At 72.2% G+C, this 57,671-nt stretch carries 40 protein-coding genes and 1 tRNA gene (1 of these 41 running past the window's edge); 22 read left to right on the top strand and 19 right to left on the bottom strand.

The window, feature by feature from the left end:
* The 6 genes from ACH4B3_RS31290 to ACH4B3_RS31265 form a co-directional block, all read left to right on the top strand.
* On the top strand, window positions 1-387 hold the 3' portion of the coding sequence (locus ACH4B3_RS31290) for a VIT1/CCC1 transporter family protein (RefSeq protein WP_398468620.1). The gene continues 345 nt to the left of window position 1, outside the view; only the last 387 of its 732 coding nucleotides appear in the window; its start codon lies beyond the left edge, outside the window; its stop codon occupies window positions 385-387.
* Between the two features lie 462 nt (window positions 388-849).
* Window positions 850-5,430 carry a glutamate synthase large subunit gene (gltB, locus tag ACH4B3_RS31285; RefSeq protein WP_398468689.1) on the top strand — a complete coding sequence of 1,527 codons (4,581 nt, stop codon included), beginning with the start codon at window positions 850-852 and terminating at the stop codon, window positions 5,428-5,430.
* Window positions 5,423-6,883: a glutamate synthase subunit beta gene (locus tag ACH4B3_RS31280; RefSeq protein ID WP_398468618.1), complete on the top strand. Its 1,461-nt coding sequence runs from the start codon at window positions 5,423-5,425 to the stop codon at window positions 6,881-6,883. The genes gltB and ACH4B3_RS31280 overlap by 8 nt, the downstream gene beginning before the upstream one ends.
* Window positions 6,884-7,320: 437 nt before the next feature.
* Window positions 7,321-8,133, top strand: a complete 813-nt coding sequence (locus tag ACH4B3_RS31275; protein ID WP_398468616.1) for a S1 family peptidase — start codon at window positions 7,321-7,323, stop codon at window positions 8,131-8,133.
* Window positions 8,134-8,460: 327 nt separating this feature from the next.
* Window positions 8,461-9,264 (top strand): S1 family peptidase, encoded by an 804-nt coding sequence (locus ACH4B3_RS31270; RefSeq protein ID WP_398468614.1) that lies wholly within the window; start codon window positions 8,461-8,463, stop codon window positions 9,262-9,264.
* 252 nt (window positions 9,265-9,516) lie between these two features.
* Window positions 9,517-12,579, top strand: a complete 3,063-nt coding sequence (locus ACH4B3_RS31265; protein WP_398468687.1) for an endo-alpha-N-acetylgalactosaminidase family protein — start codon at window positions 9,517-9,519, stop codon at window positions 12,577-12,579.
* An 87-nt stretch (window positions 12,580-12,666) separates the two neighbouring features.
* Here ACH4B3_RS31265 and ACH4B3_RS31260 read toward each other — a convergent pair whose 3' ends face one another.
* Together ACH4B3_RS31260 and ACH4B3_RS31255 are read right to left on the bottom strand one after the other, a co-directional pair.
* Window positions 12,667-13,563 carry an alpha/beta hydrolase gene (locus ACH4B3_RS31260; RefSeq protein ID WP_398468612.1) on the bottom strand — a complete coding sequence of 299 codons (897 nt, stop codon included), beginning with the start codon at window positions 13,561-13,563 and terminating at the stop codon, window positions 12,667-12,669.
* A 304-nt stretch (window positions 13,564-13,867) separates the two neighbouring features.
* Window positions 13,868-15,661, bottom strand: a complete 1,794-nt coding sequence (locus ACH4B3_RS31255) for a beta-galactosidase (RefSeq protein WP_398468610.1) — start codon at window positions 15,659-15,661, stop codon at window positions 13,868-13,870.
* 154 nt (window positions 15,662-15,815) lie between these two features.
* Here ACH4B3_RS31255 and ACH4B3_RS31250 point away from each other — a divergent pair, with 154 nt between their 5' ends.
* The 5 genes from ACH4B3_RS31250 to ACH4B3_RS31230 all read left to right on the top strand — a co-directional run bounded on the left by ACH4B3_RS31250 (window position 15,816) and on the right by ACH4B3_RS31230 (window position 22,344).
* Complete coding sequence (locus ACH4B3_RS31250) at window positions 15,816-16,796, top strand: AraC family transcriptional regulator (protein ID WP_398468609.1); 981 nt, start codon at window positions 15,816-15,818, stop codon at window positions 16,794-16,796.
* A 9-nt stretch (window positions 16,797-16,805) separates the two neighbouring features.
* Window positions 16,806-17,147: a chorismate mutase gene (locus tag ACH4B3_RS31245; protein WP_398468607.1), complete on the top strand. Its 342-nt coding sequence runs from the start codon at window positions 16,806-16,808 to the stop codon at window positions 17,145-17,147.
* A gap of 76 nt (window positions 17,148-17,223) precedes the next feature.
* Window positions 17,224-17,904 carry an HNH endonuclease gene (locus ACH4B3_RS31240; RefSeq protein WP_398468605.1) on the top strand — a complete coding sequence of 227 codons (681 nt, stop codon included), beginning with the start codon at window positions 17,224-17,226 and terminating at the stop codon, window positions 17,902-17,904.
* 917 nt (window positions 17,905-18,821) lie between these two features.
* The gene (gene pepN, locus ACH4B3_RS31235; RefSeq protein ID WP_398468603.1) at window positions 18,822-21,344 is read left to right on the top strand and encodes an aminopeptidase N; all 2,523 of its coding nucleotides are present in this window, start codon (window positions 18,822-18,824) and stop codon (window positions 21,342-21,344) included.
* A gap of 127 nt (window positions 21,345-21,471) precedes the next feature.
* Complete coding sequence (locus ACH4B3_RS31230; RefSeq protein ID WP_398468602.1) at window positions 21,472-22,344, top strand: SDR family oxidoreductase; 873 nt, start codon at window positions 21,472-21,474, stop codon at window positions 22,342-22,344.
* Between the two features lie 91 nt (window positions 22,345-22,435).
* Here ACH4B3_RS31230 and atpF read toward each other — a convergent pair whose 3' ends face one another.
* Window positions 22,436-22,912, bottom strand: coding sequence for a F0F1 ATP synthase subunit B (atpF, locus tag ACH4B3_RS31225; protein ID WP_398468600.1), 477 nt, complete (start codon window positions 22,910-22,912; stop codon window positions 22,436-22,438).
* Between the two features lie 197 nt (window positions 22,913-23,109).
* Here atpF and ACH4B3_RS31220 point away from each other — a divergent pair, with 197 nt between their 5' ends.
* A complete protein-coding gene (locus ACH4B3_RS31220; RefSeq protein WP_398468598.1) occupies window positions 23,110-24,516 on the top strand; it encodes a lysine N(6)-hydroxylase/L-ornithine N(5)-oxygenase family protein in 1,407 nt (468 codons plus the stop codon).
* 388 nt (window positions 24,517-24,904) lie between these two features.
* Here the strand turns inward: ACH4B3_RS31220 and ACH4B3_RS31215 are convergent, their stop codons facing one another.
* Window positions 24,905-26,701 (bottom strand): bifunctional metallophosphatase/5'-nucleotidase, encoded by a 1,797-nt coding sequence (locus ACH4B3_RS31215; RefSeq protein WP_398468596.1) that lies wholly within the window; start codon window positions 26,699-26,701, stop codon window positions 24,905-24,907.
* A gap of 114 nt (window positions 26,702-26,815) precedes the next feature.
* On the opposite strand from ACH4B3_RS31215, the gene ACH4B3_RS31210 reads away from it, so the two are divergent.
* From ACH4B3_RS31210 to pyk, 3 genes are all read left to right on the top strand, one after another.
* Entirely contained in the window at window positions 26,816-27,289 is a 474-nt protein-coding gene (locus ACH4B3_RS31210) for an NUDIX hydrolase (protein ID WP_398468594.1), read from the top strand.
* A gap of 40 nt (window positions 27,290-27,329) precedes the next feature.
* Window positions 27,330-28,028: an SIMPL domain-containing protein gene (locus ACH4B3_RS31205; protein ID WP_398468592.1), complete on the top strand. Its 699-nt coding sequence runs from the start codon at window positions 27,330-27,332 to the stop codon at window positions 28,026-28,028.
* 154 nt (window positions 28,029-28,182) lie between these two features.
* Window positions 28,183-29,616 (top strand): pyruvate kinase, encoded by a 1,434-nt coding sequence (gene pyk, locus ACH4B3_RS31200; RefSeq protein ID WP_398468590.1) that lies wholly within the window; start codon window positions 28,183-28,185, stop codon window positions 29,614-29,616.
* Window positions 29,617-29,779: 163 nt separating this feature from the next.
* Here the strand turns inward: pyk and ACH4B3_RS31195 are convergent, their stop codons facing one another.
* On the bottom strand, window positions 29,780-30,568 hold the full coding sequence (locus tag ACH4B3_RS31195) for a helix-turn-helix domain-containing protein (protein WP_398468588.1): 789 nt from the start codon (window positions 30,566-30,568) through the stop codon (window positions 29,780-29,782).
* Window positions 30,569-30,652: 84 nt separating this feature from the next.
* Window positions 30,653-30,735: transfer RNA gene (locus ACH4B3_RS31190), tRNA-Leu, on the bottom strand.
* Window positions 30,736-30,825: 90 nt separating this feature from the next.
* Between ACH4B3_RS31190 and ACH4B3_RS31185 the strand changes: the two genes are divergently transcribed.
* Window positions 30,826-31,464: an ANTAR domain-containing response regulator gene (locus ACH4B3_RS31185; RefSeq protein WP_398468586.1), complete on the top strand. Its 639-nt coding sequence runs from the start codon at window positions 30,826-30,828 to the stop codon at window positions 31,462-31,464.
* A 75-nt stretch (window positions 31,465-31,539) separates the two neighbouring features.
* Here the strand turns inward: ACH4B3_RS31185 and ACH4B3_RS31180 are convergent, their stop codons facing one another.
* From ACH4B3_RS31180 to ACH4B3_RS31145, 8 genes are all read right to left on the bottom strand, one after another.
* Window positions 31,540-32,256 (bottom strand): ABC transporter ATP-binding protein, encoded by a 717-nt coding sequence (locus ACH4B3_RS31180; protein WP_398468584.1) that lies wholly within the window; start codon window positions 32,254-32,256, stop codon window positions 31,540-31,542.
* Window positions 32,253-33,266, bottom strand: coding sequence for an ABC transporter ATP-binding protein (locus ACH4B3_RS31175; RefSeq protein ID WP_398468582.1), 1,014 nt, complete (start codon window positions 33,264-33,266; stop codon window positions 32,253-32,255). Before ACH4B3_RS31175 ends, ACH4B3_RS31180 begins: the two co-directional genes overlap by 4 nt.
* A gap of 6 nt (window positions 33,267-33,272) precedes the next feature.
* Complete coding sequence (locus tag ACH4B3_RS31170; RefSeq protein WP_398468580.1) at window positions 33,273-35,006, bottom strand: branched-chain amino acid ABC transporter permease; 1,734 nt, start codon at window positions 35,004-35,006, stop codon at window positions 33,273-33,275.
* Between the two features lie 13 nt (window positions 35,007-35,019).
* Window positions 35,020-35,952, bottom strand: coding sequence for a branched-chain amino acid ABC transporter permease (locus ACH4B3_RS31165; protein WP_398468578.1), 933 nt, complete (start codon window positions 35,950-35,952; stop codon window positions 35,020-35,022).
* Window positions 35,953-36,054: 102 nt separating this feature from the next.
* The gene (locus ACH4B3_RS31160) at window positions 36,055-37,287 is read right to left on the bottom strand and encodes a branched-chain amino acid ABC transporter substrate-binding protein (RefSeq protein WP_398468576.1); all 1,233 of its coding nucleotides are present in this window, start codon (window positions 37,285-37,287) and stop codon (window positions 36,055-36,057) included.
* 400 nt (window positions 37,288-37,687) lie between these two features.
* Window positions 37,688-38,155, bottom strand: coding sequence for a hypothetical protein (locus ACH4B3_RS31155; RefSeq protein ID WP_398468575.1), 468 nt, complete (start codon window positions 38,153-38,155; stop codon window positions 37,688-37,690).
* Between the two features lie 576 nt (window positions 38,156-38,731).
* Window positions 38,732-39,238, bottom strand: coding sequence for a PaaI family thioesterase (locus tag ACH4B3_RS31150; protein ID WP_398468573.1), 507 nt, complete (start codon window positions 39,236-39,238; stop codon window positions 38,732-38,734).
* A 63-nt stretch (window positions 39,239-39,301) separates the two neighbouring features.
* Entirely contained in the window at window positions 39,302-41,596 is a 2,295-nt protein-coding gene (locus tag ACH4B3_RS31145) for an FdhF/YdeP family oxidoreductase (RefSeq protein WP_398468571.1), read from the bottom strand.
* A gap of 149 nt (window positions 41,597-41,745) precedes the next feature.
* Between ACH4B3_RS31145 and polA the strand changes: the two genes are divergently transcribed.
* Both polA and ACH4B3_RS31135 read left to right on the top strand, forming a co-directional pair.
* Window positions 41,746-44,499 carry a DNA polymerase I gene (gene polA / locus ACH4B3_RS31140; protein WP_398468569.1) on the top strand — a complete coding sequence of 918 codons (2,754 nt, stop codon included), beginning with the start codon at window positions 41,746-41,748 and terminating at the stop codon, window positions 44,497-44,499.
* 101 nt (window positions 44,500-44,600) lie between these two features.
* Complete coding sequence (locus ACH4B3_RS31135; RefSeq protein ID WP_398468567.1) at window positions 44,601-46,376, top strand: lytic transglycosylase domain-containing protein; 1,776 nt, start codon at window positions 44,601-44,603, stop codon at window positions 46,374-46,376.
* A 441-nt stretch (window positions 46,377-46,817) separates the two neighbouring features.
* Here ACH4B3_RS31135 and hrpB read toward each other — a convergent pair whose 3' ends face one another.
* Both hrpB and ACH4B3_RS31125 read right to left on the bottom strand, forming a co-directional pair.
* Entirely contained in the window at window positions 46,818-49,406 is a 2,589-nt protein-coding gene (gene hrpB, locus ACH4B3_RS31130; RefSeq protein WP_398468565.1) for an ATP-dependent helicase HrpB, read from the bottom strand.
* Between the two features lie 182 nt (window positions 49,407-49,588).
* Complete coding sequence (locus ACH4B3_RS31125; protein ID WP_398468563.1) at window positions 49,589-50,410, bottom strand: class I SAM-dependent methyltransferase; 822 nt, start codon at window positions 50,408-50,410, stop codon at window positions 49,589-49,591.
* 361 nt (window positions 50,411-50,771) lie between these two features.
* Between ACH4B3_RS31125 and rpsA the strand changes: the two genes are divergently transcribed.
* The 4 genes from rpsA to ACH4B3_RS31105 all read left to right on the top strand — a co-directional run bounded on the left by rpsA (window position 50,772) and on the right by ACH4B3_RS31105 (window position 54,799).
* Complete coding sequence (gene rpsA / locus ACH4B3_RS31120; protein ID WP_398468561.1) at window positions 50,772-52,271, top strand: 30S ribosomal protein S1; 1,500 nt, start codon at window positions 50,772-50,774, stop codon at window positions 52,269-52,271.
* A gap of 231 nt (window positions 52,272-52,502) precedes the next feature.
* Complete coding sequence (locus tag ACH4B3_RS31115; protein WP_398468559.1) at window positions 52,503-53,447, top strand: PAC2 family protein; 945 nt, start codon at window positions 52,503-52,505, stop codon at window positions 53,445-53,447.
* A gap of 273 nt (window positions 53,448-53,720) precedes the next feature.
* Window positions 53,721-54,329, top strand: a complete 609-nt coding sequence (coaE, locus tag ACH4B3_RS31110) for a dephospho-CoA kinase (protein ID WP_398468557.1) — start codon at window positions 53,721-53,723, stop codon at window positions 54,327-54,329.
* Between the two features lie 101 nt (window positions 54,330-54,430).
* Window positions 54,431-54,799, top strand: coding sequence for a tetratricopeptide repeat protein (locus ACH4B3_RS31105; protein ID WP_398468555.1), 369 nt, complete (start codon window positions 54,431-54,433; stop codon window positions 54,797-54,799).
* Window positions 54,800-55,246: 447 nt separating this feature from the next.
* Here ACH4B3_RS31105 and ACH4B3_RS31100 read toward each other — a convergent pair whose 3' ends face one another.
* The 3 genes from ACH4B3_RS31100 to ACH4B3_RS31090 all read right to left on the bottom strand — a co-directional run.
* Window positions 55,247-55,540 (bottom strand): DUF6343 family protein, encoded by a 294-nt coding sequence (locus ACH4B3_RS31100; protein ID WP_398468553.1) that lies wholly within the window; start codon window positions 55,538-55,540, stop codon window positions 55,247-55,249.
* A 222-nt stretch (window positions 55,541-55,762) separates the two neighbouring features.
* The gene (locus ACH4B3_RS31095; protein WP_398468551.1) at window positions 55,763-56,320 is read right to left on the bottom strand and encodes an SUKH-4 family immunity protein; all 558 of its coding nucleotides are present in this window, start codon (window positions 56,318-56,320) and stop codon (window positions 55,763-55,765) included.
* A gap of 37 nt (window positions 56,321-56,357) precedes the next feature.
* Window positions 56,358-57,671: hypothetical protein (locus ACH4B3_RS31090; RefSeq protein WP_398468549.1), on the bottom strand; the 1,314-nt coding region annotated here is incomplete at its 5' end.

Here is a 57,671-nt window from a genome sequence, read left to right as displayed (position 1 = left end):
GAGTCCCGCGGGGTGGAGCCGGCACTCGCCCGCGAGGTGGCCGAGCAACTGTCCAGGGACCCCGAGCAGGCGCTGGAGATCCACGCCCGCGAGGAGCTGGGGATCGATCCGGACGACCTCCCGTCGCCCACCGTCGCGGCGGTCTCCTCGTTCGGCTCCTTCGCGCTGGGCGCGCTGCTGCCGGTGCTGCCGTATCTGCTGGGCGCCGCCGCACTGTGGCCCGCGGTGCTGCTGGCGCTGCTGGGGCTCTTCGCCTGCGGTGCGGTCGTCGCCCGGGTGACCGCCCGCTCCTGGTGGTACAGCGGGCTGCGCCAGCTGGCCCTGGGTGGCGCCGCGGCGGGTGTGACCTACGCGCTGGGTACCCTGTTCGGGACGACCGTGGGCTGACACGCCGGAGGCGCGGTCGTAAGCTGACCCCTCGCGCGGTGTCCGCGCCCGGCCGGCGGCGAGCACGATCCTCGCCCGGCCCCGCCTTCCGGGGCGCCCCGAACCAGCGGGCCCTCGCGGAAGAATCCGGAAACCCGTGTTACCCGGCGGTTTCGACTCGTTTACCAGCGGGCACAATGCCGAGGCGCACAGGGCAGTGTCGCCCGATTCGTTCCCGTGAGTCCCGTCCGGGAAGCGCCCTCGACGACCTCGGCCATGGACCGGTCCGGGTGGCGCCTCCGACGACGGCTCATCCGTTTCGCCCCTTCGGACCATGGTCGCCGTCAACGGTCTGTCCGCATACTGAAACGGAACATCCGCTTCCCGAGAAGCGGCCCATCATGTAACCTGCACGAAAATTCGCAGAGGGCCAACGTCGTCCCTCGGCACTTGCCAAATGCCATGACGACGACGGGAGAGCCGATGCGTGCCGTGTCCACAGCGTCTTACCCCGCCCGACAGGGTTTGTACGACCCGCGCAACGAGCATGACGCCTGTGGCGTGGGCTTTGTGGCGACACTCACCGGTGAGGCGAGCCACGCGCTCGTCGAACAGGCGCTGACCGTCCTGCGAAACCTGGAACACCGCGGCGCCACCGGCTCGGAGCCCGACTCCGGCGACGGCGCCGGCATCCTGGTCCAGGTCCCGGACGCCTTCCTCCGCGAGACCACCGACTTCGCACTGCCCGAGGCCGGCGCGTACGCGGTGGGCATCGCGTTCCTCCCCGACGACGAGGAGGGCCGCCGGGCCGCCACCACCCGCATCGAGGAGATCGCCGCCGAGGAGGAGCTGCACGTCCTCGGCTGGCGCGAGGTCCCGGTCACCCCCGACCTGCTCGGCAACGGCGCCCGCGCCACCATGCCCGCCTTCGCCCAGCTCTTCGTGTCCGCGGGCACCTCCCCGGAGACCGCGGCGGGCGAGATCACCGGACTGGCCCTGGACCGCCGGGCGTTCGTGCTGCGCAAGCGCGCCGAGCGCGAGGCCGGGGTCTACTTCCCCTCGCTGTCCGCGCGGACCATCGTCTACAAGGGCATGCTCACCACCGGGCAGCTGGAGCCCTTCTTCCCCGACCTGTCCGACCGCCGCTTCGCCACCGCCGTCGCACTGGTCCACTCGCGCTTCTCCACCAACACCTTCCCGAGCTGGCCGCTCGCCCACCCGTACCGCTTCGTCGCCCACAACGGCGAGATCAACACGGTCAAGGGCAACCGCAACTGGATGCGCGCCCGGGAGTCGCAGCTCGCCAGCGACCTGTTCGGCAGCGACCGGCTGGAGCGGCTGTTCCCGGTGTGCACCCCGGACGCGTCCGACTCCGCCTCCTTCGACGAGGTGCTGGAGCTGCTCCACCTCGGCGGCCGCTCACTTCCGCACAGCGTGCTGATGATGGTCCCCGAGGCGTGGGAGAACCACACCTCCATGGACCCGGCCCTGCGCGCCTTCTACCAGTACCACTCCACGATGATGGAGCCCTGGGACGGCCCCGCCTGCGTCACCTTCACCGACGGCACCCAGGTCGGCGCGGTGCTGGACCGCAACGGGCTGCGCCCGGGCCGCTACTGGGTCACCGACGACGGCCTGGTGGTGCTCTCCTCCGAGGTCGGCGTCCTGGACATCGACCCGGCCCGGGTGGTCCGCAAGGGCCGCCTCCAGCCCGGCAAGATGTTCCTGGTCGACACCGCCGAGCGCCGCATCATCGAGGACGACGAGATCAAGGCGACGCTCGCCGCCGAACAGCCCTACGCCGAGTGGCTGGAGACCGGCCTGATCGAGCTGGCCGACCTCCCCGAGCGCGAGCACATCGTGCACACCCACGCCTCGGTCACCCGCCGCCAGCAGACCTTCGGCTACACCGAGGAGGAGCTGCGCGTCATCCTGGCGCCGATGGCCAGGACCGGCGCCGAGCCGATCGGCTCCATGGGCACCGACTCGCCGATCGCCGCCCTCTCCGAGCGCCCCCGCCTGCTCTTCGACTACTTCACCCAGCTGTTCGCGCAGGTCACCAACCCGCCGCTGGACGCCATCCGGGAAGAGCTGGTCACCTCCCTGATCTCCGCGCTGGGCCCGCAGGGCAACCTGCTCGACCCGACCCCCGCGTCCTGCCGCAGCGTCACCCTGCCGTTCCCGGTCATCGACAACGACGAGCTCGCCAAGCTCATCCACATCAACGCCGACGGCGACATGCCCGGGCTGAAGGCCGCCACCCTCTCCGGCCTGTACCGGGTCGGCGGCGGCGGTGACGCGCTGGCCGCGCGGCTGACCGAGATCTGCGCCGAGGCCGACGCCGCCATCGCCGACGGCGCCCGGCTCATCGTGCTCTCCGACCGGCACTCCGACGCCGAGCACGCGCCCGTCCCGTCGCTGCTGCTGACCTCCGCGGTCCACCACCACCTCATCCGCACCAAGCAGCGCACCCACGTCGGGCTGCTGATCGAGGCGGGCGACGTCCGCGAGGTGCACCACGTCGCGCTGCTCATCGGCTACGGCGCCGCCGCGGTCAACCCGTACCTGGCCATGGAGTCCGTCGAGGACCTGGTCCGCGCCGGCACCTTCCTGCCCGGCATCGAGCCGGAGCGGGCGATCCGCAACCTCATCCACGCGCTCGGCAAGGGCGTGCTGAAGGTGATGTCCAAGATGGGCATCTCCACCGTGGCCTCCTACCGCGGTGCCCAGGTCTTCGAGGCCATCGGCCTGGACGAGTCCTTCGTGGACAGCTACTTCCACGGCACCGCCACCAAGATCGGCGGCGCCGGCCTGGACGTCGTCGCCCGCGAGGTCGCCGAGCGGCACGCCAAGGCGTACCCGGCCTCCGGCGTCCCCTCGGCGCACCGCGCCCTGGAGATCGGCGGCGAATACCAGTGGCGCCGCGAGGGCGAACCGCACCTGTTCGACCCCGAGACCGTCTTCCGGCTCCAGCACGCCACCCGCAACCGCCGCTACGACATCTTCAAGCAGTACACCGAGCGGGTGAACGAGCAGTCCGAGCGGCTGATGACGCTGCGCGGCCTGTTCGGCTTCAAGAACGACCGCGCCCCGGTCCCGCTGGACGAGGTCGAGCCGGTCTCCGAGATCGTCAAGCGCTTCTCCACCGGCGCCATGAGCTACGGCTCCATCTCGCAGGAAGCCCACGAGACGCTGGCCATCGCGATGAACCGGCTGGGCGCCAAGTCCAACACCGGCGAGGGCGGCGAGGACCCCGAGCGGCTGCACGACCCCGCCCGCCGGTCCTCGATCAAGCAGGTCGCCTCCGGCCGCTTCGGCGTGACCAGCGAATACCTGGTCAACGCCGACGACATCCAGATCAAGATGGCGCAGGGCGCCAAGCCCGGCGAGGGCGGCCAGCTGCCCGGCCACAAGGTCTACCCGTGGGTCGCCAGGACCCGGCACTCCACCCCGGGCGTCGGCCTGATCTCCCCGCCGCCGCACCACGACATCTACTCCATCGAGGACCTCGCCCAGCTCATCCACGACCTGAAGAACGCCAACCCCGAGGCGCGGATCCACGTCAAGCTGGTCTCCGAGGTCGGCGTCGGGACCGTCGCCGCCGGTGTGTCCAAGGCGCACGCCGACGTGGTGCTGATCTCCGGCCACGACGGCGGCACCGGCGCCTCCCCGCTCACCTCGCTCAAGCACGCGGGCGGCCCCTGGGAGCTGGGCCTGGCCGAGACCCAGCAGACCCTGCTGCTCAACGGTCTGCGCGACCGCATCGTGGTGCAGACCGACGGCCAGCTGAAGACCGGCCGCGACGTGCTGATCGCCGCGCTGCTCGGCGCCGAGGAGTTCGGCTTCGCCACCGCGCCGCTGGTCGTCTCCGGCTGCGTGATGATGCGGGTGTGCCACCTGGACACCTGCCCGGTGGGCATCGCCACCCAGAACCCGGTGCTGCGCGACCGGTTCAGCGGCAAGGCCGAATTCGTGGTGAACTTCTTCGAGTTCATCGCCGAGGAGGTCCGGGAGCTCCTCGCCGAGCTGGGCTTCCGCAGCATCGAGGAGGCCGTCGGCCACGCCGAGCTGCTCGACACCCAGCGGGCCGTGCAGCACTGGAAGGCCCAGGGGCTGGACCTCACCCCGCTGCTGTACGTCCCGGAGCTGCCGGTCGGCGCGGTCCGCCACCAGACCGTCCCGCAGGACCACGGGCTGGCCAAGGCGCTCGACAACGAACTGATCGAACTGGCGGCGGACGCCCTGGCGGCCGACACCGCCGAAGCCGCCCAGCCGGTCCGCGCCCAGGTGGCGATCCGCAACATCAACCGCACCGTCGGCACCATGCTGGGCCACCAGGTGACCCGGAAGTTCGGCGGCGCCGGGCTGCCCGACGACACCATCGACATCACCTTCACCGGCTCGGCCGGCCAGTCCTTCGGCGCGTTCGTGCCGCGCGGCATCACCCTGCGCCTGGAGGGCGACGCCAACGACTACGTCGGCAAGGGGCTGTCCGGCGGCCGGGTCGTGGTCCGCCCGGACCGCGCGGCGTCCCACCTCGCCGAGTACTCCACCATCGCCGGCAACACCCTGGCGTACGGCGCGACCGGCGGCGAGATGTTCCTGCGCGGCCGGGTCGGCGAGCGGTTCTGCGTCCGCAACTCCGGCGCCACCGTGGTCTCCGAGGGCGTGGGCGACCACGGCTGCGAGTACATGACCGGCGGCCGGGCGGTCGTCCTCGGCGAGACCGGGCGGAACTTCGCGGCCGGCATGTCGGGCGGCATCGCCTACGTCGTCGACCTCGACCCCGCCTGCGTCAACGCCGGCAACGCCGAGGCCGTCGAGCCGCTGGACGACGCCGACAGGCGGTGGCTGCACGAGGTCGTGCGCCGCCACCACGAGGAGACCGGCTCCACCGTCGCCGAGGCCCTGCTCGCCGACTGGGACGCCGCCCAGGCGCGGTTCAGCAAGATCATCCCCGCTACGTACAAGGCCGTACTCGCCGCCAAGGAAGCCGCCGAGCGCGCCGGACTGTCCGAGTCCGAGACCACCGAGAAGATGATGGAGGCGGCGATCAATGGCTGACCCCAAGGGCTTCCTGAGCACTGACCGCGAGGTCGCCGAGACCCGTCCGGTGAGCGAGCGCGTCAAGGACTGGAACGAGGTCTACGTTCCCGGCTCCCTGCTGCCGATCATCAGCAAGCAGGCCGGCCGCTGCATGGACTGCGGCATCCCGTTCTGCCACAACGGCTGTCCGCTGGGGAACCTCATCCCCGAGTGGAACGACTACGCCTACCGGGAGGACTGGTCGGCGGCGTCGGAGCGGCTGCACGCGACGAACAACTTCCCGGAGTTCACCGGGCGGCTGTGCCCGGCCCCCTGCGAGTCGGCGTGCGTGCTCGGCATCAACCAGCCGGCCGTCACCATCAAGAACGTCGAGGTCTCGATCATCGACAAGGCCTGGGACAACGGTGACGTCGTCCCGCAGGCCCCCGAGCGCCTCTCCGGCAAGACGGTCGCCGTGATCGGCTCCGGCCCGGCCGGCCTGGCCGCGGCCCAGCAGCTCACCCGGGCCGGGCACACCGTGGTCGTGTACGAGCGCGCCGACCGCATCGGCGGTCTGCTCCGCTACGGCATCCCCGAGTTCAAGATGGAGAAGGTGCACATCAACCGGCGCATCGAGCAGATGCGCGCGGAGGGCACCAAGTTCCGCACCGGCATCGAGGTCGGCCGCGACATCACCGCCACCGACCTGCGCAAGCGGTTCGACGCGGTGGTCGTCGCGGCGGGCGCCACCGTCTCCCGCGACCTGCCGGTCCCCGGCCGCGAGCTGGGGGGCATCCACTTCGCGATGGAGTACCTGCCGCTCGCCAACAAGGTCCAGGAGGGCGACTTCCTGGCCCCGCCGATCACCGCCGAGGGCAAGCACGTCGTCGTCATCGGCGGCGGTGACACCGGCGCCGACTGCGTGGGCACCGCCCACCGCCAGGGCGCGGCCTCCGTCACCCAGCTGGAGATCATGCCCCGGCCGGGGGCCGAGCGCGCCGCGCACCAGCCGTGGCCGACCTTCCCGATGCTGTACAAGGTCACCTCGGCCCACGAGGAGGGCGGCGAGCGGGTCTACTCCGTCTCCACCACCCACTTCGAGGGCGACGAGGACGGCAACGTCCGGTTCCTGCACCTGGTCGAGGTGGAGTTCGTCGACGGCAAGCTGAGCCAGAAGCCGGGCACCGAGCGGAAGATCCCGGCCCAGCTGGTCACCCTGGCCATGGGCTTCACCGGCACCGACCAGGAGAACGGCCTGGTGGAGCAGTTCGGACTGGCCCTGGACGAGCGCGGCAACATCGCCCGGGACGCGGACTTCGCCACCAACGTCGACGGGATCTTCGTCGCCGGTGACGCCGGCCGCGGTCAGTCCCTGATCGTCTGGGCCATCGCCGAGGGCCGCTCGGCAGCCCGCGGTGTGGATCGCTACCTGGCCGGCAGCAGCGCGCTGCCCGCCCCGGTGCGTCCCACCGACCGGTCCCTGACGGTCTGACGGCCCCGCTACAGGTCCGACGACTGCACAAGCCCCGCCGCACGACGTGGTGCGGACCGGCTGCGCGGCGTCCCCCCTTCCCGACCAGGGGCGGACGCCGCGCGGCGTTTCCGGGTGCGGCCCGCGGGCGGGGTCGTCGAGCGGCGTTTCCCCGTGTGGCGGCGGGTGGGGTCGTCGAGCGGTCCGGCCGGATCCGCCCGCCGCGGACCCGCGGCCGGGGTTCGCCGCGACGCGGGCCCGGCGGTGGTGCCGGTGGCGGCGCTGCCGCCGCCCGGGGGCGCCGCGCGGGCCGCGCCGTACCGGCGGCTGTCCGCAGTACGAACAGAACTGGCCGGAAACCGGTCCTTGTCACCCCTTCCTCGCATACACATAATCACATGGATGGTTGGCATGTTCGTGCCAATCTTGATGCACCTCCCCCACGAGAGGACATCCCCTTGCGAACCATCTGGAAGAGCGTGAAGAGATCGGCGGCCGTTCTCGCGGTCGCGCTCGCCGGGTTCAGCCTCCTGCCGGGCACCGCTCTCGCCCAGCCCGACGACGCCCGCGGGGCCCGCGACGCCAAGATCAACCCGCCCGTCGTCGGGGGCACCCGGGCCGCTCAGGGCGAATTCCCGTTCATGGTCCGCCTGTCCATGGGCTGTGGTGGCGCCCTGTACTCCAAGACCCTGGTGCTGACCGCCGCCCACTGTGTGAACGGCACCGGCGCCAACACCTCGATCACCGTCACCGCGGGCGTGGTCGACCTGCAGAGCACCAGCGCCATCAAGGTCAAGTCCACCTACGTCTACCAGGCGCCGGGCTACAACGGCACCGGCAAGGACTGGGCGCTGATCAAGCTGGCGCAGCCGATCAACCTGCCCACCCTGAAGATCGCCGAGACCACCGCGTACAACAACGGCACCTTCACCGTCGCCGGCTGGGGGGCGGCCCGGGAGGGCGGCGCCCAGCAGCGCTACCTCCTCAAGGCCAACGTGCCGTTCGTCGACGACGCGACCTGCAAGTCCGCCTACGGCGAGCTGGTGCCGAACGAGGAGATCTGCGCCGGGTACCAGCAGGGCGGCGTGGACACCTGCCAGGGTGACTCCGGCGGCCCGATGTTCCGCAAGGACAGCGCCGGCCAGTGGATCCAGGTCGGCATCGTGAGCTGGGGCTACGGCTGCGCCCGGCCCGGGTACCCCGGTGTCTACACCGAGGTGAGCACCTTCGCCGGTGCCATCAAGTCGGCGGCTGCCCAGCTCGGCGGCTGAGGCCCCCGGCGCCTGTCACGACCTCTGTGCGGACGCCGCCCCCGGCCGGGTCTTCCTCCCGGCCGGGGGCGGCGGCATGTGCGTCGCCGCCGGGCCCGTCCGGACTCCGGACGGTGCTGGCCGGAACGCGACCCTTGCCATGGCGTTCCATCAATCCAGATAATCACACAGCGCTTTGCGGGCTCATCCCCCACTGGGTCCGGACACCTTCGCGGTGTGTTGCCGTGCGCCGAACCAGCCCCTGACCGGGCTCTCGGCCGCGGATTCCGGATTTCCGGTTGGCATGATCCTGTCATGCGCGACCAACCCCCCACGAAAGGAAATCCGTTGCAGAACATCCTGAAGCAGGTGAAGCGGACCGCTGCCGTCGGCGCCGTCGCCCTCGCCGGACTCAGCCTGCTCCCCGCCACCGCCCTCGCCTCGCCCGCCGACACCACCGCCAAGCCCCCGGTCGTCGGCGGAACCCCCGCCGAGCAGGGCGAATTCCCCTTCATGGTCCGCCTGTCGATGGGCTGCGGAGGCGCGCTCTACACCCAGGACATCGTGCTGACCGCCGCCCACTGCGTCGACGGCAGCGGCCCCAACACCGACATCACCGTCACCGGCGGCGTCGTCGACCTGGAGGACTCCGCGGCCCAGACCGCCACCTCCACCGAGGTGCTGCAGGCCCCCGGCTACAACGGCACCGGCAAGGACTGGGCCCTGATCAAGCTCGACAAGGCCCTCGACCTGCCCACCCTGCCCCTCGCCGAGACCGACGCCTACGACAACGGCGACTTCACCATCGCCGGCTGGGGCGCCGACAAGGAGGGCGGCGACCAGCAGCGCTACCTCCTCAAGGCCAACGTGCCGTTCATCGACGACGCCACCTGCAAGAACGCCGGCGGCAGCTACGCCAACCTGGTCGACGCCGAAGAACTCTGCGCCGGCCTCGACGCGGGCGGCGTGGACACCTGCCAGGGCGACTCCGGCGGCCCGATGTTCCGCAAGGACGACTCCGACAAGTGGGTCCAGGTCGGCATCGTCAGCTGGGGCGAAGGCTGCGCCCGGCCCGGCAAGCCCGGCGTGTACACCCAGGTGAGCCACTTCGCCGCCGACATCAAGGCGGCCGCCGGTCAGCTGGGCGGCTGACGGCACACCACCGGACACACTGCCCCGGACCGGACTTCCTCCCGGCCCGGGGCAGTGCCCTGCCGCACCCCCCGCACACCCCGCCCGTTAGTCCAACACCGCCACGCCTTTGTCCATGGGCCCGCACCCCGCCGCCACCCCAGGGTGGAGCACTGTTCACACCAGCGAGGCGGAGGAGGCCGGCGCGTGACCCGGACAGAGGACAGAGGACCCAGCCGCAGGGCGGTCGTGGTCACCACCACACTGGCCGGAATGGCCACCGCCGTCGGCGGCGGCACGGCCCACGCCCGGGCGGCGGAGCCGGTGCTGCGCTCCGAACGGCTCGAAGTCCGCGTCGACCCGGACTTCCCCGGCGTCATCTCCTACACCGACCGCGGCACCGGCGCGGTGCTGCACGGACAACGGCAACCGGTCCGCTCGGTACTCATCGACGAGACCGGACACACCCCCCGCACCACCGCCACCCCCGGCACTGACCGCATCACCTACACCCTCACCTTCGACGACGGCACCGACCCCGGCCGGGGGAGCGGGCCGCACACCGAGATCGACGTCGAGATCCGGGTACACGGCTGGCAGGTCCACTGGCGCGTCACCCGCATCCACGACACCGAAACGCTCCGCGTGGGCACCCTGCGCATCCCGGGCCTGGCCCTGCTCAGCCTCCGCGACGACCAGCCCGGCGCCACCCTGTACGCCGCCCGCATCCAGCTCGACAAGGCCGGCAGCGGCGACACCCTGACCACCGTCGGCCCCGGCACCCCCACCGACCCCGCACCGCTGGGCTGCGCCTACGCCGTCGTCAGCACCGACCGGCTGGCCGCCGCCATCGAGACCAACACCGTCTGGGACAAGCCCTCCACCGCCGCGGGCACCACCTGGGAGAACGGACGGCTGTGGCGGCAGACCGTCCGGGAGGACGGGCACATCACCACCCGGCTCGGCTGCGGCCAGTGGACCCACCGGGCCGCGGGCTCCCCGGTCGGCGACACCGAGCCGCTGCCGTACGCCACCGTCATCCTCACCCGCGACCGCAACGGCGACGGCCGAGTGGACTGGCAGGACGCCGCCATCGCGATGCGGGACATCATGACCGACCCGCTCGGCGCCGACGAACAGCACCTGCGCGTCGTACCGCACATCCCCTTCAACTTCGCCAGCCAGGCCACCAACCCGTTCCTCGCCACCCTCGACAACGTCAAACGGATCTCCCTGGCCACCGACGGACTGCGCCAGTACACGCTGCTCAAGGGCTACCAGTCGGAAGGGCACGACTCCGCCCACCCCGACTACGCCGGAAACCACAACAAACGCGCCGGCGGCCTCGCCGACCTCAACACCCTGCTGCGCGCCGGCGCCCGCTGGAACAGCGACTTCGGCGTGCACGTCAACGCCACCGAGTCCTACCCGGTCGCCAACGCCTTCTCCGAAGAACTCGTGGACATCCACGACGAGCAGTGGGACTGGCTCGACCAGTCCTACCGCATCGACGCCCGCCGCGACCTGGTCTCCGGCGACATCATCCGCCGCTTCCAGGACCTGCGGGACGAGACCCACCCGGCCCTCAACACCCTCTACATCGACGTCTTCCGCGAATCCGGCTGGAACTCCGACCGGCTCCAGCGCGCGCTCCGCGACCAGGGCTGGCACATCACCACCGAATGGGGCCACGGCCTGGAACGCTCCGCGCTGTGGTCGCACTGGGCCACCGAGACCGACTACGGCCCCGACACCTCCCGCGGCATCAACTCCCGCCTCATCCGCTTCATCCGCAACCACCAGAAGGACGTCTTCGCCGACAAGTGGCCCACCCTGCTCGGCATCCCGCGCACCGGCAACTTCGAAGGCTGGGTCGGCAAGACCGACTGGAACGTCTTCCACCGGCTCATCTGGACCGACAGCCTCCCCGCCAAATACCTCCAGGCGTACCCCATCCGCACCTGGGACGAGCACGAGATCACCTTCGAAGGCCCCACCCGGACCTCGGTCAGCGACACCGGCGGGATCCGCCGCATCACCACCGACGGACGCCTCGTCTACGACGGCGGCCGCTACCTGCTGCCCTGGGAACCCCGCCACGCCACCGACCCCGCCAAGCTCTACCACTACAACCCGGCCGGCGGCACCACCACCTGGCGGCTGCCCCGCGGCTGGGTCGGCCACACCCGGGTCGTGCTGCACCGGCTCACCGACCAGGGCCGCACCGACGCCCGCAGCCTGCCCGTCCGCAACGGCCGGATCACGATCAGCGCCGAACCCGGCACCCCCTACGTCGTGGTCCGCACCCCCTCCCGGACGCCGTCCGAGAAGACCCCCCACCCCTCCGCGGCCGCGCCCGGCTGGGGCGAAGGCACCCCGCTGTACGACCCCGGCTTCAACTCCGGCAACCTCGACGGCTGGCACACCACCGGGCCGGTCTCGGTCCGCCGCAGCGACCTCGGCGACCACGAGCTCGTCGTCGCCGCCGGCGCCGCCGCCACGGTCGCCCAGCGGCTCGCCCGCCTCGCCCCCGGCGACTACGCCGCCTCCGTCCAGGTCGAGGTCGGCGCCACCGCCGGCGAACGACGCCGGGCCGGCCTGCGCGTCACCACCGCCGACGGAGTCACCGCGGAGAACTGGACCGACACCTCCACCGCCGTCAACCACGTGGCCGCCGACGCCAAACACGGCACCCGCTTCCAACGCATGTTCACCCACTTCACCGTCCCCGAGGGCGGCGGGCCGGTCACCCTCACCCTCACCGCCGCCGCCGGAGCGGCCAGGATCCGCTTCGACCGGGTCCGGGTGGTGCCCGCCACCCGCACCGCCCGGCCCGGCACCCTGGTCTTCGAGGACTTCGAGAACGTGCCGCAGGGCTGGGGCCCGTTCGTGAAGGGGGACGCCGGCGGCGCCACCGACCCCCGAACCCACATCGCCCAACGGCACGCCCCGTACACCCAGGCCGGCTGGAACGGCAAGGCCGTCGACGACGTACTGGAAGGCTCCGAGTCGCTCAAGTCACGCGGCGAGAACACCGGAGTGGTCTACCGCACCGTGCCGCACACCGTCCGCTTCCGGCCCGGACACGCCTACCGGGTCACCCTGCGGTACGCCAACGAACACGCCGGGCAGTACGCGTGGATCACCGCCGTGGACGACCCCGGCCCCCGCGAACTGCACCGCACCCCGCTGCCCGCCACCAGCGGACCGGCCACCCACAGCCACACCTTCACCGCGCCGGCCGCCGGCGAGGCATGGGTGGGACTCCGGAAGACCGGAGACCATGGAACCGCGGAGTTCACCATGGACTCTTTCACCGTGGAGGAGCTGGACTGACCGGCCCTCCCCGGTGACCGCCTCCGCCCCCTTCCGCTCATACCCCCCACAGGGGGCGGAGGCGGTCCCGCTCCCGGCCCGGCCGCCTCACCCGGCGACGGCCCGGCGCAGCGCCGCGGCGAGCTCCGCGATCTGCCGCTGCGACACCTCGGCGGACAGGATCGCCTGCGAACCGTGGAAGGTACCCGCCCACTGGTGCAGTTCCACCGAGACACCCGCCGCCAGCAGCCGCAGCGCGTAACCGATGCCCTCGTCCCGGTTGGGGCAGAACTCCGCGGTGGTGACATAGGCCGGCGGCAGACCGGCCAGATCGGTGGCGCGGGCCGGGGCGGCGTACGGCGTGGCGGGCGCGGAACCCAGAAAGTGCCGCCACGCCGCGGCGATCTTGTCGCGGTTCACCCACGGCGTGTCGGTGAAGTGCCGCGCCGACCACGTCTCCTGCCGGTCGTCGAGCCCCGGCTGGTTGAGCAACTGGAAGCGGACCGGCGGGCCGTCGTGGTCCCGGGCCCGCAACGCCACCGCCGCGGCCAGCGCCCCGCCCGCGCTGTGACCGCCGACCGCGATCCGCTCGGGATCCAACCCCAGCTCCGCCGCGTGCCCGGCCGCCCAGACCAGCACGGCGTAGGCGTCGTCCAGGGCGGCCGGGTACGGGTGCTCGGGCGCCAGCCGGTAGCCCACCGAGATCACCACCGCCCCCGAGCCGGCCGCCAGCCGGGCGGCCCACGGGTGCTCGGAGTCCAGATCACCGAAGACGCCACCACCGCCGTGCAGCCAGACGACGGCCCCCCGCGCCCGGTGCGGACGGTAGATCCGCACCGGTACGTCCGGATCGGCGGGCACCTTGCGGTCCACGACCGCCATGCCCGAGGTGTCCGGCGCCGGCACCGAGGCGGCACGCTCGGCGAAGCTCCTGCGCGCGGACACCGGATCGTCCATGTCCAGGTCCGGGAGGAACGGGAGGAAGGCTTCGAGTTCGGGATCCATGGCGATCATCCTCGCCGCCCCCGGCCCGAACGGCACCCGCCGGCCGTCGCGCGTACCGCCCCGAATCCGCACCGAACGCGCGCCGCCGTCGGCCTGTCCTTCCCGCAGGGAGGCACTCGCCGTACGGCAGCCGGGACCCGTCTCACACCTCGGCGGCGCGATCCGCGTCGTCGTGTCCCACGACGCGCCGCTCGCCGGCGGGTGGACCTTCCGGCACCTCCCGGCACCTCCCGGCACTGACCCGGGCCCGGGCCTCCGCGGGACTGGCCGAATGCGGCCGGGCACCGGCCCGGAACCCGCCCGTTCAGCCGGTCCGCCCGTTCAGCCGGAGCAGCGGCTCGCCCGCACCCTCCAGTTCCAGCAGCAGCAGCTCGTTCGTACCCTCCCGCAGCACCGGGCCGGGCACATACAGCGTCCGCTGCGGCCCCACCGACCAGTAGCGGCCCAAACAGAACCCGTTGACCCACGCGAAGCCCCGCGTCCAGCCCGGCAGCCGCAGCGCCGCGTCCCCCGCGCCCGCCACCTCGAACCGCCCCCGGTACAGCCCCTCACCCGCCTCGCCCGGCTCCACCTCGCCCAGCCCCCGGAACGGCAGCCGGGCCACCGCGTCCGCGTCCCCGACCGCCGCCAGCCGCAGCGCCCGGGCCCGTACCCCGTGCAGATACTGCCGCTCGTGCAGCACCCCGCCGGTGATGCCCTTCGGCTCCGCCAGCCGCGGCCCGTAGTTCACCCGCCCCAACGACTCCACCCACAACTCCACCGCCGCCGGCCCCGGCACCCCCTCCAGCACCGGCTCCGACTCCTCCAGCACCCCCCACCGCCGCCCGTCCACCCGCACCACCGCCCGGTCCCGCAACCCGCTCACCCGCAGCGGATAACGGCCGCGCGGTCCCGGCACGTCCACCCGGTACCGCACCACCCCCCGGTCCACGTCCAGCTCCTCGAAGGTCGGCGGCACCGGCCCCACCACCTCCTCGTCCCCCAGCGTCCCGAGCACGTCCGACAGCGGCACCCACTGCGACAGGCCGGCGTCCACCGGAGCGGCGAGCACCGCCGGCGGCTCCGGCACCGCCGGCAGCGGCCCGTCCGCGAACGGCGCCAGAACCTCGCGGAAGAGCCGGAACAGCTCCGTCGGCCGGCCCCACTCGTCCACCGGCGCCCCGTAGTCGTAGGAGGTCACCGTCGGCCGCAGCGCGCCGGTGTGATCCGCCCCGGACCGGTTCGCCCCCGCCCACCCGCCGAAGTTCGTCCCCCCGTGCGCCATGTACACATTCACCGACGCCCCGCAGTCCAGGATCTCCCGCAACTCCCGCGCCACCTCCCGCGGAGCCCGCTCCGAACGCCCGGCACCCCAGTGGTCGAACCAGCCGCACCAGAACTCCATGCACATCAGCGGACCGGTCGGCCGGTGCCGGCGGAGCACCGCGAACGCCTCCCGCGCCCCGGACCCGAAATTCACCATGGCCGGCACCCCGGGCAGCGAACCACCGCTGAGCATGTGGTCCTCCGGCCCGTCCGAGGTGAACAGCGGCACCGTCACCCCCAGCCGCCGCAACAGCCCACTCAACCGCCGCAGATAGCCCGTGTCCGAACCGTACGAGCCGTACTCGTTCTCCACCTGCACCATGATCACCGGGCCGCCGCCGGGCTCCCCATGACCGGCCGGGGCGGAGATCTGCCGCGGCACCACCTCCGCCATCAGCCGCTCGAACCAGCCCTCCACCGCCGCCAGGTACTCCGGATCCGAGGTGCGCACCCGCCGCCCCAGCAACCCGGTCAGCCAGTGCGGCAGCCCACCGTTCTCCCACTCGGCACAGATGTACGGGCCCGGCCGCACGATCGCCCACAGCCCCGCCGCCCGCGCCGCGTCCAGGAACCTGCCCAGCGCACCGACGTCCTCGAACCGGCCCGGCCGCGGCTCGTGCAGATTCCACGGCACATAGGTCTCCACACAGTTCAGCCCCATCGCCCGCAGCATCGCCAGCCGGTGCCCCCAGTGCCCCTCCGGCACCCGGAAGTAGTGCATCGCACCCGACAACAGCCGCACCGGCCGACCGTCCAGCTCGAAATGATCGTTCCCCACGACGAACTCCGGCACCGCCCGGACCTGCCTCTCACCCGCGTCCCGCTGTCGCACCCACCCTCGCCCCTGGCGGACGGACGGTCCATGGACAAAGATCGTCGATGGATTGGACGCAGCGGCGGCCCCCGACCGGACGGCCGCCGGCACCACCGGCACGCACGGAGCGCGGATGTATCACACCTGGATGCGGTACTTCACCCCCAGCCCCGCCCACCACCGCCTCGGCCTGGTCTGCCTCGGGGTCGGACTCCAGCACGGCACCCTGCCCGCCGTCGGCCCACGCACCCTCGACCACCACGTGGCCGTCGTCATCAGCGCCGGCGGCGGCTGGTTCAGCGGACCGGACGGCCGCCGCCGCACCGTCACCGCGCCCGCCCTGCTCTGGCTCACCCCCGGCACCACCCACCACTACGCCCCCGACCCGGCCTGGGACGAGGCGTTCGTCGACTTCACCGGCCCCGCCACCGCCACCTACACCGAACTCGGCTACATCGACCCCGACCACCCGGTCGTCCCGCTCACCGACACCGCCACCGCACGCACCGCCATCAGCCGGATCGCCCGCGCCGCCCGCCACGGCAACCCGTTCCTGGAAGTCGAGACCGCCGCCGCGGTCCACGAACTCCTCGTCGCCCTGCGCCGCGCCCGCGCCGACACCGGCGGCGACGGCCACCCCGTCCTCCAGGCCCTCGCCCGCGACGCCTTCCTGCCGCTGTCCGTCGCCGAACACGCCGCCCGGCACGGCATGACACCCGCCGAACTGCGCACCGCGGTACGCCGCGGAGCCGGCTGCAGCCCCAAGGACTACCTCCTGGGCATCCGGCTCGGACGCGCCAAGGAACTCCTCGCCGGCACCGACCTCCCGGTCGCCGCCGTCGCCCGCCGCGTCGGCTACGACGACCCCGCCTACTTCAGCCGGCTCTTCGCCCGCCGCGTCGGCACCGCCCCCGTCCGGTTCCGCGCCCAGCAGGGCAGAGCCGTCCCCGGCGGCTTCACCGACCGCGTCCCCGACCCCGACCACCCGCCCACCATCAGCCCCCGCCCCCCGGCGGACACCCCCGGCCCGGGCAGCCGGCCCCGGCCCGGCCCGCCCCCCTCGGCCGCGCCCACCATGCAGACCGGGGCACCGGCCGGCGGCCAGGTCACTTAGGGTCGCACCATGACGAACAGCGAAACCGACGCCTCCGTGCGGGACGAACTCGAACGGCTGCGCTCCAGCATCGACAACATCGACGCCGCCGTCGTCCACATGCTCGCCGAACGCTTCAAATGCACCCAGCAGGTCGGGCTCCTCAAGGCCGCCCACAAACTCCCGCCCGCCGACCCCGCCCGCGAGGCCCGCCAGATCGCCCGCCTCCGGCAACTGGCGGAGAGCGCCCGGCTCGACCCCGGCTTCGCCGAGAAACTGCTCAACTTCATCATCGCCGAGGTGATCCGCCACCACGAGACGATCGCGGACAACTCCGGGGGCGGCACCACCCCCACCCACCCGACCGAGTGAACCCGGCCCCGGCCCCGGCGCGCCCCGGCACCACAGCCGCCACCACTGTGTCACCCCCCGACCGCAGGAGGACGGCATGGCCGGCAAGCGCATCCGAACGACCCTCGCCTGCTGCGCCGCGGCAGCCGCGGCGCGGGCCGGGCCGGCCCCGCAGGCCACCGCGGCACCCGGCGACACCGTGACCACCACCGTGGCCCGGGCCCTCACCCTGCTGCCCGTCGCCGCCGAGGACCGCACCGGCTACCACCGCGGCCTGTTCGAGCACTGGACCGACGAGGACCAGGACGGCTGCGACACCCGCGACGACGTGCTGCTGGCCGAAGCCGTCACCCCGCCCACGGCCGACGCCGGCTGCCGGGCTCTCGTCGGCGGCGCCTGGCCCTCCTACTACGACAAGCAGGACCACACCGGCTCCGGCGGCCTCGGCGTCGACCACACCGTCCCGCTCGCCGAGGCGTGGGACTCCGGAGCCTCCCGCTGGTCCGCGGAAGAACGCCGCGCCTTCGCCAACGACCGGGACGACCCGCGCGTCCGGAACGCCGTCTCCGCCGCCGAAGTCCGCCGCAAGGGCGACCGCGACCCCGCTCGGTGGGAACCCTCCGACGACAGCGCCGACTGCCGCTACATCGCCGAATGGGTCGTGGTCAAAGCCCGCTACCGGCTCTCGGCCGACCACGCCGAACTGGCCGTCCTGGACAACATGGCGGCCGAATGCCCCGACGAGGAAATGGAGATCACCTACACCATCGCCCGCTGACCCGCCCCGAACCGACCCGGCGACGTCCCCCGCACCCGGCCGGACACGGCCCCCGCCCGGGCACCGGGCAGCCACCCGCCACCGGACCCCCGCCCCGCCACCGGACCCCCGCCCCGCCACCGGATCCCCGCCCCGCCACCGGATCCCCGCCCCGCCACCGGGCCGCCGTCCCACACCCCGGCAGCCGCCCCGGGCCCCCGCCGCCGGCAGGCACCCGGCCCTCCGACCACCGGACAGGCACCCCACACCGGTCCCGGCCCCCGCCCGGCCATCGGGCAGCCACCCGTCAGCGGATCCCCGCCCCGCCACCAAGCCGCCGGCCGAATCCCGTGAGCCCGCCCCGGGGCAGCCGTCCCACACCCCGGCAGCCGCCCCGGGCCCCCTGCCGCGGGCAGGCACCCGGCCCTCCGACCACTGGACAGGCACCCCACACCGGTCCCGGCCCCCGCCCGGGCATCGGGCAGCCACCCGCCACGGATCCGCGCCCCGCCACCGGGCCGCCGGCCGAATCCCGTGAGCCCGCCCCGGGGCAGCCGCCCCCACCCCGGCAGCCGCCGCGCACCCCCGCCGCGGGCAGGCACCCGGCCCTCCGACCACCGGACAGGCACCCCACACCGGTCCCGGCCCCCGCCCGGGCATCGGGCAGCCACCCGTCAGCGGATCCCCGCCCCGCCACCAAGCCGCCGGCCGAATCCCGTGAGCCCGCCCCGGGGCAGCCGCCCCCACCCCGGCCGTCACCGGCGCACCCCCGCCGCCGCCAGGCACCCCGCGCCCCGCCACCAGACCGCCGGCCACATCCCGTGAACCCACCGGCAGGCGTCCCGCCCCGGTCACCGGACCGCCCGCCCCGAAAACCGGACGCACCCCCGCCCACCAGGCCGCTGCGCCGCCGCCGCCCCGTACGGCAGCATGACCACATGTCCGTACTCACGCGCGACGAAGCGCAGACCCGAGCCCGCCTGATCGCCGTACACCGCTACCTGATCGACCTCGACCTCACCCACGGCGCGGAACGGTTCCGCTCCACCACCACCATCCGCTTCAGCACGCGCGAGCCCGGTGCGGACACCTTCGTCGAACTCAAGGCCGCCGCCCTGCACCGCGTCACCCTCGACGGCCACGACCTCGACCCCGCCACCCACCACGACGACCGCATCCCCCTCACCGGCCTCACCCAGGGCGACCACGAACTCCGCGTCGAAGCCGACATGGCCTACTCGCACACCGGCGAAGGCATGCACCGCTTCACCGACCCCGCCGACGGCGAGACCTACCTGTACACCATGTGCTGCATGGCCGACGCCGACCAGGTGTTCGCCGCCTTCGACCAGCCCGACCTCAAAGCCGTCTTCGACGTCACCGTCACCGCCCCACCCGAGTGGACCGTCCTCGGCAACGGCATCGCCCAGCGCACCGGCGACCCCGCCGACGGCCGCTGGCGCCTCGCCCCCACCCCGCCCATCAGCACCTACCTGATGGCCCTCGCCGCCGGCCCCTACCACTCCGTCCGCACCGAACACCGCGGACTGCCCCTCGGCCTCCACGTCCGCCGCTCCCTCGCCCCCCACCTCGACGCCGACGCCGACGAACTCCTCGACCTCACCAAGCGCTGCTTCGACCGCTACCACGAGATCTTCACCGAGCCCTACCCCTTCGACTCCTACGACCAGGCATTCGTCCCCGAGTTCAACTCCGGCGCCATGGAGAACCCAGGCCTGGTCACCTTCCGCGACGAGTTCATCTACCGGTCCGCCGCCACCGACGCCCAGCGCCAGACCCGCGCCATGGTCATCGCCCACGAGATGGCCCACATGTGGTTCGGCGACCTGGTCACCATGCGCTGGTGGGACGACATCTGGCTCAACGAGTCCTTCGCCGAGTACATGGGCTTCCAGATCCTCACCGAAGCCACCCACTACACCGGCACCTGGGCCGACTTCGGCGTCCGCCGCAAGAGCTGGGGATACGACGCCGACCAGCGCCCCTCCACCCACCCCGTCGCCCCCGACCCCGACGGCGTCCCCGACACCGACGCGGCCCGCCTCAACTTCGACGGCATCTCCTACGCCAAGGGCGCCTCCGCCCTCCGCCAACTCGTCGCCTGGCTCGGCGAGAAGGACTTCCTCGCCGGCATCAACGACCACTTCACCCGCCACCGCTTCGGCAACGCCACCCTCGACGACTTCATCGACTCCCTCGCCCGCGCCTCCGGCCGCGACGTACCCGCCTGGGCCGACCGCTGGCTGCGCACCACCGGAGTCGACACCCTCACCCCCACCCTCACCACCGACGACCACCAGTGGACCGCCGAGATCCACCACCAGGGCAGCCGCCCCCACCGCATCACCATCGGCCTGTACGACCGGGAACCCGACGCCCCCCACCGGCTCCGGCTCCGCGACCGCACCGAAGCCGACCTCACCGTCGGCACCCCCCTCGCCCTCACCCGGCCCGGCCCCCGCCCCGACCTGCTCCTCCTCAACGACGACGACCGCACCTACGCCAAGATCCGGCTGGACCCCGCCTCCTGGGACACCGCCGTCGCCGCCCTCTCCGGCCTCCCCGACCCCCTCACCCGCGCCGTCGTCTGGAACGCCGCCCGCGACATGGTCCGCGACGGCCTCCTGGACCCCGCCGCCTACCTCCACGCCGCCCGCACCCACCTCCCGCGGGAAACCGACAGCGCCGTCACCGAAGGCGTCCTCGCCTTCGCCCGCCACCAGATCGCCGACCGCTACCTCCACCCCACCGCCCGCCCCGAAGCCCTCACCACCATCCTCGACACCTGCCGCGACCTGCTCCACCGCACCCAGGACGGCACCGCCCCCGGCCTCCGCCTCACCGCCCTGCGCACCTACCTCGACAGCACCACCGACACCACCGAACTCCAGCGCCGGCTCGCCGACGACACCCTCCCCGGCGGCCCCGCCCTCGACCCCGAACTCCGCTGGCGCATCCTCTACCGGCTCGCCGTCCTCGGCGCCGCCACCCCCGCCGACATCGACACCGAACTCCACCGCGACCCCAGCGCCACCGGCCAGGAAGGCGCCGCCCGCTGCCGCGCCGCCCTCCCCGGCACCGCCGCCAAGGAAGCCGCCTGGACCGCCCTCTTCGAGAGCGACGACCTGTCCAACTACCTCGTCACCGCCACCGCCGACGGATTCTGGCAACCCGAACAGCACCAGCTGCTCCACCCCTACATCGCCCGCTACTTCCCCGCCGCCGTCGCCCTCGCCCACCGCCGCGGACCCGCCATCGCCCAAGCCGTCGCCCGCTACGGCTTCCCGCTGACCGACCCCGACACCCTGCGCCTGGGCGAACAGACCCTCACCGGCACCGGACCCATCCCCGCCCTGCGCCGCCGGCTCGCCGACGAACTCGACGACACCCGCCGCGCCCTGCGGGTACGCGACGCCCACCCCGGAACCCCCCGGACGTAGGACCCACGACCGAGCCCGGCTCCACCCGCGCGCCGATCCGGCGGGCCGACCGACCCGACTAGCCTCCAGCACACGGGCGTTCGGCCCGCCGGACCACCCCACCCCAGGCCGCAGAAGGAGAACCGCAGTGATCGTCGTGACCGGTGCCACCGGAAATGTGGGCCGATCCCTGGTGAACCAGCTCCTCGCCGCCGGTCACGGCGTACGCGCCGTGACCCGCGACCCCCGGCGCGCCCGGCTACCCGACGGAGCCGACGTCACCGGCGCGGACCTCACCGACACCAGCCGCCTGGACACCCTCTTCGACGGCGCCACCGGCATCTTCCTGAACCTCAGCGCACTCAGCGGCCACACCCCGCTCAGCGGGGGAGCGGAACACACCGCCGCCCTCCTCGCCGCCGCCCGCACCGCCGGCGTCACCCGCGTCGTCCTGCTCTCCTCCGGCATCATCGAAGAAGGCGCCGACACCACCCACCCCATCCACATCCACCACGCCGCGCACGAGCAGGCCGTCCGCGACAGCGGCCTCCCCTGGACCTTCCTGCGGCCCTACGCCTTCGCCTCCAACGCCCACCAGTGGGCACCCCAGATCCGCACCCAGGACACCGTCCGCGGCCCCTACGCCCGAGCCACCACCGCGCCCATCCACGAACACGACATCGCCGCCGTCGCCGCCACCGCCCTCCTCGACCGCACCGGCGCGCACACCGGAGCCGCCCACCGGCTCACCGGCCCCGAAGCCGTCACCACCGCCGAACAGATCCACGCCATCGGCGAAGCCCTCGGCCGCCACCTCACCTTCCGGGAGATCCCCGCCGAAGAGACCGGACCCGAACTCTTCCCGCACGTCCCGGCGCAGATGCTCCCCGCCGTCCTCGACGCCTTCGCCGCCACCGTCGACACCGAACCGCTGATCACCACCACCGTCGAAGACGTCACCGGCACCCGCGCCCGCACCTTCGCCCGCTGGGCCGAAGACCACCGCGACGACTTCCGCTGACCCCGCCCCCGGAACGACGAACGGGCCGGCCCCCACCAGGGGACCGGCCCGGCCGCACACCACGCCACGGACGCACCGCGCGCCCCGCCACTCAGCTCCGGCCGCGCGCGAACTCCTCCAGCGACTCGCCGACGATCTTCCCCGCGAGCCGGGTCGCCAGCGCGTCGACCTCCTGGTTCAGCGAAGCCTCCGCCAGCGCACGATCCGCATCGATCTGCGCCCGCGCCGCCGACAGCATCTCCTCACGCTGCCGCTGACCCTCACCCCGCAGCTCGGCGAGGAGCGCCGCACCCTGCTCCGCGGACTCCTGCCGCAGCCGCGCCGCCTCGTGCCGCGCCTCCGACAGCAGCCGCTGGTACTCCGCGTGCGCCCGCTCCGCCTCCTCGCGCGTCTCCTCCGCCCGCTGCTGACCCCCCTCGATCGCCCCCTCCCGCTCACGCAGGACCCGCGCGATCCGCGGCAGCACCACACCCGCCATGAACGCGTAGACGATCCCGAACGCGATGAACGCCACCACCAGGTCCGCAAGCTCCGGCTTCAGCGGACCGATCTCCAAGGACAGTTCCATGCCCACAGAGTACGGCGCCCATGGTGACCGGCCGATCACCCACCGCGCCGCCACGCTCCCACATACGGGTGTACTCCCCGCCGCCCAAGGCCCCCGACCCCCGCACGGCCAGTAGCTTAGGGCGGCCTTACCGAAACGCCCCGGAACCGCCCCGCACACCCCACCCCCGCCGACACACGTGGAAGGCAACACGGCCGATGACCAGCGACCACCCCCACCAGCCCGCCACCCCAGTGGACCTCGCGGGCATCGGCATCGGCCCCTTCAACCTCTCCCTCGCCGCCCTCGCCCACGGCCTGCCCCGGCTACGCACCGCCTTCTACGACCAGCGCCCCGCCTTCCACTGGCACCCCGGCCAGCTCATCCCCGGCACCACCCTCCAAGTGCCCTTCCTCGCCGACCTCGTCACCCTCGCCGACCCCACCAGCCCCTGGAGCTTCCTCAACTACCTCCGCACCCGCGAACGCCTCTTCCCCTTCTACGTCGCCGAGCGATTCCACATCCAGCGCGCCGAATTCGACGCCTACTGCCGCTGGGTCAGCGACCAACTCCCCACCCTCCACTTCGGCCACCGCATCGACGCCGTCCGCTGGGACCCCCACCACGCCCTCTTCGAACTCGACCACACCCAGCTCACCGCCGACGGCGAAAGCCACACCCCCGGCCGCACCCACGCCCGCCACCTCGTCCTCGGCATCGGCAGCGCCCCACACGTCCCCGCCCCCCTGCGCCCCCTCGCCGACGCCCCCGACACCCCCGTCATCCACTCCGCCGACTACCTCGACCACCGCACCCGGCTGCTCGCCGCCGGACACATCACCGTCATCGGATCCGGCCAGTCCGGCGCCGAGATCTTCCTCGACCTGCTCCGCCACCGGCCGCACGGCGCCGAACGACTCCACTGGCTCGCCCGCACCCCCGCATTCGCCCCCATGGAGTACAGCAAGCTCGGACTGGAGCAGTTCACCCCCGACTACACCCGCTACTTCCACTCCCTGCCCCAACCGGTACGCGACGACCTGCTGCCCCGCCAGTGGCAGCTCTACAAGGGCATCGACCAGGACACCATCGCCGCCATCCACGACGAGCTGTACCTGCGCACCCTCGACGGCGGCTGGCCGGACGCCGTCCTCACCCCCGGCGTCACCGTCCGCACCGCCACCCGCATCCCCACCGGCCGCCTCGAACTCGACCTCACCCACCAGCAGCAAGGCAGCCACAGCCGCCTCACCACCGACGCCGTCGTGCTGGCCACCGGCTACCGGGAACGCAGCGTCGACACCCTGCTCGCCGCCCTCGCCCCGCACATCCGCCGCGACACCCGCCGGCGCCCCCGGATCGACGCCCACCACCGCCTCGTCCTGGACCCCGCCGTCACCGGCACCATCTACGTCCAGAACGCCGAACGCCACACCCACGGCGTCGGCGCCCCCGACCTCGGACTCGCCGCCTGGCGCAGCGCCGTCATCCTCAACTCACTGACCGGAGCGGCGACGTTCCCGCTTCCGGCGCGGACCGCCTTCACCACCTTCGGGCTCCACCCGGCCCCCGGAAACGGGCAGTTCCCCGACCAGCGCGGCAGCCTCGCCCGTACGCGGACATGACCACACCGCAGTCCCGGCCCTGACTTCGGGCCGCAGCGGATGCGAGTCGGGGTGGCTGGGACACTCGGGCCACACGGCCGGCCGGAGCGCCGCGGCGAGCGCCTCCACCGCCCAGTCCTGCACCTGGTCGGCGACCTGGGCCATGCGCTCGGCCGGGCTCCCGTCCAGCCACGGCCCGATGCCCGCACCCGTGCCGTCGGGCTCGTACACCATCACGTACGTCTCGCCGTGGTGGACCTCCTCGATGACCTTCGGCCGGATGGCACAGGTGCCGGACAGGTCCCGGAGCACGGGCTCCAGCGCGGCGGCAATCTCTTCGCTCATGCCGCCAGTGTGTCCCGGTGCGGCCCGGGACCTGTCCTCGTTATCCACAGAGGCGATCCGACAGTCAGAAAATCGGTGCGCCTTCTCGTGTCAGCTTCCAATCCACCGACGCGAACGCCGAGACATCGATCGTCCCCTCGGCCTTCACCCACCCGATGATGGTGTTCCGGATCTCCTCGGAGTTCGCCCACACCTGCGGCGCCCCCGCGATGTGCGGGAAGTTCCCGCCCCCACTCGCCCGGTAGTTGTTCACCGCCAGCACGAACCGCGCCGCCGGATCCACCGGCGCCCCCTCGAACGCCAGGTTCGCGATCCGCGCCCCCGGCTCCTTCGCCACATCGATCTCGTAGCTCAGACCGCCCACCACGTCATAGTTGTAGTCCGGCGTCCCCCCGGCATTGGTCAGCCCCGCCGGATCCACCTCACCCCCCGGAGCCGTCCGCACGTAGTACCGCGCCGAGAACTCCAGGTACTCCCTCAGCTGCGCGCCGGTCAGCACCCGCGCCTCCAGCGTGTTCTCGAACGGATACAGCCCCGCCACCTCCCGGATCGTCACCGGCCCCGCCGGAATCGCCGCCGTCCGCGAGAAACACGACGCCTGGGAGAGCACCGGCAGCCCCGCGTGCTCCGACCCCGCCAGCGCCGCCCGCACCGTCTCCGCCTGCACATGGTTGATGAAATCGATGATCGCGGTGTCCCGGTACGGCGCCTCGGCCGCCGCCATCGCCGCCGTGGACGACCCGATCACCTGGTTGACGTACGCCACCACCTTCCGGTGCTCGTCCCCGAGCAGCCCGGTGATCCGCGGATCCTCCGCCACCGCGTTCGAGTTCAGCACCCGGGCCGACACCGACTCCACCGTCCACCGGCCCCTGGCCCGCACCAGCTCGAAGTCGAACAGGGTCAGCCGCTGCCCCCACTTCAACGGCTCCGACAGCACCACCTCGGCACCGGTCTCCTCGTTCACCACCCGGTACTCGGGGATCTCGGTGTGCGCGTGACCCACCAGGATCGCGTCGATCCCCGGCACCCGCTCGGCCACCAGCGCCGCCGCGTTCTCCACGTACGGCAGCTGATCGCCGTAGCTCGACGTACCGCTGCTCCCCGAATGAGCCGACACGATCACCACGTCGGCGCCCATCGACCGCAGCTTCGGCACCCACTTCGCCGCCTGCTCCTCCAGCCCCGGGAACGTCATCCGCCCCTGCACATGCGCCTTGTCCCAGATCGCGATCCCCGGGTTCGTCAGCCCCAGCACCGCCACCTTCACCTCGCGCCCGCGCGGGGTCCGCAGCCGCGTCATCCAGTACGGCGGGAAGGCCGGCCGCAGCGTCCGCGCGTCCAGCGCGTTCGCGCCCAGCAGCGGGAAGTCGCACTGCTCCTGGAACTTCCGCAGCAGCGGGATGCCGTAGTTGAACTCGTGGTTGCCCAGCGCCGCCGCGTCATAGCCGATCGCGTTCATCGCCTGCGCCATCGGGTGCACCGGACCGCCCGCGCCGGTGATCGGGTCGACCTTGGCGTAGTAGTACGACAACTGGGTGCCCTGGATGGTGTCCCCGGCGTCGATCAGCAGCGTGTTGCACCGGCCCTTCTCCCGCCGCACCTGCTCCACCAGGGTGGATATCTTCGCCAGCCCCACGTCGTTGTGCGCCTTGTCGTCGAACTCCGCGTCGGTGAAGTAGTCCCAGTTGAAGACGTTGCCGTGCAGATCGGTGGTGCCCATCACGGTGAACGCGTACCGCTCGGGGTGCGGGCGGCCGCCCCCGTGCGCGACCGCCGGAGCGGCGGCCGCCCCGGTCAGCGCGACCCCGGCGCCCGTCGCGGCGGAACGGCCCAGGAACTTCCTGCGGTTGAGCGGCATCGACTGTCTCCTCCATAAGTGTTGCACAACGCGCGTAGATTCTGACCCGGAACCCACCCGGCGCAACACCCCCGCAGGGTTTTGATCACACCCCCCGCAGGCCATGCTTGACCAATGGCCAAACCCGTACTCCGCGTCGCCGCATACGCTGTCATCCTCGACGCCGGGAAGATCCTCCTCGCCCGCTGGACCGGCCCCGAGGGCAAACGCTGGACCCTGCCCGGCGGCGGCCTCGACCACGGCGAAGACCCCTACCACGCCGTCATCCGCGAAGTCCACGAGGAGACCGGCTACCACGTCACCGTCGACCGACTCCTCGGCATCGACTCCCACCGCCGCCCCCACCACCCCCGCCGACGCCGCGACCGAACCGACTTCCACGCCCTGCGCATCCTCTACACCGCCCGCATCACCGGCGGAGAACTCCGCCACGAAACCGGCGGCTCCACCGACCGCGCCGAATGGTTCGACCTCCACCGCGTCCCCGGGCTGCCCCGCGTCTCCGTCGTCGACGCCGCCCTCGCCCTGCACGACACCCGACCCGCCGACGGCCACAGCACCCACACCACCACCGGCCCCACCACATGACACAGTGAACTCCGGCCCGCCACCCCACCCGGGAGAGCCCATGGAACCCACACCCACCCCCCGGCCCCACCCCAGCCCCGACGCCCCCCTCGTCACCGTCCACGGCGAAGCCCACCACGAGGTCGACCCCGAGACCGCCCGCATCCAGATCACCGTCAACGCCCGCGGCACCGACCGGCGCGCCGCGCTCGCCGACCTCACCACCCGCAACCAGCGCGCCCTCGACCTGGTCAAGAGCTACGGCGAAGCCATCGAGAAACTCGAGACCGGCTCCTTCAGCATCACCCCCCAGCTCACCACCAAAGGGCGCCACGAACGCGTCAGCGCCTACCACGGCACCGTCCGCACCACCGTCACCGTCGCCGACTTCACCGCACTCGGCGAACTCACCACCCGCCTCGCCGACCTCGACCTCACCACCGTCACCGGCCCCTGGTGGGCCCTGCGACCCAACTCCCCGGCCCACCGCGACGCCCGCCGCCAGGCCGTGCACGACGCCGTCCGGCGCGCCCGTGAATACGCCGACGCCCTCGGTGCCCGCCTCGTCGCGCTCCTGGAACTCGCCGACCAGGACGCGGACACCGGCGGCCCGCTGCCCCGGGCCGCCGGCACCATGCGCTCCGCCCGGTTCGCCGGACCCGACGACGACACCCCCGCCGCGCTCGACCTCGAACCCCAGCGCCAGAGCGTCTACGCCCAGGTCAGCGCCCGTTTCACCATCACCCGCCCGGAACTGTGACCCGCCCGCGGCACCCCCCGCGGCGGCCGCTGAAGCGCTCATCAGAGCGGCCTGCTGCACGTTTCATTAGTTGTCAACAGGCTTTCACCAAAAGGCCGTTGGGCTGTCGCGACTCCACCCGTCTCTACCAGCCGGTAGGTCATAGGGTCGCACCATGCGCCGAGCAAAAATCGTCTGCACCCTGGGACCGGCCACCGACTCGTACGAGCAGATCAAGGCGCTCGTCGAGGCCGGAATGGACATCGCCCGCTTCAACCTCAGCCACGGCACCTACGCCGAACACGAGGAGCGCTACCGCCGGGTGCGCAAAGCCGCCAACGAAACCGGCCGCAGCGTCGGCATCCTCGCCGACCTTCAAGGCCCGAAGATCCGACTCGGCCGATTCAAGGAAGGCCCGGTACTCCTTGAACGCGGCGACGAATTCACCATCACCGTCGAAAAAGTGGAAGGAGACCAGCACCGCTGCGGCACCACCTACCCCGGCCTCGCCGCCGACGTCAGCAAGGGGGAACGCATCCTCGTCGACGACGGCCGGGTCACCCTCGAAGTCGTCGCCGTCGACGGCCCCCGGGTCAGGACCATCGTCATCGAAGGCGGCATGGTCTCCGACCACAAGGGCCTCAACCTCCCCGGCGTCGCGGTCTCCGTCCCCGCCCTGTCCGACAAGGACATCGAAGACCTCCGCTGGGCCCTGCGCACCGGCGCCGACGTCATCGCCCTGTCCTTCGTCCGCAACGCCGACGACATCATCGACGTCCACCGCGTCATGACCGAGGAATGCCGCCGGCTCCCCGTCATCGCCAAGATCGAGAAACCCCAGGCGGTGGAGAACCTCGACGCCATCGTCGACGCCTTCGACGGCATCATGGTCGCCCGCGGCGACCTCGGCGTCGAAATGCCGCTGGAACAGGTCCCGATCGTCCAGAAGCGGGCCGTCAAACTCGCCAAACGGAACGCCAAGCCGGTCATCGTCGCCACCCAGATGCTCGACTCGATGATCGACAACTCCCGGCCCACCCGCGCCGAAGCCTCCGACGTCGCCAACGCCGTCATCGACGGCACCGACGCCGTCATGCTCTCCGGCGAGACCAGCGTCGGCACCTACCCGGTGGACACCGTCAAAACCATGGGACGCATCGTCGCCGCCGCCGAGGAGGACATCCTCGCCAAGGGCCTGCCGCCGCTCACCGAACGCAGCAAACCCCGCACCCAGGCCGGAGCCGTCGCCCGGGCCGCCGCCGAGATCGGCGACTTCCTCGGCGCCAAGTTCCTCGTCGCCTTCACCCAGAGCGGCGACACCGTCCGCCGCCTCTCCCGCTACCGGTCTCCCATCCCGCTGCTCGCCTTCACCCCCGAGCCGGCCACCCGCTCCCAGCTCAACCTCACCTGGGGCGTCGAGACCTTCCTGGGCCCCAAGGTCGGCACCACCGACGAAATGGTCCAGCAGGTGGACGAGGAACTGCTGCGCATCGGACGCTGCCGCAAGGGCGACACCGTGATCATCACCGCCGGCTCCCCGCCCGGGGTCTCCGGCTCCACCAACCTGGTCCGGGTCCACCGCATCGGCGAGGCCGACACCACCCGCTGAACCGGACCGCTCCCGCCTCCCAAGCCCCCGCGCCGTCCAGCGGGGGCTCCGTGCGTCCCGCCGCGCCGCCCCTCGCGCCGCGCCGCCCTTCCCGCCGCGCCGTCCCTCGCGCCGCGCCGTCCCTCGCGCCCGTCGTCCCTCCCGCCCGTCCTCGCGGCTACCTTCAGAACTTGGCGCCGATGTGCGCGTCCATCAGCGCGACCGACGCCCCCCGGGCCACCGAGACGTTGTACGGCTCGGCGCCGCGCCGGGTGACCCGCCACGCCACCCCCACCCGGTCCAGTGCCTCGCAGTACAGCCGCCTGATGTCCGCCGACCTGTTGGTGAAGAAGTAGCGCGGATACTCGTAGCGCTTGCGCTCGCCGCCGACCAGGCGCGTGGTCCAGTTGGTGACGCGGCAGCCGTCGGAGTGGACCAGCCCCCGCAGGAACTCCCACGGCCGGGCCTCGACGATCCGCGCCTGCCAGGGCTCCAGGACGATCCGCCGCTCGTGCTTCCTCCCGGGGCCGTGCTGGGGGAAGAGGCACCACAGGTGCTTCGAGTAGACCTTCACGTTGTGGCACCCGCTCCTCCGGACCCGGCACACGGCGTTGTCCGGGAACACCGCTCGCATGGCGGCTTCACAGGCGTCCATCAGGCCGGGCCAGGCGTCACTGCAAGTGATCATGAGGCTCGGCACCCGGTGTCCGGAGTAGCGGATCACATGCCCGTCGCCCAGGTAGAGCGCGAGCAGGTAGGCGTAGGCGGTTTCGTCGAGCGGCCGATTGTGGCACCGCGGGCACTCCGGCCTGTGCGGCCCCGGGCTTTCGCCGCGTCCCGCGCGGTCCAGATGGAGCCAGTAGCCGATGGTCCCGACGGGCACGTTCAAGGCGCGCGCGACGTCGGCGTTTCTGGCGCCGCCACGCAGCAGGGTGAGCGCGGCCTGTCGCGTTTCCACGCTGTGTGATCGCATATCGTCACAGTGCGTGATGAGGGGCGCTCGCATGAGTTGATTCACTGGAATTCACGCGAATGTGCGATTCCGAATCTCGGAGAGTGCCGGGTGCGGGACTCGAACCCGCAAGCCCTTTCGGGCAGATGTGTTTGAGACATCCGTGTATGCCATTCCACCAACCCGGCCTCGAGCGGCGCCGACAGCTTACCGCGTGAAGAGGTACGGAGTCTCGCGGGTAGTCTTTCTGGTAGCACCTGCCATGAACGAGGAGCCCCGTGAGCGCCAGCGAGCCCGTCGACGAGCAGCAGCACGTCCCCCCGCACACCACCCGCGTCGTGATCGCCGAAGACGAGGCCCTCATCCGTCTCGACCTCAAAGAGATGCTGGAGGAAGAGGGGTACACGGTCGTCGGTGAGGCGGGTGACGGCGAGACGGCCGTCGCGCTCGCCCAGGAGCACCGGCCCGACCTGGTGATCATGGATGTGAAGATGCCGGTGCTGGACGGGATCTCCGCCGCCGAGCGGATCGCCGCCGACAGCATCGCGCCGGTCCTCATGCTCACCGCCTTCTCGCAGCGTGAGCTGGTGGAGCGGGCGCGGGACGCCGGGGCGATGGCGTATCTGGTGAAGCCGTTCAGCAAGAGCGACGTGGTCCCGGCCATCGAGATGGCGGTGTCCCGGTTCGCGGAGCTGAAGGCGCTGGAGAAGGAGGTCGCCGACCTCGCCCAGCGGCTGGAGACGCGGAAGCTGGTGGACCGTGCCAAGAGCATTCTGCAGACCCAGTACGGGCTGACCGAGCCGGCCGCGTTCCGCTGGATCCAGAAGACGTCGATGGACCGGCGGCTGTCCATGCAGCAGGTGGCCGAGGCGGTCATCGAGGACGCGGAGGAGAAGAAGGCCGCGAAGGACCAGTAGCCCGGCCGGCCGCCGAGCGGACGAGGCCCGCACCACCGGTTCCGGTGGTGCGGGCCTCGTGCTGCCGGGGCGGGGTCAGTCCTCGCCGAGGTACGCCTTGCGCACCGACTCGTCGTGCAGCAGCGATTCGCCGCTGCCGGAGAGCACGATCTTGCCGATCTCCATGACGTGTCCCTGGTCGGCCAGGGAGAGGGCGGCCTGGGCGTTCTGTTCGACGAGCAGGATGGTGGTGCCCTGCTCCTTGAGCGCGCTGATGGTCTCCATGATCTTCTGCATCATGATCGGTGACAGACCCATGGAGGGTTCGTCGAGCATGAGCAGCTTGGGGCGGGACATCAGGGCCCGGCCCATGGCGAGCATCTGCTGCTCGCCGCCGGAGAGGGTGCCGGCGGCCTGGGCGCGGCGTTCGCCGAGGATCGGGAAGAGGTCGTAGGCCCGCTGGATGTCCTTGGCGATGCCGTCCTTGTCGCTGCGGAGGAAGGCGCCGAGTTCGAGGTTCTCCGCGATGGAGAGCCGGGGGAAGATGTGCCGGCCTTCCGGGGAGTGCGCGAGGCCCAGCGCGACGATCTTGTGTGCGGGGATGCCGGTCAGCGGCTTCCCGTCGAAGACCACCTTGCCGCCGAGCGGCTTGAGGAGCCCGGACAGGGTGCGCAGCGTGGTGGTCTTCCCGGCGCCGTTGGTGCCGATGAGGGTGACGACCTGGCCGGCTTCGACGGTGAACGAGATGCCCTTGACGGCTTCGATCTTGCCGTAGGCGACCCGGAGGTCTTCGACCTCGAGCAGTGCGGTCACTGTTCGTCCTCCGTACGTGGGGTGGTGCTGTCCTGCGGTGCCGCGCCGGGGGTTCCGGCGCCGTCCGGGCCGGCCGGCGGGGTTCCGCCGTCGGCCGCGGGGCCGGGGTCGGGGTCGCCGCCGGTGGCCGGGGCCGCGGCCGGGCCGGCGGCCGCGGCCACCGCCTGGTTCTCCGCGGCTTCCACTTCGGCGGCTTCCTGGCGGCCGGGGTCGCCTTCGAAGGGGGTGCCGAGGTAGGCGGCGATGACGCGTTCGTCGGCCTGGACGATGTCCGAGGTGCCTTCGACGAGCTTCTGGCCCTGGACGAGGACGGCGACCCGGTCGGAGAGGTTGAAGATGAAGCGCATGTCGTGCTCGATGACGAGGACGGCGATGCCGCGGTCCCGGATGGCGAAGACGAGTTCTTCGGTGGTCCGGGTCTCCTGGGGGTTCATGCCGGCGGTGGGCTCGTCGAGGAGGAGCAGGCCGGGGTCGCTGGCGAGGGCGCGGGCGATCTCCAGCTTCCGCTGTTCCCCGTAGGGGAGGTTGCGGGAGAGGTGGTCGGCCTTGTGGGCGAGTCCGGTGAACTCGAGGAGTTCCATGGCCCGGTCGCGGGAGGCGGCTTCGGCGCGTTTGAAGCCGGGGCCGCGCAGCAGGGCGGACCAGAGTCCTTCCTTGGTGCGGGTGTGGCGTCCGACGAGGACGTTCTCCAGCACGGTCATGTTGGCGAAGAGCCGGATGTTCTGGAAGGTGCGGGCGATGCCGGCCTGGGTGACGAGGTGGGGCTTGGGGGGCAGGACGGTGCCGCGGTAGGAGACGGTGCCTTCGGTGGGGACGTACAGCCCGGTGAGGCAGTTGAAGAAGGTGGTCTTGCCGGCGCCGTTGGGGCCGATGAGTCCGACGATCTCGCCGGGGTTGACGGTGAGGTCGACGGAGCGTACGGCGGTGAGTCCGCCGAACCGCATGGTGACGCCGGACGCGTCGAGGACGGGGGTGGTGTCCTTGGTGAGGGTGGGCGCTGTCTTCGTCATGTCAGGTCACGCCTCCGCCTTGGTGACGCCGACGGTCGTGTCGCCCGGGGCTTCGGTGGGGACGTCGAGCTGGTCGGTCTCGTGGTATTCGAGTTGCTGTCGCCGGTTGGGGATGAGGCCTTCGGGCCGGAAGCGCATCAGGAGGATGAGCGCGATGCCGAAGGCGAGGAGCTGGTAGTCCTGGAGGAAGGTGAGCTTCTCCGGGATGAGGAAGAGGAGTGCGGCGCCGAGCAGGGGTCCGCTGATGGTGCCCATGCCGCCGAGGATGACGGCGGCGAGCAGGAACGCGGAGTTGGGGGCGACCGGGCCGGAGAAGACGTACTGCTCGGGTACGACGGTGTACTGGGTGTGGGCCCAGACGGTGCCGGCGATTCCGGCGAGGGTGGCGCCGAGGGCGAAGGCGATGAGCTTGAGGCGGAAGCCGTTGATGCCCATGGCGGTGGCGGCGGTCTCGTCTTCGCGGATGGCGACCCAGGCGCGGCCGATGCGGCTGTTGCCGGCGCGGCTGAAGACCGTGACGACGAGGATGGTGACGAGGAGCATCAGCAGGTAGTAGTTGGCGAAGGAGCCGAGCTCGAAGCCGCCGATGCTGTGGGTCTCGCCGAAGTTGTACCCGAAGATCTGCAGGTCGGGGATGTTGGGGATGCCGTTGGGGCCGTTGGTGACCTCGGGGCCGGAGACGCCGTCGAGGTTGTTGACGGCGATGCGGAAGATCTCTCCGAAGCCGAGGGTGACGATGGCCAGGTAGTCGCCGCGGAGCCGCAGGGTGGGGGCGCCGATGACGACGCCGAAGACCAGTGCGGCCAGGGCTCCGGCGAGGACCGCCGCCCAGAACGGGAAGTGCACGTCGAGGGTGGAGGCGGTGGAGCCGGAGACGAGTGCGGCGGTGTAGGCGCCGACGCCGAGGAAGGCGACGTAGCCGAGGTCGAGGAGGCCGGCGAGGCCGACGACGACGTTGAGGCCGAGGGCCACGGTGGCGAAGATCAGGATGTTCACGCCGAGCTGGAGGTACTGGTCGTCGCTCTGGGTGAACGGGAAGGCGGCGGCCGCGGCGAAGGCGGCGGTCACGGTGGCGGTGCGGTGCTTCTGGGTCAGGCCGGAGAGGCGGGCGACCATTCCGCACTTGACCAGGGCGGCGACACCGAAGCCGACGGTGATCAGGTAGCCGATGAACTCTTCGCTGTCCTCGTCGGGGATGTCGATGCCGTAGGTCAGTACCTGGAGGGCGACGGCGAAGGCGGCGACGATGATCAGGATCTCCGCCCAGGAGGCGAGTGCCTTGGGGCGCTTGGCGAGCCTGGTGTCGTCGGGGAGGAGGAAGGCGAGGGCGACGGGGACGGCCGATGCGACGGCGGCGACGTAGCCGCCCGGTTCGAGGTTGACCAGGCCGCCGAGGTCGACGGTGATGGCGATGACGGTGAACCAGGTGGTGGCGAAGGCGCCGAGGGCGGCGAGCCGGGTGGCCTGGGTGGTGCCGGTGGGTCCGAGCCAGCGCAGTCCCTTGGTCTCCGGGGTGGCCAGGGCGAACAGGGCGGTGGCCAGGCCGCCGATGAGGGTGAGGATCTGCAGGCCGGCCGGGTAGCCGTAGTAGGTGAGGTCGCCGGGGAACTCGGAGGTCCAGGTCCAGGCGAGCATGGTGCTGCCCGCGGTGGCGAGGCCGCCGGCGGCGGTGAGGGCACGCTGGAGGGTGATGCCTCCGGCGGGGGCCTTGGTCTTGGCGGGGGTGGTGGTGTCGGTCATCTTCGTCACTCCCTCAGGCCCGGTCCGCTACGCGTTCACCGAGTAGACCTTGTGGTCTGACCAGGAGGACGACGATGAGCAGGGTGAAGGCCCAGACGTCTTTCCAGGCGCCGCCGCCGAGTTGTTCCATGCCGGGGATGTCCTCGATGTAGCGGATGGCGAGGGCTTCGGCGACGCCGAGGACGACTCCGCCGAGCATGGCTCCGTAGATGTTGCCGATGCCGCCGAGGACGGCCGCGGTGAAGGCCTTGAGGCCGGCGATGAAGCCCATCTCGAAGTTGATCTGGCCGTACTTGAGGCCGTGGGCGGTGGCGGCGACGGCGGCGAAGGCGCCGCCGATGGCGAAGGCCATGACGATGATGCGGTCGGTGTCGATGCCCATGAGCTTGGCGGTGTCCGGGTCCTGCGCGGTGGCCTGCATGGCGCGCCCGGTGCGGCTCTTGGAGACGAACATGCCGAGGACGAACATGCACAGGGGGGCGGCGATGAGGAGGAAGAGGTCGCCGCGCTGGATGTGCAGATCGTTGTAGATCTTGAACGATTCGCCTTCGAACTGCGGGAAGGAGCGGGGCTTCTTGGCGTCAGGGTAGAAGGCCCAGATGAGTTGCTGGAGGGCGATGGACAGGCCGATCGCGGTGATGAGCGGGGCGAGTCGTGGTGCTCCGCGCAGTGGCCGGTAGGCGAACCGTTCGGCTGCGGTGGCGACGCCGACGGAGGCGATGACGCCGCCGATCAGCATGAGGGGTATGGCGAGGGCGAGGGCGGTCTCGGCGGGGAGCCAGAGGTAGATGGTGAGGGCGCCGAAGCCCCCGATCATGAAGATCTCGCCATGGGCGAAGTTGATGAGCTGGACGATGCCGTAGACCATGGTGTACCCGATGGCGATCAGGCCGTAGAGGGCGCCAAGGGTCAGGCCGTTGACCAGCGTTTGCGGCAGTTCGTGCACCGCAGGGCCTCCGATGAGCGTGTCGGATATGAGACCGCGCGAGGGCGCTGTTGGCACCCTCGCGCGGATTCGATCAAGTGGTGCGGGGCGAGGCTGTGGTCGTCAGTCCTCGAACGTGGCGCTCTTCTCGGTGGTCCAGGCGCCGCCCTTGACCTTGTAGACGGTGAGCTGCTTGTTGGTGGTGTCGCCGTACTCGTCGAAGGAGACCTTGCCGGTCACGCCGTCGAAGGAGACCTTGCCGAGGGCCTCGACGACCTGGGCGCGGGCGTCGTCGGGCAGCTTGCCGTCGTTGTCCTCCACGACGCTCTTGACTGCCTGGATGATGGCCCAGGCGGCGTCGTAGGAGTAGCCGCCGTAGGCGGCGTAGGGGTCCTTGTAGCCCTGGGCCTCGTAGTTCTTGATGAAGGCCTGGGCGGACTTCAGTTCCTCGACGGGGTAGCCGACGGAGGTGGCGAGGTCGCCGTCGTTGTTCTCGCTGGAGGCCTTGATGAAGGCGGGGTCGTAGATGCCGTCGCCGCCCATGGTGGGGACGTCGGCGCCGGCCTTCTTGATCTGGTCGGAGAGGAGTCCGCCTTCGGGGTACTGGCCGCCGAAGTAGACGGAGTCGGCGCCCTTGGACTTGACCTTGTCGGCGATGCCGGCGAAGTCGGTCTCCTTCACGGTGAGGTGGTCGGTGCCGACGACCTTGCCGCCGAGGCGCTTGAATTCCTCGGCGAAGATCGAGGCGAGACCGGCGCCGTAGGTCTGCTTGTCGTCGACGACGAAGACCTTCCGCTTCTTGGCGTCCTTGTAGTAGTACTGCGCGGCGAACCGGCCCTGGATGATGTCGGTGGTCGCGGTGCGGAAGTACGTGTCGAAGGGACGATTCTTCTGGCCTTCGGCCCAGCCGTCGCCCTGGCTGAGGGCGGGGTTGGTGTTGGCCGGGGAGACCTGGGCGAGGTCGGCCTTGGCGAAGACGCCCTGCATGGACTGGGAGACGCCGGAGTTCAGCGGGCCGACGACACCGAGGACGTCGTCGTTGCCGACGAGTTTGGTGGCGTTCTGCTGGCCCGAGGCGGGGACGGCCTTGTCGTCGTAGGCCTCGACCTTGAAGGTGACGCCGTCGACCTCGTTGTTCTTGTTCGCGGTTCTGGCCGCGAGGTCCACGGAGTTCTTGATGCCCTGCCCGAGTGCCGAGAGGGATCCGGTGAGCGGGGCGTCGACCCCGATGACCACCGTGATGTTGCCGCCGTCGCTCTCGTTGTTCTTGTTGTCGTCCCGCGAGCCACAGGCGGAGAGGGTGAGCGCCCCGGCGGTGATCGCGGTGGTGAGTATGAGCAAGGAACGGTGTCGCACGGTGAATCCTTTCCCTGGCGCGGCTCCCCCTGCTGAGGTGCCGGACGCTCGCCGGACGGCCATGGATCACGTTGTGAAGAAATGGTGTGTCGCCCGGCCGCGTGGTGACTGGCCGTGACTCTAGGCGCGTGGAGCGGCGAGGGGCAGAGGTGTGGCCATGGATGTGACTCTCTTGTTATGACGCGGGTCACCGAGGGGCGTCCGTGTAGCAGATTCGAGGGGGCATATCCGGCATAGCGGTGCTTTTTGATCGGTCCGGATACTGAGAAGCTGCAGTTCCGCTAAGGAGTCGCGAGCCGTTTGGGTGCTTACGGGTCCGGCGCGGCCCGGTGGCCCGGGAAAAAAGATGTGTCCTACATCTCAACCGCATTCGAAGATCGTCTGGCGCAATTCGCGGCCATTACGGAGCGTGATCGGCGGGGCTTCGCCGGATCGTCACCTGCTCCGGCGCGCGCCAGTTCTCGGAGCTGCCGGTGGCGCCGTGCGCGGCCGTGCAGCGCGCCTTCGACTGACGCCTGATCAGCTCCTTCGCCGCCGCGGGGCCATGCCGGCGGCGCTCCGCCCGGGCCGCGGCGAGGATCTCGTCGTGGATGGTCAGCTGCTCGTTGGAGAACCCTTTCTGTTCCCAGTCCAGCCCTGCCCAACGGCTGCCCTCCAGTGCTTGTTCGGCCCAGTACGAGACCAGTGAGGTGCACACCTCGACCGCCCCGGCGGACGCGGCGGGCGAGTCGGGCCCGGTGGTCTCCGGCGGCACGGAACCGGCGCGCCGACCGCCGCCACAGCCGGTCACCAGGGCGGCGGCGAGTGCGGCGGCGAGCAGCGGTGCGCCCATGGCGCACGGTCCGCCGTGGCGGGGCGAGCCCTTCATGCGGGCACCGTAGAGGCGCCGGGCGACATCGGCAACAGGCGTGCACCGCAAAGCTGGTGACGTAGCGTCAGGCGCTGCGGAGAGTCCTCCGGGGCATCGGGCGCTGCCGGGGGTGAACGCGAGAGGAGGGGGCCCGGCCCAGGTGTGGGGGTGCGGTCGTATCCGGCGTGCGCGCTGGCGCGGCCCTCCGGGGCCTCGGGCGGTGCCGGGTGAACGCCGGAGGGAAGGGCCGGATCAGCTGCTCGGGCTACGGCTGCCCGGTGTCCGCGGTGGCGCCGGCCTCCCGGTGCCGCCGGGGCCGGGGTGCGGGGGAGGAGTGCCGGGACGGGGGATGGCCAGGGTTGTGGTGGCGCCCGGTGACGGTGCCAGGTGCCGATGGCCGTTCACCGTTCGCGATGGCGAAGCAGCGCGCTCGGAGGCGTCGTGGCGGCGACGGCGTTCGGGTGCCCCGCCGGGCATCACGGGAGCGCGCGGCGCCCGACGTACGGCGCCCCGGGAGGCGGGACGGGCCGGGCGGTGGCGCCGCTCCGCCGGCCCGTCCGCCGCCGGTGGTCCCGCCTCCGGCCTGCGGGGTGGTCAGGCGCCGGCGTCGCCGCGGGCCTGCCGCACGTCGGTGAGCGTGGCGTCGGGGGCGGCGTCGCGGAGCAGGCAGGTCAGCCGCGCGGTGCAGACCCGCCGGTCCTGCTCGTCGCTGATCACGATCTCGTAGGTGGCGGTGGAGCGGCCCCGGTGCACCGGGGTGGCGACGCCGGTGACCATGCCGGAGCGGACGCCGCGGTGGTGGGTGCAGTTGAGGTCGACGCCGACGGCGATCCTGGTGCTGCCGCCGTGCAGCATGGCGCCGACGGAGCCGAGGGTCTCGGCGAGCACCGCCGAGGCCCCGCCGTGCAGCAGCCCGTAGGGCTGGGTGTTGCCCTCCACGGGCATGGTGCCCACCACCCGGTCGGCGGACGCCTCCCGGACCTGGACGCCCATCCGGTTGCCGAGGTGCCCGGCGGAGAACAGCGCGGGCAGGTCGACGCCGAGCGCCGCGTACTCGTCGATGACCTCTTGTGGGAACTTCACGCTGGCCTGCTCGCCCATGGGGTCCGGCTCCGTTCGTCTGGCTGTGGTGGGCACCGTCTTATCAGGAGGCCGACCGAACGGTCAGCCGGGGGTGGCCCGTTCCAGGCGGACGACCAGCGACTTGCTCGCCGGGGTGTTGCTGGTGTCGGCGGTGGCGTCCAGCGGGACCAGGACGTTGGTCTCCGGGTAGTAGGAGGCCGCGCAGCCGCGGGCGGTGGGGTAGTGGACCACCCGGAATCCGGTGGCCCGGCGCTCGGTGCCGTCGGTCCACTCGCTGACCAGGTCGACGTAGTCGCCGTCGGCGAAGCCCAGGCCGGCCGCGTCCTCGGGGTGGAGCAGCACCACGCGGCGGCCGCCCTTGATGCCGCGGTAGCGGTCGTCGAGTCCGTAGATGGTGGTGTTGTACTGGTCGTGGGAGCGGAGGGTCTGCAGCAGCAGCCGGCCCTCGGGGGCGTGCGGGTACTCCACCGCGGCCGCGGTGAAGTTCGCTTTGCCGGTTGCGGTCGGGAAGCGCCGGTGGTCGCGGGGGGCGTGCGGCAGGGTGAAGCCGCCGGGCCGGGCGACCCGGGCGTTGAAGTCCTCGAAGCCGGGGATCACCCGGGCGATGCGGTCCCGGACGGCGGCGTAGTCGTCGGCGAACTCCTCCCAGGGCGTGCGGCTGTCCGGACCGAGCACCCGGCGCGCCAGCCGGCAGATGATGGCGGGCTCGGAGAGCAGCTGGGGACCGGCCGGGGCGAGGCGGCCGCGGGAGGCGTGCACCATGCCCATCGAGTCCTCGACGGTGACGAACTGCTCGGTGCCGCCGCGTACGTCCCGTTCGGTGCGGCCGAGGGTGGGCAGGATGAGGGCGCGCGCCCCGGTCACCACGTGCGAGCGGTTGAGCTTGGTGGACACGTGGACGGTCAGCCTGGCCCGGCGCATGGCGGCCTCGGTGACCTCGGTGTCGGGGGAGGCCGCGACGAAGTTGCCGCCCATGGCGAAGAACACCTTGGCCCGGCCGTCCCGCAGGGCGCGGATGGCCCGGACCACGTCGAGGCCGTGCTCGCGCGGCGGGGCGAAGCCGAACTCCTTCTCCAGCGCGTCGAGGAAGGCGGGGGCGGGGCGTTCGAAGATGCCCATGGTGCGGTCGCCCTGCACGTTGCTGTGGCCGCGGACCGGGCACACCCCGGCGCCGGGACGGCCGACGTTGCCGCGCAGCAGCAGGAAGTTGACGACTTCGCGGATGGTGGGGACGGCGTGCTTGTGCTGGGTGAGGCCCATGGCCCAGCAGACGATGGTGCGCTCGGAGGCGAGCACCATGCGCAGGGCGCGTTCTATCTCGGCGCGGGTGAGGCCGGTGGCGCGGAGCGTCTCGTCCCAGTCGGCGGCCCGGGCGGCGGCGGCGAACTCCTCGAAGCCGTGGGTGTGCTCGCGGACGAACGCCTCGTCGACCGCCTTGGGGTCCTGCTCGGCGGCCTGGAGGATCAGCTTGTTGAGGGCGCGGAAGAGGGCCTGGTCGCCGCCGATGCGGATCTGCAGGAACAGGTCGGTGAGCGCGGTGCCGCGGCCGAGGAGGCCGCGTGGGGTCTGCGGGTGCTTGAACCGCTCCAGGCCGGCTTCGGGGAGCGGGTTGACGGTGATGATGCGGGCGCCGTTGCGCTTGGCCTTCTCCAGGGCGGAGAGCATCCGCGGGTGGTTGGTGCCCGGGTTCTGCCCGGCGACGATGATCAGGTCGGCCTGGTGGAGGTCGTCCAGCAGCACGCTGCCCTTGCCGACGCCGAGGGTCTCGGTGAGGGCCGAGCCGGAGGACTCGTGGCACATGTTGGAGCAGTCGGGCAGGTTGTTGGTGCCGAACTCGCGGGCGAAGAGCTGGTAGAGGAAGGCGGCCTCGTTGCTGGTGCGCCCGGAGGTGTAGAAGACGGCCTCGTCCGGGGTTGCCAGGTCCGCCAGTTCCTCGGCGATGATGTCGAAGGCCCGTTCCCAGCTGATCGGCTCGTAGCTGTCGGCGCCCTCGGCCAGGTGGACGGGGTGGGTGAGCCGGCCCTGCTGGCCGAGCCAGTAGCCGCTGCGGGTGGCCAGCTCGCTGACCGGGTGGGCGGCGAAGAAGCCGGGGGTGACCCGGCGCAGGGTCGCCTCCTCGGCGACGGCCTTGGCGCCGTTCTCGCAGAACTCGCCGGCGGCCCGGTCGTCGGGCTCGGGCCAGGCGCAGCCGGGGCAGTCGAAGCCGTCCTTCTGGTTGACCCGCAGCAGGGTGAGCGCGGTGCGGCGGACGCCCATCTGCTGGTGGGCCATGCGCAGCGAGTGGCCGATGGCGGGCAGCCCGGCGGCGGCGTGCTTGGGCGCCGTCACCCGGGGGGCGTCCTGTACCGGGTCACCTGCGGGTGGCTTGGCTGCCATGGCGCTCTCCCTTGAGCGGTCGTCGGCGTGGGGGGTCGTGCTCGGTGGTCGTGTCGCGGCCTCCCGATCTTTTCACGGACCACCGACAGCCGTCCCGCCGGTCCGGTCCGTGGGCGGGATTGTCGGTGCGGCGTGGCAGGATCGGGACCGTGGCAGAGAAAGCATCGAAGCAGACCGTTCCGACCGACCGGAGCGCGCCGGAGGCAGGGCAGCAGGGGCCGGGCGAGCGTCCCCGCCTGATGCTGCTGGACGGGCACTCGCTGGCGTACCGGGCGTTCTTCGCGCTGCCCGCGGAGAACTTCAACACCACCACGGGGCAGACGACGAACGCGATCTACGGGTTCGCCTCGATGCTGGCGAACACGCTCCGTGACGAGCAACCCACGCATCTGGCGGTCGCCTTCGACGTGTCCCGCAAGACGTGGCGCTCGGACCAGTTCGCGGAGTACAAGGCGAACCGTTCCACGACCCCGGACGAGTTCAAGGGGCAGGTCGGGCTGATCGGCGAGCTGCTGGACTCGATGAACGTGCGCCGGTTCGCGGTCGAGGGCTACGAGGCCGACGACGTGATCGCCACCCTGGCCACCCAGGCGGAGGCCGCGGGCTTCGACGTGCTGATCGTCACCGGCGACCGGGACTCCTTCCAGCTGGTCAGCGATCACGTCACGGTGCTGTACCCGACCAAGGGCGTGTCCGAGCTGACCCGGTTCACCCCGGCGAAGGTGCAGGAGAAGTACGGGCTGAGCCCGCAGCAGTATCCGGACTTCGCGGCGCTGCGCGGCGACCCGTCGGACAACCTGCCCGGCATCCCGGGGGTCGGGGAGAAGACGGCGACGAAGTGGATCAACCAGTTCGGTTCGTTCGCGGAGCTGGTGGAGCGGGTCGACGAGGTCAAGGGCAAGGTCGGCGAGAAGCTGCGGGAGCACCTGGAGTCGGTCAAGCTCAACCGGCAGCTGACCGAGCTGGTGCGGGACGTGGCGCTGCCGGTGGGGCCGGAGGGTCTGCTGCGCGCCCCGTACGACCGGCAGGCGCTGTCGGTGATCCTGGACGCGCTGGAGTTCCGGCACCAGAACTTCCGCGACCGGCTGATGGCGGCCGACCCCGGCGGCCAGGCGGAGGCGGCCGCCCCGCCGGCGGCGGGGGTGGCGGTCGACGGTGCGGCGCTGGGCGCGGGCGAGCTGGCGCCGTGGCTGGCGGAGCACGGCGCCGGGCCGCTGGGGCTGGCCATGGTGCACGCCTGGGCGCTGGGCAGCGGGAGCGTCAGTGAGATCGCACTGGCGGCGGAGGACGGGCCGGCGGCCTGGTTCGACCCCACCGCGCTGGACGAGGCCGACGAGCGGGCCTTCGCGGAGTGGATCGCCGACGCCGGCCGGCCGAAGGTGCTGCACGACGCCAAGGCGGTGATGCGGGTCTTCGCCGAGCACGGCTGGTCGGTGGCGGGGGTGACCATGGACACCGCGCTCGCCGCCTACCTGGTCAAGCCCGGGCGCCGCTCGTTCGCCCTGGACGCGCTGTCGGTGGAGTACCTGGGGCGGGAGCTGGCGCCGGCCGCGGCGGACAGCGGGCAGCTGGCGTTCGGCGCCGACGAGCAGGCCGAGCAGGACGCGCTGATGACCCAGGCGCGTGCGGTGCTCGATCTGGGTGCCGCCTTCGAGGAGCGGCTGGCCGAGGTGGGCGCGGCGGAGCTGCTGCGGGACGTGGAGCTGCCGACGTCGGTGCTGCTGGCCCGGATGGAGCGGGCGGGCATCGCGGCCGACCGGTCGTGGCTGGACCGTATGGAGCAGCAGTTCGCCGCGGCGGTGCAGCAGGCGGTGCGCGAGGCGCACGCCTCGGTGGGGCACGAGTTCAACCTGGGTTCGCCCAAGCAGCTGCAGGAGGTGCTCTTCGGCGAGCTGGCGCTGCCCAAGACCAAGAAGACCAAGACCGGTTACACCACCGACGCCGACGCGCTGGCCTGGCTGGCGGCGCAGACGGAGCACGAGCTGCCGGTGATCATGCTGCGGCACCGGGAGCAGGCCCGGCTGCGGTCCACCGTGGAGGGGCTGATCAAGACGATCGCCCCGGACGGCCGGATCCACACCACCTTCAACCAGACCGTCGCGGCGACCGGCCGGCTGTCTTCCACCGACCCCAATCTGCAGAACATCCCGGTGCGCACCGACGAAGGGCGGGCGATCCGGCGGGGCTTCGTGGTGGGTGAGGGTTTCGAGTCGCTGCTGACGGCGGACTACAGCCAGATCGAGCTGCGGGTGATGGCCCACCTCTCCGAGGACGAGGGGCTGATCGAGGCGTTCACCTCCGGGGAGGACCTGCACACCACGGTCGCCTCGCAGGTGTTCTCGGTGGCCAAGTCCGATGTCGACCCGGAGATGCGCCGCAAGATCAAGGCGATGTCCTACGGCCTGGCGTACGGGCTGTCCGCGTTCGGTCTCTCGCAGCAGCTGAACATCTCGCCGGACGAGGCGCGGAAGCTGATGGACACCTTCTTCGAGCGGTTCGGCGGGGTGCGGGACTATCTGCAGCGGGTGGTCGAGGAGGCGCGGGCCACCGGCTACACCGAGACCATGCTCGGCCGCCGCCGCTATCTGCCCGATCTGAACAGCGACAACCGCCAGCGCCGCGAGATGGCGGAGCGGATGGCGCTGAACGCGCCGATCCAGGGCACCGCGGCCGACATCGTCAAGGTCGCGATGCTCAAGGTGGACGAGGCGCTGCGGCAGGGCGAGTTCTCCTCCCGGCTGCTGCTCCAGGTGCACGACGAGATCGTGCTGGAGATCGCTCCCGGGGAAAGGGAACGGGTCGAGGGGCTGGTGCGTCAGGAGATGTCGGGGGCGGTTTCGCTCCGGGCACCGCTGGACGTGTCCATCGGGCACGGCCCGGACTGGGAGTCGGCGGCCCACTGACGGGGCCGCGGAGGCCGGTAGTCGACCGCCGCGAGTTGTCGTAGGGTCACGAGCGTTGTTGCGGGGGGAGCGCACGGCGCCCGACGGGAGGGGAAGACAACATGGCAGCGCACTACGGTCGGCGGCTCGGTAAGCGGGCCGCCACTACGGCGGTGGCGGCGGTCGCGATGGCGGCGCTCACCGCCTCGCAGGCTCCCGGCTTCACCGGTACACCGGAGCGGGATACGGCAAGCGGGAAGGCTCCGGCGTCACCGTCCGGTACGCCCATCGACGGCGGCTCGTCGTTCCACACCGAGCTGCCGCCGCTGGTCAGGCCCGGTGAGCCGGAGGCCTCCGCGGACCTGCCCGACGGCCGGGGAGACGGTCCGGGCGGCAACGGCCCGCTGATCGGCACCGGTCCGGCCGAGCGGGGCATACCGGCGACGGTGCTGGCCGCGTACCGGCGGGCGGAGACCACGCTCCGGGAGTCCAACCCGGGCTGCAACCTGCCCTGGCAGCTGCTGGCCGCGATCGGCAAGGTGGAGTCGGGCCAGGCGCGGGGCGGTGCCGTCGACGCGCGCGGTACCACCCACTCGCCGATCCTCGGCCCGCAGCTCAACGGCAACGGCTTCGCCCGCATCACCGACACCGACGGCGGCGCCTACGACGGGGACACCACGCACGACCGTGCCGTGGGCCCCATGCAGTTCATCCCCTCCACCTGGGCCGGCTGGGGCCGGGACGGCAACGGTGACGGGGAGAAGGACCCCAACAACATCTACGACGCGGCGCTGGCCGCCGGCAGCTACCTGTGCGCGGGCGGCCGCGACCTGTCCGACAAGGGCGATCTGGACCGCGCGATCCTGGGCTACAACCACTCCCGGGAGTACCTGCGGACGGTCCTGTCCTGGTTCGAGTACTACCGCACGGGGACGCACGAGGTGCCCGACGGCACCGGCGCGCTGCCCGGAGGCGGCGACTCCGCGGGCTCTTCGGACAAGAACAAGGGCAGCGGCGACAAGAACAAGGACAGGAACAAGGACAAGAACGAGGACCAGAACAAGGGCAACGGCGACGGCGGCAAGGGCGACGGCGGGAAGGGCGACGGCGACAAGCCGGGCGGTGGCACGCCCAAGCCGCCGGGCGACGGGGAAGGCAAGCCGAAGCCCGAGCCCGGCGAGCCCCCGGCGACCCCCGCCGAGGTGACCGCCCTGGCCGTGGTCGGTGAGAAGGCGCTGACCGCCGAGGCGGGCCAGGAGTTCGCGCTCTCGCCCCGGGTGCGCGCCCGGACCGCGGCCGGCAAGCCGGTCGCCGGCGTGCTGGTGCAGTACGAGATCCGCGGCGAGACCGACGCGCACTTCGCCGACGGCGCCCGCCGGGTCACCGCGGTGACCGGCAAGGACGGCGTCGCCACCGCGCCCCGGCTGCAGGCGGGGGAGCGGACCGGCGCGTTCACCGTGCGGGCCACCGCCGCCGGTCGTGAGGTCGCCGCCGTCGACTTCGCGTCCACCGTCACCGCCCCGCCGGTGCCGCAGGCCGACAGCCTGGAGCGGACCGACCTGACGGCCCTGCAGGCGCCCGCCGGTGGCGCGTTCACCGGGCAGGTCCAGATCGAGGCGGCGCACCAGGGCCGGCCGGCGGCCGGGGTCCCGGTCACCGCGACCATGATCACTGCGGATGCGGTGAACCCGGTCCAGAGTGAGACCGGGCCGTACTTCAAGGACGCCGAAGGCCGTGCGGTACGGGCCCTGGAAGGTCTGAAGACGGACGCGCAGGGCCGGCTGACCCTGCCGCAGATCTTCGCCGACGACCAGACGGGCAGTTTCCGGCTCCGCCTCGCCACCCCCGACGGCGCGGTCCTGATCGTGGAACTGCTGGTCACCGAGGTCACCGGCTGAGCGCACGGCGAGGCCGCCCAGGCGGCCTCGCCGACGGAAACCGCCGGGCACCGCCCCGCGCCGACCGGGCGCGAGGCGGTGCTCTCCTTCTCCCCGCCCCTCTTCGCCTCGCCCTCCCACGCCCTGCTCCGTCTTGCTGCGTTCTTCTCCGTTCTTCTGCGTCCTGCTGCGCCCTGTTCCGTTCTTCCCGGCCGCCGCGGCCGCGGTGTGACGCACCATCGGCGGCAGGTGCCACGGAGACCCGGGGCGAGGAGACTCCGCTGGTGCCCCGGCGCCGGGACGGCCGCGACGGGCGCCCGGCCCGCGAGGCGCCTGAGCCGGTGCCGCCGCCCGGCCCGCGGCACCCGCGCGGAGCCCTCGGCGGGCCGCCGCGCCGGCTCGCGGAGCGCCCGGCACGACGTGTCCGAGCCCGCGGCCGGATGGCTCCCGTGGCCGGCCGGGCTACCGGCGGGCGTTGGTACGGCGGGTGGGCTCCGCCGTGACCGGGTCCTCGGGCCAGGGGTGCTTGGGATAGCGGCCCCGCAGCTCCGCCCGCACCGACCGGTAGCCGCCGGCCCAGAACGAGGCGAGGTCGGCGGTGACCGCCACCGGCCGTCCGGCGGGCGAGAGCAGGTGCACCAGTACCGGCACGCCCGCCAGCCGCGGGGTCCGCGCCAGCCCGAACATCTCCTGCAACTTCACCGCCAGGACGGGCTGGTCCGCGGTGTAGTCCACCCGCACCCGGGAGCCGCTGGGCACCTCCAGGCGCTCCGGCGCCAGCTCGTCCAGCCGTGCGGCGTCCCCGGTCGCCCAGGGCAGCAGCCGCCCCAGCGCCCTGCCGGCGTCGATCCGCGCCAGATCGGCGCGCCGCCGGGCGGCCGAGAGCTCCGGCTCCAGCCAGTCCTGCGCACGGGCGACCAGCGCCGCGTCGGACACCTCGGGCCAGGGCTCGTCCAGCACCCGGTGGAGGAAGGCCATGCGCTCCCGCAGCCGCCTGGCGTCCGCCGTCCAGCGCAGCAGTGCCGGGCCCTCCCGGCGCAGCCCCTCCAGCAGGGCCTCCCGCAGCAGGGCGGGGTCCGGCGCCGCGAGCGGCCGCACCCTCAGTTCGATGGCGCCCAGCCGCTCGGCCTCGCGGGCCACCACGTCGCCGTCGGCCCAGCCCACCTCGGCACCGGAGACAGCCAGCGCGGCGGCCGCGACACGGGCGGTGTCCTCGTCGGTCACGGCCGCCAGCCGCACCCGCGCGGAGGCGGCGGTCACCGGCCGGTCCGCGACGGCCACCGCCAGCCAGGGCGCGCCGCGCAGCGCGGAGCCCTCGGCGAGTTCGGCGCCGGTCCCCGAGGCCATCAGGTACGCCCGTTCCGTCCGCCCGCGGGCCACCCGCTCGGGGAACGCCAGCGCGACGACGAGCCCGGCCGCGGCGTCGTCCCCGAGGCCCCGGCCGCCTCCCGAGGCCCCCGCCGTCGCACCCGGCCGGTCACCGTCCTCCGCCGTGCCGGCCCCGGCGTCCGCCGGCAGGGCCCGTTCCAGCCGCCGGGCTTCCTGCCGCCAGCGGGCGGAGTACCCGTCGCCGCCGGAGCGGGCCGTCCGCCAGGCCGCCACCAGGTCGTCCCCGTACCCGCGCGGCGGCTCCTCGCTGAGCAGGGCCACCACCTCCGCCGCCCGGCGCGCGCCGACCCGTGCCGCGCCGTCGACCAGCGCCCGCGCGAGCCGGGGGTGCAGGCCCAGGCGGGCCATCCGCCTGCCCCGCCCGGTCGCCGCGCCGCGCGCGTCCACGGCGCCGATCGCCGTCAGCACCTCGCGCCCGGCGGCCAGCGCGCCGCCCGGCGGCGGATCGAGCAGCGCCAGGCCGGACGCGTCCGGGTCGCCCCAGCAGGCCGCCTGCAGGGCGAACGCCGTCAGGTCGGCGACCGCGATCTCCGGTGACGGCCAGCGTGGCAGCCGGGTGTCGTCGGCCTCGCTCCAGCAGCGGTAGACCGTGCCGGGCGCCTCCCGGCCGGCGCGTCCCGCGCGCTGCCGTGCGGACGCCTGCGACGCCCGCACGGTGGTCAGGGCACTGAGTCCGCGGGCGTGGTCCACCCGGGGCTCCCGGGCCAGCCCGCAGTCCACCACGACCCGTACCCCGGGGACGGTCAGGCTGGACTCGGCCACCGATGTCGCGAGCACCACCCGACGGGCGCGGCCGTCCGCGCCGGCCAGCACCGCGTCCTGCACCTCCGCCGGCGCCCGCCCGTGCACCTGGAGGACCTCGGCGCCGCAGCCGGTCAGCTGCCCCGCCACCCGGGCGATCTCGCCCACGCCGGGCAGGAAGCACAGCACGTCGCCGGTGCGCTCGGCGAGCGCCCGCCGCACCACTGAGGCGACGTGGGCGAGCAGCGCCGGATCGACCCGCATCCCGTGCGGCGGGCGGACCGGTCCGGCGGGCGGCGCCCACACCACCTCCACCGGGTGCGACACGCCGTCCGCCCGTACCACCGGCGCCGCCCCGGCGCCGCCGGCGCCCAGCAGGCGTGCCCAGCCGGCCGCGTCCGTGGTCGCGGACGCGGCCACCAGGCGCAGCTCGGGGCGGAGCGCGGCCCGTACGTCCAGCAGGAACGCGGCGGCGGTGTCGGCGTCGAGATGGCGCTCGTGGCACTCGTCGAGGATCACCGTGTCCACCCCGGCCAGCTCCGGGTCGCGCTGCAGCCGCTGCAGCAGCACACCGGTGGTCACCACCTCCACGACGGTGCCGGGCCCGGCCCGCCGCTCCCCGCGGACCGTGAACCCGACCCGGCCGCCGCCCGGCCCGTCGCCGACCGGTTCGCCCAGCAGCCACGCCATGCGCCGGGCCGCCGCGCGGGCCGCGATCCTGCGCGGCTCGGCGACGAGCACCCGCCGGGCGGCTCCGGCGCCGTCGAGCAGTCCGCTGAGCGCCAGCGGTACCAGGGTCGTCTTGCCGGTGCCGGGCGGGGCGCACAGCACGGCGGCCCCGTGGTCGTCCAGGGCCCGCACCAGCGCGGGTACGGCGCTGCGGACGGGGAGCTGGGCCAGGGCGTCGGTCCGGATCGTCACCGGGACATCCTCGCAGCGTCCGCGGGCCCGCCGGGCGGGCCCGCGGACCGGGGGGGGCACCGGTCCGCCGGGGCCGGTGCGGCCGGGCGCGGCCCGAGCCCCGGGCCCGGGCGGCGCGGGCCGCGCGGTCGGTCGCGGGTACGCGTCGCTGTCGGGTACGGCGTCGGTCGCGGGTACGGCGGTCAGTCGCGGGTACAGACGAAGATCGCCGTACCGGGGATGAGGTTGCCGCGCAGCGGGGACCAGCCGCCCCACTCCTGGTCGTTCCAGTCCGGCCACTCAGGCTCGACCAGATCGGTCAGCCGGAACCCGGCGGCCACCACGTCCCGCACCCGGTCGCCGAGCGTCCGGTGGTGCTCGACGTAGACGGCCCGGCCCTCCTCGTCCTGCTCCACGTACGGCGTGCGGTCGAAGTAGGACGCGGCGACGCTCAGCCCCTCGGGGCCCGGCTCGTCCGGGAACGCCCAGCGCAGCGGGTGCGTCACCGAGAAGACCCACCGCCCGCCGGGCCGCAGCACCCGGTGCACCTCGCGCATCACCCGCACCGGGTCGGCGACGAAGGGCAGGGCGCCGTACGCGGAGCAGGCCAGGTCGAAGGAGCCGTCGGCGAAGGGCAGGGCCCCGGCGTCGGCCTCCACCAGCGGGAATCCCGAGCCGATGCGCAGCGCGTGCTGGAGCTGCCGGTGGGAGAGGTCCAGCGCGACCGGCCGGGCGCCCTGGGCGGCCAGCCAGCGCGAGCACTGGGCCGCGCCCGCCCCGATCTCCAGCACGGCCCGGTCCTTCAGGGCCGCCGCGGGGCCGAGCAGCGCGGCGTCGGCCTCGTCGAGCCCCTCGGGGCCCCAGACGAAGCGGTCGTCGCCGAGGAAGCCGCCGTGCTCCATCTGGTACTCGTCCGCGTTCCGGTCCCACCAGCCCCGGCTGGCGCTGCTGCTCTCCGTGTCGCTCGTGCCACGCCGGGTCGCGGTGGGCTCGGCCGGTCCATGGCGTTCGTCATCTTGGATCATCGGGCGTGTCGTCGTACTCTCTGGTCGACATCTGGCCGCGGACACGGTGTGATCCGCGTCGCAGCACCGGCAGGCAATGCCGGGATTGGGATGAAAGTCTCGTGTGCGGCTCTTCGCGCATTGACCCTGCCCGGCTGCCCCCGTATGCTACAAGTTGCGTTGCGAGCCTGCGCGCCTCAGACGGAGCAGGCCGCGCTCGCACTTGTCGTAGTCCCCTCGGTTGTCGAGGCGCCGTTCGATTCTCCCGGATTTCCGGGGGTCGGAAGGATCGCCTCCAAGCTGGCCGGCTTCTGCAGTGCGATACGGGCTCTCGGCGTAGCAGTACCTACGACTCAATGTCCGTACCGGAGCCCTTTCCCACATGACGAGCAGCACCGAGGCAACCCGCACCACCCCGCAGGTGGCGGTCAACGACATCGGTTCCGAGGAAGCCTTCCTCGCCGCGATCGACGAGACGATCAAGTACTTCAACGACGGCGACATCGTCGACGGCGTCATCGTGAAGGTCGACCGGGACGAGGTCCTGCTCGACATCGGTTACAAGACCGAAGGCGTCATCCCTTCCCGAGAGCTTTCGATCAAGCACGACGTCGACCCCAACGAGGTCGTCTCCGTCGGTGACGAGATCGAGGCCCTGGTCCTCCAGAAGGAGGACAAGGAAGGCCGTCTGATCCTCTCGAAGAAGCGCGCCCAGTACGAGCGTGCCTGGGGCACCATCGAGAAGATCAAGGACGAGGACGGCATCGTCACCGGCACCGTCATCGAGGTCGTCAAGGGTGGTCTCATCCTCGACATCGGCCTCCGTGGCTTCCTGCCGGCGTCCCTCGTCGAGATGCGCCGCGTCCGCGACCTGCAGCCCTACGTGGGCAAGGAGCTCGAGGCGAAGATCATCGAGCTCGACAAGAACCGCAACAACGTGGTCCTGTCCCGCCGCGCCTGGCTGGAGCAGACCCAGAGCGAGGTCCGCCAGACCTTCCTCACCACCCTCCAGAAGGGTCAGGTGCGCTCCGGCGTCGTCTCCTCCATCGTCAACTTCGGTGCCTTCGTGGACCTGGGTGGCGTCGACGGTCTGGTGCACGTTTCCGAGCTGTCCTGGAAGCACATCGACCACCCGTCCGAGGTCGTCGAGGTCGGCCAGGAGGTCACGGTCGAGGTCCTCGACGTCGACATGGACCGCGAGCGCGTCTCCCTGTCGCTCAAGGCGACCCAGGAAGACCCGTGGCAGCAGTTCGCCCGGACCCACCAGATCGGTCAGGTCGTCCCGGGTAAGGTCACCAAGCTCGTTCCGTTCGGTGCGTTCGTCCGCGTCGACGAGGGCATCGAGGGCCTGGTCCACATCTCCGAGCTGGCCGAGCGCCACGTGGAGATCCCGGAGCAGGTCGTCCAGGTCAACGACGAGATCTTCGTCAAGGTCATCGACATCGACCTCGAGCGTCGTCGCATCAGCCTCTCGCTGAAGCAGGCCAACGAGTCCTTCGGTGCCGACCCGTCCGCGGTCGAGTTCGACCCGACCCTGTACGGCATGGCCGCGTCCTACGACGACCAGGGCAACTACATCTACCCCGAGGGCTTCGACCCGGAGGCCAACGACTGGCTGCCGGGCTACGAGAAGCAGCGCGAGGAGTGGGAGCGCCAGTACGCCGAGGCGCAGCAGCGCTTCGAGCAGCACCAGGCGCAGGTCATCAAGTCCCGCGAGGCCGACGAGCAGGCGGCGGCCGAGGCCGGCGCCGCTGCCCCGCAGGGTGGCGGCCAGGCTTCCGGTGGCTCGTACTCCTCGGAGTCGGCGGACAGCTCCGGCGCCCTGGCGTCGGACGAGGCCCTCGCCGCGCTCCGCGAGAAGCTGGCCGGCGGCCAGAGCTGACGCTCTGACCCGCTCGGTCACCGGCTGAGCAGCTGACATGAGGCCCGCTCCCCTCCGGGGGAGCGGGCCTCACGCATGCCCCCGCGCCCCGGTCGGCGACGCTCCCGCCGGAGGGTGACGGCCCGGACACGGAGGCAAGGGACAGCAAAGAATGCGCCTCCCGCCCCCGGAGGGGAATGCCCGCACCGCCGGTAAACGTTCTTGCTCTCGGACTAGAGGAGGAGCGTCACGGTGTTGGATCCGCAGGATTTGTACGCATGGGACCCGAGCGGGCTCGCGACGGTCGACGCCATAATCTCCCGGGACTCGGCCGGGCTGGTGCTGCTCTACCACTTCGACGGCTACATCGACGCGGGCGAGACCGGCGAGCAGATCGTCACCCGGCTGCTCGACGGCCTGCCGCACCAGGTCGTCGCCCGCTTCGACCACGACCGGCTGGTCGACTACCGCGCCCGGCGCCCGCTGCTCACCTTCGAGCGCGACAGCTGGACCGGCTACGACACCCCGGCGATCGAGCTGTACCTCATCCGGGACGCCACCAGCGCCCCGTTCCTGCTGCTCACCGGCCCCGAGCCGGACGTGGAGTGGGAGCGGTTCGCGGTGGCCGTACGGCAGATCATCGAGCGCCTCGGAGTGCGGCTCTCGGTGAACTTCCACGGCATCCCCATGGGCGTGCCGCACACCCGCCCCGTCGGCCTCACCCCGCACGGCAACCGCACCGACCTGATGCCCGGCCACCGCGGGTTCTTCTCCGAGGCCCAGGTGCCCGGCAGCGCCGAGTCGCTGATCGAGTACCGGCTCTCCCAGGCCGGCCACGACGTACTGGGCGTCGCCGCCCACGTCCCGCACTACGTTTCCCGCTCGCCCTACCCGGACGCCGCGCTCACCGCCCTGGAAGCGGTCACCGCGGCCACCGGGCTGGTGCTGCCGGCCGCAGCGCACGCGCTGCGGAACGAGGCGCTGAAGACCCAGGAGGAGATCGAGCGGCAGATCTCCGACGGGGACGAGGAACTGGTCGCCCTGGTCCGCGGACTGGAGCACCAGTACGACGCGGTCGCCGGGGCGGAGACCCGCGGCAACCTGGTCGCCGAACCGGTGGAGCTGCCCTCGGCGGACGAACTGGGGGCGGAGTTCGAGCGCTTCCTGGCCGAGCGGGAGGGCGGCACCGGCGGCTGACGGCCGGACCGGCGGCCCCGCGGTACCGGCTCCGCCGTGGCCAGGCCGCCGGGACCGGCACCCCGGAGCCGCCGGGACCGGCACACCGGGACCCACCGCACCGGACGGCGGGGCACCGGCGCCCGCCGGACACACCTGCGGTCCGACGGGCGGACCGGGCGGATCCCGGGCGGACCGAGCGGCACTACCGTCGGGTAGCGTGGCGCCGACCGGTGCCACCTCCAGGCGCCGGCGGACACCTGCGCGGTGGCGGGAGCGAGTGAAGGGGCGGCCATGCTCTCGGTAGGACTGACGGGCGGGATCGGCGCCGGCAAGAGCGAGGTGTCGCGACTGCTGTCCTCGTACGGTGCGGTGCTGATCGACTCCGACCGGATCGCCCGCGAGGTGGTCGAGCCGGGCACTCCCGGTCTGGCCGCCGTCGTCGAAGCGTTCGGACCGGAGATCCTCACCGACCAAGGCGCTCTCGACCGCCCCAAGCTGGGCGCGATCGTCTTCGCGGACCCCGAGCGGCTGCGGGTCCTCAACGGCATCGTCCACCCGCTGGTGCGGGACCGGTCCGCCGAACTGGCCGCCGCGGCCGGACCCGACGCCATCGTCGTCAACGACGTCCCGCTGCTCACCGAGAACGGGCTCGCCCCCCTGTACGACCTGGTGATCGTGGTCGACGCCGCGCCGGAGACCCAGCTCGACCGGCTGGTACGGCTGCGGGGCATGGCCGAGGAGGAGGCCAGGGCCCGGATGGCGGCCCAGGCCACCCGCGAGCAGCGGCTGTCCGTCGCCGACCTGGTGATCGACAACGACGGCCCCCTCGAAGCGCTGGAACCGCGGGTCGCCACGGTATGGGCGGAGCTGGTGGAACGGGAGCGCGCCAACCGCGACTGACACCCCGGGGGAATGCGCCGGCCGGGCCGCTGGTTGTGCTGCTCATACCGAGCGCTGACGGTGGCCCGTCAGCCGCGAGCTCCCACGGGAAGGAACCGGTTGTGCCCGAGCCCACGCCCGAGACCCATGTGATCGACTACCGCGCCGCCGAGCAGCTGCTCAGCGCCCGCGACCCGCGTGGTGCGGTGAAGCTGCTCGACTCGGTCATCACCGCTCATCCCGAGCACACCGCGGCCCGGCTGCTGCGGGCGCGTGCCTACTTCCTCGCCGCGCAACTGCACTCCGCCGAGGCGGAGTTCCAGTTCGTCCTGGAGCGCGAACCCGACAACGCGTTCGCCCACTTCGCCCTCGCCCGCACCCTGGAGCGCGCCAACCGGCCCGCCGAGGCCACCCGCCACTTCCGCCTCGCGGCGGCCCTGGAACCGCGCCCCGACTTCGTGGCGGCGGCGAAGTTCGGCGAGAGTTCCTGAACGCCACCGGACGCCGCCGAGCGGACGGCCGCCCCGCCCGGCCCCGAGCGGTCCAGACACGATCGCCGGGCCCTGGGCCGGGCCCTGGGCCGGGCCGGGCAGGATGGCCCGACCCCTGAGGGTCCCCGGCGGGGATCGCATGGTCCTGAGGGGCCGGGAGGGTTCGCCTGGCCTTTGAAGGCCCCGTGTCGAACGTCCGGCCGGGAAGGGACCGAGGTGGGGGCGCCTGATCCTGAGATGCCCCCGGCGGGAACACCATGCCTGGGAGGGGTCGAGGCGGGGATCGCGTGGTCCTGAGCGGACCCAGCAGGATCGCTGGCCACGAGCGGGCCGGGCGGGGCCTGCCTTGAGGGGGCCGGACGGGGATCGCCTGGCCTTGCAGGAAGGGCCCGGGAGGGGCCGTCCGGCCCCCTCCCGCGTTCCCAGGTGGCGCGGGACGCCCCGTCCTCAGACCCCGCCGCCCGGCCAGTCCTGCGGGCCCTCGTCCGGCGGGCGGCCTGAATCCCGGCCCCCGACCGGGTGGTACGGCGGAACGTCGCGCCCCGGCTGGTAGTGCGGCCCCTGCCGGATGTGCCGGATCACCACGGCGAGGTCGACCGCGGCCGTCAACGCCACCACGCCGCACGCGACCGCCCAGCCGGTGCGGTCGACCAACGCGAAGAGCACGGCCCCGGCGGCCGCCGTGACCAGCCCGAACGCGGCCAGCGCACACCGGGCCCGCAGCGCACTGCGGGCGTGCACCGGTTCATCACCTGTACGCAACATCGGGAAGCATCTCCCGTGAGTGCCGGTGTGCGAGCGGCGGCGCCAGACGGATGGTCCCGATGGGGCCGGGTTCAGTGTCGCCGCGCGGACGCCTGTTCCCGGCGCTGTCCTGCCGCCCGCTCTTCCACCTTCCGAACCTACTCCGCGCCGTCCTCCACCGCACCCGCCGACGGTTGGCGAGCGGTGTCCGGGGTCGGCTCAGTCGAACCCCATTGAGGCGAACGACTCGCGGACGAAGCGGCGCCAGTACCCGCTCGCCTCTGCCATCGCCGCGCCGTCGATCCCGCGGAAGGCCGACATGAGGTGCTCGGAAGCGGTGCGGACCTCCTCACCGGACTCCGGCCACCCCTGCCGCTCCGCGAGATTCAGCTGTTCCTGGATCAGCACGAGGAACTCCACGAAGGAGTCCAGGGCGGTGCTGATCCTCGACAGCGACCGGTCCTTCCAGGAGAAGACCTCTCCAGTTGTGCCGTTCAGCAGCAGGATGCCGTCGCCACTGCCCAGGTAGATGTAATCACTGACGGTCCGCATGGAGCCGTCGGAGTTCCCCAGAAGGTCGGCCACCGTCGCCGGACCGTCGCTGAAGTCATGCAGGGTGATGTGGCCGCCGATGCGTTCGGGGATGCCGATCTCGGTGAACACCTCTCTTGCCGTGCGGTCCGCGACGAGCCCTTCGGTGGCCGGGGCGTCCGGGCGCGTGACCTCGAGTCCCCACTGAGCGAAGACCGAGATCAACCGTTCACGTTCCAATGCCATGGATGCACACGCCAATCTTCCTGGTCAGGGATGGCTGTCAGGCGCCGCCCAGCTTTGCGTTCACCTCGTCAATGGCCTTCTTGATCCACTTGTTGGCCGTCTGCAGTTCGAGCTTCTGCTCGTCCGAGAGGTCGTCGTCCACCCGCCCCTCGTCCAGGACGCGTACCGATATTCCGGCATTACGCAGGATGCCGAGAGCCACCTTGCCCTGATCCTTGTTGCGGGTGACGTTGTACCACTTCTCCTCGATCATCTTCGACTGGGTCTCGGAGGCCCTGCCCCAGTACCGGCCGGGGCTCGCCGGGCTCATCCGGTTGTTGCCGGGATCCATGAACCCTTCGCCCATGAAGGTCTTGAAGAGCTGCTCGTGCCGCGTCACCAGTGACTCGGGAACCACCGTCGGCTTCTTGTGCTGTCCACCCCAGTACAGGCCGCCGAAGCGCATCTTCGCGTTGACCTGACAGCCGTCCGCCTCAAGCTCCCTGACGAACCCCGCGACGTAGTCGGCGCAGTTCAGGCAGCAGCTGACTCCCACCTCTATGTCGAGGTCGACCATCAGCCGGGTGTACGGCCGCCGGTCGTTCCTCACCTGATCGGCCTGGAGGTTCGCGATCTGCGACTTGAGCGGGTCCCAGTCGACCTTGAACCGGGCCGTCACCGCCTCTTCCGCGTGAGCGTTCGCGGCGACCTCCGACTCCTTCCGCATCGCCGCGTACGGGCTGTTCTTCGACGGTCCCACCGAAGTCCCGCGGATTCCGGTGATGGAGAAGCACCCTCTGGCCCAGGTGTCGTTCCCGGCGCGCGCGTGCCGGAACTTCAGCAGCTTCACCACGTCGTCGGCCGTCTGCGGGGCCTGCCAGGAGATGGCTGGGCTGGCCTTCGCCGGGTTGACCTCGGCCCGGACGCGGTAGGAACCACTGCCGTTCGGGGCGAGGAACAGTCTTTTGACTCCCTTGGGCCGCCACTTGGTCAGCACCTGGTCGAGGGTCGGCTTCACCTGGTCGAGGGAAACACCCTTGATCTGCTGAAACCCGTCGCGGGCCGCGGCGGCTGCCAGTTCCTCCTTCTGCTTCGGGGACTTCGCCTCCGGGGGGTCGCTCCGGTCGGTGGGCTCCGGCCTCTTCCCCGTACCAGGCTTCCCCTTGGTGTGCGGCGGTTTGCCGTCCGGTCTCCGGCGGACCGGCTTCCGGGGGTCGGACGCACCGGGCTTTGCGGGCCGGTCCCGGTCCTTCCCCTTCAGCTTGGCCCAGAGTTTCTTGCCTTGTTTGGCGATGAGGTCGACGAGTTTGTCGATGGCGCGGTTGACGGGGCGGGCGGCGGCTTGGAAGACCTGGCGGACCTTGCCGGCGAG

Source organism: Streptomyces sp. NPDC018031 (genome assembly GCF_044327625.1).
GTDB lineage: Bacteria > Actinomycetota > Actinomycetes > Streptomycetales > Streptomycetaceae > Streptomyces.
This window is presented reverse-complemented; position numbering and strand designations above follow the sequence as displayed.

Bases quoted from the DNA above. Each gene is read 5' to 3' on its own strand.
- gltB (WP_398468689.1), top strand. From the start codon at position 850: ATGCGTGCCGTGTCCACAGCGTCTTACCCCGCCCGACAGGGTTTGTAC.
- ACH4B3_RS31280 (WP_398468618.1), top strand. From the start codon at position 5,423: ATGGCTGACCCCAAGGGCTTCCTGAGCACTGACCGCGAGGTCGCCGAG.
- ACH4B3_RS31265 (WP_398468687.1), top strand. From the start codon at position 9,517: ATGGCCACCGCCGTCGGCGGCGGCACGGCCCACGCCCGGGCGGCGGAG.
- ACH4B3_RS31260 (WP_398468612.1), bottom strand. From the start codon at position 13,563: ATGGATCCCGAACTCGAAGCCTTCCTCCCGTTCCTCCCGGACCTGGAC.
- ACH4B3_RS31250 (WP_398468609.1), top strand. From the start codon at position 15,816: ATGTATCACACCTGGATGCGGTACTTCACCCCCAGCCCCGCCCACCAC.
- ACH4B3_RS31245 (WP_398468607.1), top strand. From the start codon at position 16,806: ATGACGAACAGCGAAACCGACGCCTCCGTGCGGGACGAACTCGAACGG.
- ACH4B3_RS31240 (WP_398468605.1), top strand. From the start codon at position 17,224: ATGGCCGGCAAGCGCATCCGAACGACCCTCGCCTGCTGCGCCGCGGCA.
- pepN (WP_398468603.1), top strand. From the start codon at position 18,822: ATGTCCGTACTCACGCGCGACGAAGCGCAGACCCGAGCCCGCCTGATC.
- atpF (WP_398468600.1), bottom strand. From the start codon at position 22,912: ATGGAACTGTCCTTGGAGATCGGTCCGCTGAAGCCGGAGCTTGCGGAC.
- ACH4B3_RS31220 (WP_398468598.1), top strand. From the start codon at position 23,110: ATGACCAGCGACCACCCCCACCAGCCCGCCACCCCAGTGGACCTCGCG.
- ACH4B3_RS31215 (WP_398468596.1), bottom strand. From the start codon at position 26,701: ATGCCGCTCAACCGCAGGAAGTTCCTGGGCCGTTCCGCCGCGACGGGC.
- ACH4B3_RS31210 (WP_398468594.1), top strand. From the start codon at position 26,816: ATGGCCAAACCCGTACTCCGCGTCGCCGCATACGCTGTCATCCTCGAC.
- ACH4B3_RS31205 (WP_398468592.1), top strand. From the start codon at position 27,330: ATGGAACCCACACCCACCCCCCGGCCCCACCCCAGCCCCGACGCCCCC.
- pyk (WP_398468590.1), top strand. From the start codon at position 28,183: ATGCGCCGAGCAAAAATCGTCTGCACCCTGGGACCGGCCACCGACTCG.
- ACH4B3_RS31195 (WP_398468588.1), bottom strand. From the start codon at position 30,568: ATGCGATCACACAGCGTGGAAACGCGACAGGCCGCGCTCACCCTGCTG.
- ACH4B3_RS31175 (WP_398468582.1), bottom strand. From the start codon at position 33,266: ATGACGAAGACAGCGCCCACCCTCACCAAGGACACCACCCCCGTCCTC.
- ACH4B3_RS31170 (WP_398468580.1), bottom strand. From the start codon at position 35,006: ATGACCGACACCACCACCCCCGCCAAGACCAAGGCCCCCGCCGGAGGC.
- ACH4B3_RS31155 (WP_398468575.1), bottom strand. From the start codon at position 38,155: ATGAAGGGCTCGCCCCGCCACGGCGGACCGTGCGCCATGGGCGCACCG.
- ACH4B3_RS31150 (WP_398468573.1), bottom strand. From the start codon at position 39,238: ATGGGCGAGCAGGCCAGCGTGAAGTTCCCACAAGAGGTCATCGACGAG.
- ACH4B3_RS31145 (WP_398468571.1), bottom strand. From the start codon at position 41,596: ATGGCAGCCAAGCCACCCGCAGGTGACCCGGTACAGGACGCCCCCCGG.
- ACH4B3_RS31135 (WP_398468567.1), top strand. From the start codon at position 44,601: ATGGCAGCGCACTACGGTCGGCGGCTCGGTAAGCGGGCCGCCACTACG.
- ACH4B3_RS31125 (WP_398468563.1), bottom strand. From the start codon at position 50,410: ATGATCCAAGATGACGAACGCCATGGACCGGCCGAGCCCACCGCGACC.
- rpsA (WP_398468561.1), top strand. From the start codon at position 50,772: ATGACGAGCAGCACCGAGGCAACCCGCACCACCCCGCAGGTGGCGGTC.
- coaE (WP_398468557.1), top strand. From the start codon at position 53,721: ATGCTCTCGGTAGGACTGACGGGCGGGATCGGCGCCGGCAAGAGCGAG.
- ACH4B3_RS31095 (WP_398468551.1), bottom strand. From the start codon at position 56,320: ATGGCATTGGAACGTGAACGGTTGATCTCGGTCTTCGCTCAGTGGGGA.